46 protein-coding genes, 1 tRNA gene, 1 rRNA gene, 1 other RNA gene and 1 other annotated feature (1 of these 50 running past the window's edge) are annotated in these 57,497 nt (G+C 59.9%); of the genes, 14 read left to right on the plus strand and 35 right to left on the minus strand.

From position 1 onward, the window contains the following. Positions 1 to 539 precede the first annotated feature (539 nt). From bilS to DW645_RS01680, 3 genes are all read right to left on the minus strand, one after another. Positions 540 to 1,091: a flavodoxin family protein BilS gene (gene bilS, locus DW645_RS01670; RefSeq protein ID WP_099432355.1), complete on the minus strand. Its 552-nt coding sequence runs from the start codon at positions 1,089 to 1,091 to the stop codon at positions 540 to 542. A gap of 121 nt (positions 1,092 to 1,212) precedes the next feature. Then, positions 1,213 to 3,072 (minus strand): ABC transporter ATP-binding protein, encoded by a 1,860-nt coding sequence (locus DW645_RS01675; RefSeq protein WP_118225953.1) that lies wholly within the window; start codon positions 3,070 to 3,072, stop codon positions 1,213 to 1,215. Further along, positions 3,073 to 4,926: an ABC transporter ATP-binding protein gene (locus DW645_RS01680; RefSeq protein WP_118225955.1), complete on the minus strand. Its 1,854-nt coding sequence runs from the start codon at positions 4,924 to 4,926 to the stop codon at positions 3,073 to 3,075. A gap of 215 nt (positions 4,927 to 5,141) precedes the next feature. On the opposite strand from DW645_RS01680, the gene DW645_RS01685 reads away from it, so the two are divergent. Beyond that, positions 5,142 to 6,110, plus strand: coding sequence for a hypothetical protein (locus tag DW645_RS01685; RefSeq protein ID WP_118225957.1), 969 nt, complete (start codon positions 5,142 to 5,144; stop codon positions 6,108 to 6,110). Positions 6,111 to 6,425: 315 nt separating this feature from the next. Here DW645_RS01685 and ffs read toward each other — a convergent pair. Both ffs and tadA read right to left on the minus strand, forming a co-directional pair. Next, an RNA gene (gene ffs, locus DW645_RS01690) (signal recognition particle sRNA small type) lies at positions 6,426 to 6,521 on the minus strand. A 453-nt stretch (positions 6,522 to 6,974) separates the two neighbouring features. Continuing rightward, on the minus strand, positions 6,975 to 8,756 hold the full coding sequence (gene tadA, locus DW645_RS01695; protein WP_118225959.1) for a tRNA adenosine(34) deaminase TadA: 1,782 nt from the start codon (positions 8,754 to 8,756) through the stop codon (positions 6,975 to 6,977). Positions 8,757 to 8,807: 51 nt separating this feature from the next. Here tadA and DW645_RS01700 point away from each other — a divergent pair. After that, a tRNA-Ser gene (locus tag DW645_RS01700) sits at positions 8,808 to 8,897 on the plus strand. A gap of 3 nt (positions 8,898 to 8,900) precedes the next feature. On the opposite strand, the gene DW645_RS01705 is transcribed toward DW645_RS01700, so the two are convergent. Continuing rightward, on the minus strand, positions 8,901 to 9,485 hold the full coding sequence (locus DW645_RS01705) for a TetR/AcrR family transcriptional regulator (RefSeq protein WP_117757518.1): 585 nt from the start codon (positions 9,483 to 9,485) through the stop codon (positions 8,901 to 8,903). A gap of 212 nt (positions 9,486 to 9,697) precedes the next feature. Between DW645_RS01705 and DW645_RS01710 the strand changes: the two genes are divergently transcribed. Further along, the gene (locus DW645_RS01710) at positions 9,698 to 10,249 is read left to right on the plus strand and encodes a LemA family protein (RefSeq protein ID WP_118225961.1); all 552 of its coding nucleotides are present in this window, start codon (positions 9,698 to 9,700) and stop codon (positions 10,247 to 10,249) included. Positions 10,250 to 10,810: 561 nt separating this feature from the next. On the opposite strand, the gene DW645_RS01715 is transcribed toward DW645_RS01710, so the two are convergent. Together DW645_RS01715 and DW645_RS01720 are read right to left on the minus strand one after the other, a co-directional pair. Further along, positions 10,811 to 11,863, minus strand: coding sequence for a branched-chain amino acid aminotransferase (locus DW645_RS01715; RefSeq protein ID WP_117758006.1), 1,053 nt, complete (start codon positions 11,861 to 11,863; stop codon positions 10,811 to 10,813). Between the two features lie 289 nt (positions 11,864 to 12,152). After that, on the minus strand, positions 12,153 to 12,800 hold the full coding sequence (locus DW645_RS01720; protein WP_118225963.1) for a DedA family protein: 648 nt from the start codon (positions 12,798 to 12,800) through the stop codon (positions 12,153 to 12,155). 224 nt (positions 12,801 to 13,024) lie between these two features. On the opposite strand from DW645_RS01720, the gene cysE reads away from it, so the two are divergent. Next, the gene (gene cysE / locus DW645_RS01725; protein ID WP_089573511.1) at positions 13,025 to 13,729 is read left to right on the plus strand and encodes a serine O-acetyltransferase; all 705 of its coding nucleotides are present in this window, start codon (positions 13,025 to 13,027) and stop codon (positions 13,727 to 13,729) included. A gap of 111 nt (positions 13,730 to 13,840) precedes the next feature. On the opposite strand, the gene DW645_RS01730 is transcribed toward cysE, so the two are convergent. The 4 genes from DW645_RS01730 to DW645_RS01745 form a co-directional block, all read right to left on the minus strand. Next, entirely contained in the window at positions 13,841 to 15,844 is a 2,004-nt protein-coding gene (locus tag DW645_RS01730; RefSeq protein ID WP_118225965.1) for an ABC transporter ATP-binding protein, read from the minus strand. A gap of 1 nt (position 15,845) precedes the next feature. Next, a complete protein-coding gene (locus DW645_RS01735; RefSeq protein WP_118225967.1) occupies positions 15,846 to 17,570 on the minus strand; it encodes an ABC transporter ATP-binding protein in 1,725 nt (574 codons plus the stop codon). After that, positions 17,570 to 18,070, minus strand: coding sequence for a MarR family winged helix-turn-helix transcriptional regulator (locus tag DW645_RS01740; protein ID WP_118225969.1), 501 nt, complete (start codon positions 18,068 to 18,070; stop codon positions 17,570 to 17,572). Before DW645_RS01740 ends, DW645_RS01735 begins: the two co-directional genes overlap by 1 nt. Before the next feature lie 177 nt (positions 18,071 to 18,247). Then, entirely contained in the window at positions 18,248 to 18,538 is a 291-nt protein-coding gene (locus DW645_RS01745) for a CDP-alcohol phosphatidyltransferase (protein WP_199570269.1), read from the minus strand. Positions 18,539 to 18,829: 291 nt separating this feature from the next. Here DW645_RS01745 and DW645_RS01750 point away from each other — a divergent pair, with 291 nt between their 5' ends. Further along, entirely contained in the window at positions 18,830 to 19,351 is a 522-nt protein-coding gene (locus tag DW645_RS01750) for a nitroreductase family protein (RefSeq protein ID WP_118225971.1), read from the plus strand. 41 nt (positions 19,352 to 19,392) lie between these two features. On the opposite strand, the gene DW645_RS01755 is transcribed toward DW645_RS01750, so the two are convergent. The 3 genes from DW645_RS01755 to DW645_RS01765 all read right to left on the minus strand — a co-directional run bounded on the left by DW645_RS01755 (position 19,393) and on the right by DW645_RS01765 (position 22,571). Next, positions 19,393 to 19,968 (minus strand): hypothetical protein, encoded by a 576-nt coding sequence (locus DW645_RS01755; RefSeq protein WP_147325433.1) that lies wholly within the window; start codon positions 19,966 to 19,968, stop codon positions 19,393 to 19,395. A gap of 84 nt (positions 19,969 to 20,052) precedes the next feature. After that, positions 20,053 to 21,270, minus strand: a complete 1,218-nt coding sequence (locus tag DW645_RS01760) for a helix-turn-helix domain-containing protein (protein ID WP_117648386.1) — start codon at positions 21,268 to 21,270, stop codon at positions 20,053 to 20,055. 266 nt (positions 21,271 to 21,536) lie between these two features. Further along, a complete protein-coding gene (locus DW645_RS01765; RefSeq protein ID WP_117648387.1) occupies positions 21,537 to 22,571 on the minus strand; it encodes a YeiH family protein in 1,035 nt (344 codons plus the stop codon). A gap of 193 nt (positions 22,572 to 22,764) precedes the next feature. On the opposite strand from DW645_RS01765, the gene DW645_RS01770 reads away from it, so the two are divergent. Next, positions 22,765 to 23,466, plus strand: coding sequence for a GntR family transcriptional regulator (locus DW645_RS01770; protein ID WP_050766156.1), 702 nt, complete (start codon positions 22,765 to 22,767; stop codon positions 23,464 to 23,466). A gap of 113 nt (positions 23,467 to 23,579) precedes the next feature. On the opposite strand, the gene glmS is transcribed toward DW645_RS01770, so the two are convergent. Continuing rightward, positions 23,580 to 25,427, minus strand: a complete 1,848-nt coding sequence (gene glmS / locus DW645_RS01775; protein ID WP_118225973.1) for a glutamine--fructose-6-phosphate transaminase (isomerizing) — start codon at positions 25,425 to 25,427, stop codon at positions 23,580 to 23,582. Positions 25,428 to 25,739: 312 nt separating this feature from the next. On the opposite strand from glmS, the gene DW645_RS01780 reads away from it, so the two are divergent. Continuing rightward, entirely contained in the window at positions 25,740 to 26,873 is a 1,134-nt protein-coding gene (locus DW645_RS01780; RefSeq protein ID WP_233540686.1) for a LacI family DNA-binding transcriptional regulator, read from the plus strand. 214 nt (positions 26,874 to 27,087) lie between these two features. Beyond that, positions 27,088 to 28,293 carry an ATP-binding protein gene (locus DW645_RS01785; protein WP_118225977.1) on the plus strand — a complete coding sequence of 402 codons (1,206 nt, stop codon included), beginning with the start codon at positions 27,088 to 27,090 and terminating at the stop codon, positions 28,291 to 28,293. A 200-nt stretch (positions 28,294 to 28,493) separates the two neighbouring features. Here DW645_RS01785 and DW645_RS01790 read toward each other — a convergent pair whose 3' ends face one another. After that, positions 28,494 to 29,144 carry an HAD family phosphatase gene (locus DW645_RS01790; RefSeq protein WP_118225979.1) on the minus strand — a complete coding sequence of 217 codons (651 nt, stop codon included), beginning with the start codon at positions 29,142 to 29,144 and terminating at the stop codon, positions 28,494 to 28,496. A 173-nt stretch (positions 29,145 to 29,317) separates the two neighbouring features. On the opposite strand from DW645_RS01790, the gene DW645_RS01795 reads away from it, so the two are divergent. After that, positions 29,318 to 30,196 (plus strand): ATP-dependent sacrificial sulfur transferase LarE, encoded by an 879-nt coding sequence (locus tag DW645_RS01795; RefSeq protein WP_118225981.1) that lies wholly within the window; start codon positions 29,318 to 29,320, stop codon positions 30,194 to 30,196. 98 nt (positions 30,197 to 30,294) lie between these two features. On the opposite strand, the gene DW645_RS01800 is transcribed toward DW645_RS01795, so the two are convergent. The 7 genes from DW645_RS01800 to DW645_RS01830 form a co-directional block, all read right to left on the minus strand. Further along, positions 30,295 to 30,945 carry an HAD family phosphatase gene (locus DW645_RS01800; RefSeq protein WP_118225983.1) on the minus strand — a complete coding sequence of 217 codons (651 nt, stop codon included), beginning with the start codon at positions 30,943 to 30,945 and terminating at the stop codon, positions 30,295 to 30,297. A gap of 212 nt (positions 30,946 to 31,157) precedes the next feature. Beyond that, positions 31,158 to 31,610, minus strand: a complete 453-nt coding sequence (locus tag DW645_RS01805) for a PTS sugar transporter subunit IIA (RefSeq protein WP_118225985.1) — start codon at positions 31,608 to 31,610, stop codon at positions 31,158 to 31,160. 12 nt (positions 31,611 to 31,622) lie between these two features. Then, positions 31,623 to 32,561, minus strand: a complete 939-nt coding sequence (locus DW645_RS01810) for a transketolase family protein (protein WP_117582935.1) — start codon at positions 32,559 to 32,561, stop codon at positions 31,623 to 31,625. Beyond that, on the minus strand, positions 32,561 to 33,391 hold the full coding sequence (locus tag DW645_RS01815; RefSeq protein WP_089573497.1) for a transketolase: 831 nt from the start codon (positions 33,389 to 33,391) through the stop codon (positions 32,561 to 32,563). The genes DW645_RS01810 and DW645_RS01815 overlap by 1 nt, the downstream gene beginning before the upstream one ends. A 64-nt stretch (positions 33,392 to 33,455) precedes the next feature. Then, the gene (fsa, locus tag DW645_RS01820) at positions 33,456 to 34,139 is read right to left on the minus strand and encodes a fructose-6-phosphate aldolase (RefSeq protein ID WP_118225987.1); all 684 of its coding nucleotides are present in this window, start codon (positions 34,137 to 34,139) and stop codon (positions 33,456 to 33,458) included. Positions 34,140 to 34,264: 125 nt separating this feature from the next. After that, positions 34,265 to 35,533 (minus strand): class II D-tagatose-bisphosphate aldolase non-catalytic subunit, encoded by a 1,269-nt coding sequence (locus DW645_RS01825; protein WP_118225989.1) that lies wholly within the window; start codon positions 35,531 to 35,533, stop codon positions 34,265 to 34,267. A 144-nt stretch (positions 35,534 to 35,677) separates the two neighbouring features. Next, positions 35,678 to 37,150: a PTS fructose transporter subunit IIC gene (locus tag DW645_RS01830; RefSeq protein ID WP_118225991.1), complete on the minus strand. Its 1,473-nt coding sequence runs from the start codon at positions 37,148 to 37,150 to the stop codon at positions 35,678 to 35,680. Positions 37,151 to 37,565: 415 nt separating this feature from the next. On the opposite strand from DW645_RS01830, the gene DW645_RS01835 reads away from it, so the two are divergent. Both DW645_RS01835 and DW645_RS01840 read left to right on the plus strand, forming a co-directional pair. Further along, on the plus strand, positions 37,566 to 38,576 hold the full coding sequence (locus tag DW645_RS01835; RefSeq protein WP_233502874.1) for a LacI family DNA-binding transcriptional regulator: 1,011 nt from the start codon (positions 37,566 to 37,568) through the stop codon (positions 38,574 to 38,576). Positions 38,577 to 38,705: 129 nt separating this feature from the next. Next, positions 38,706 to 39,689 (plus strand): DNA/RNA non-specific endonuclease, encoded by a 984-nt coding sequence (locus DW645_RS01840; RefSeq protein ID WP_118225992.1) that lies wholly within the window; start codon positions 38,706 to 38,708, stop codon positions 39,687 to 39,689. Positions 39,690 to 39,818: 129 nt separating this feature from the next. Here DW645_RS01840 and DW645_RS01845 read toward each other — a convergent pair whose 3' ends face one another. The 4 genes from DW645_RS01845 to DW645_RS01860 all read right to left on the minus strand — a co-directional run bounded on the left by DW645_RS01845 (position 39,819) and on the right by DW645_RS01860 (position 44,623). Further along, the gene (locus DW645_RS01845; protein ID WP_118094352.1) at positions 39,819 to 41,894 is read right to left on the minus strand and encodes a translation factor GTPase family protein; all 2,076 of its coding nucleotides are present in this window, start codon (positions 41,892 to 41,894) and stop codon (positions 39,819 to 39,821) included. A gap of 310 nt (positions 41,895 to 42,204) precedes the next feature. Continuing rightward, a complete protein-coding gene (locus DW645_RS01850) occupies positions 42,205 to 42,969 on the minus strand; it encodes an amino acid ABC transporter ATP-binding protein (protein ID WP_118225994.1) in 765 nt (254 codons plus the stop codon). Continuing rightward, the gene (locus tag DW645_RS01855) at positions 42,962 to 43,615 is read right to left on the minus strand and encodes an amino acid ABC transporter permease (protein ID WP_233540687.1); all 654 of its coding nucleotides are present in this window, start codon (positions 43,613 to 43,615) and stop codon (positions 42,962 to 42,964) included. The genes DW645_RS01850 and DW645_RS01855 overlap by 8 nt, the downstream gene beginning before the upstream one ends. A gap of 150 nt (positions 43,616 to 43,765) precedes the next feature. Then, the gene (locus DW645_RS01860; RefSeq protein WP_118225996.1) at positions 43,766 to 44,623 is read right to left on the minus strand and encodes a transporter substrate-binding domain-containing protein; all 858 of its coding nucleotides are present in this window, start codon (positions 44,621 to 44,623) and stop codon (positions 43,766 to 43,768) included. Between the two features lie 557 nt (positions 44,624 to 45,180). On the opposite strand from DW645_RS01860, the gene rlmD reads away from it, so the two are divergent. After that, positions 45,181 to 46,407, plus strand: coding sequence for a 23S rRNA (uracil(1939)-C(5))-methyltransferase RlmD (rlmD, locus tag DW645_RS01865; protein ID WP_370448089.1), 1,227 nt, complete (start codon positions 45,181 to 45,183; stop codon positions 46,405 to 46,407). 102 nt (positions 46,408 to 46,509) lie between these two features. On the opposite strand, the gene DW645_RS01870 is transcribed toward rlmD, so the two are convergent. The 5 genes from DW645_RS01870 to tilS all read right to left on the minus strand — a co-directional run bounded on the left by DW645_RS01870 (position 46,510) and on the right by tilS (position 53,282). Continuing rightward, the gene (locus DW645_RS01870; RefSeq protein WP_118226000.1) at positions 46,510 to 47,331 is read right to left on the minus strand and encodes a phosphatase; all 822 of its coding nucleotides are present in this window, start codon (positions 47,329 to 47,331) and stop codon (positions 46,510 to 46,512) included. Between the two features lie 159 nt (positions 47,332 to 47,490). Beyond that, positions 47,491 to 48,681, minus strand: a complete 1,191-nt coding sequence (locus DW645_RS01875; RefSeq protein WP_118226002.1) for a pyridoxal phosphate-dependent aminotransferase — start codon at positions 48,679 to 48,681, stop codon at positions 47,491 to 47,493. A 213-nt stretch (positions 48,682 to 48,894) separates the two neighbouring features. Continuing rightward, complete coding sequence (ftsH, locus tag DW645_RS01880) at positions 48,895 to 51,042, minus strand: ATP-dependent zinc metalloprotease FtsH (RefSeq protein WP_118226004.1); 2,148 nt, start codon at positions 51,040 to 51,042, stop codon at positions 48,895 to 48,897. Position 51,043: 1 nt separating this feature from the next. Further along, complete coding sequence (hpt, locus tag DW645_RS01885) at positions 51,044 to 51,592, minus strand: hypoxanthine phosphoribosyltransferase (RefSeq protein ID WP_055251779.1); 549 nt, start codon at positions 51,590 to 51,592, stop codon at positions 51,044 to 51,046. Positions 51,593 to 51,740: 148 nt separating this feature from the next. Continuing rightward, a complete protein-coding gene (tilS, locus tag DW645_RS01890) occupies positions 51,741 to 53,282 on the minus strand; it encodes a tRNA lysidine(34) synthetase TilS (protein ID WP_199576413.1) in 1,542 nt (513 codons plus the stop codon). A 48-nt stretch (positions 53,283 to 53,330) separates the two neighbouring features. Here tilS and DW645_RS01895 point away from each other — a divergent pair, with 48 nt between their 5' ends. Beyond that, positions 53,331 to 54,140 (plus strand): MBL fold metallo-hydrolase, encoded by an 810-nt coding sequence (locus DW645_RS01895; protein ID WP_118226006.1) that lies wholly within the window; start codon positions 53,331 to 53,333, stop codon positions 54,138 to 54,140. 86 nt (positions 54,141 to 54,226) lie between these two features. Here the strand turns inward: DW645_RS01895 and DW645_RS01900 are convergent, their stop codons facing one another. Then, positions 54,227 to 54,658, minus strand: coding sequence for an Hsp20/alpha crystallin family protein (locus DW645_RS01900; protein WP_117635977.1), 432 nt, complete (start codon positions 54,656 to 54,658; stop codon positions 54,227 to 54,229). 277 nt (positions 54,659 to 54,935) lie between these two features. Here DW645_RS01900 and DW645_RS01905 point away from each other — a divergent pair, with 277 nt between their 5' ends. After that, positions 54,936 to 55,403, plus strand: coding sequence for a hypothetical protein (locus DW645_RS01905; RefSeq protein ID WP_117635976.1), 468 nt, complete (start codon positions 54,936 to 54,938; stop codon positions 55,401 to 55,403). A gap of 131 nt (positions 55,404 to 55,534) precedes the next feature. On the opposite strand, the gene rrf is transcribed toward DW645_RS01905, so the two are convergent. Further along, positions 55,535 to 55,650 (minus strand): 5S ribosomal RNA (gene rrf / locus DW645_RS01910). A gap of 145 nt (positions 55,651 to 55,795) precedes the next feature. Next, positions 55,796 to 57,497: a sequence feature (mutual gap in cmsearch alignment for this rRNA model is longer than 100), on the minus strand; it runs 1,421 nt beyond the window's last position.

A 57,497-nucleotide genomic window follows, 5' to 3' on the forward strand; every position in this document is an offset into this window, starting at 1 on the left:
GCCACATTAAGTGGCCCCCTTTGCGTGCGGAACTCGCGACAGACCTTTCCCGCGCCTCCGCCTGCCGCCGCCCCTCACCCGTTGCGAGTTGAGTGGGCTGATGAGAAGCTGCGCTCGCCTCGTAGCAGAAGCGTAGCCTGGCATGCGCATCGCGGAAAGCTTGTCCCGGAATTCACGTCCGGAGTGGGATGCGGTTTCCGCTTGTGGCTCCGTTGGGAAACTGCATCCCACTCTGATCGCAAATTCCGGGTCGCATTTTCCGCCAGAGCCCTCAACCGGAAACTGCATCCCACTCCAAAGGCAAATTCTGGGACGGACTTTCCGAATCCCCATCCATCCGGAAAGTCCGTCCCACTCTGAATACATCCAGCGAACGCATGCGAGCGTGCCGTCCAGGACGGTCTCGTCATCGGGGTGATGGAAAATGTCACCCCCAAACGCTTGCCACGGTTGCGCCCACAAGTGTCAAGAAAAAAGCCTCGAGAATTTCGAGGCTTTCACGTTTGTACGATTGAACGCGCGGCACCGCGAGCGGCGGCCTACTCGCCCAGCACGGCCTTTTTGGCGGCTGCAGCCATGTTGTCCAGATCCTCCTTGGTGGGATGGTCCTTCGCGGCAACCCAGTTGTCGAGCAGCATCTTAAATCGGGCGTTGTCGGGATCTTGCTCGAGCATGGCCTCGTAGCGCTGCTTGACCGCGGGGCCCATCTTGCCCTGGCACATCGCCCAGCCCGCAAGCTCGGCATCCCCAGCCAAATTGGAAGTTACGCGATCAATAATCTGCTGGTAATAGCTCTGGTCGGCGCCAAAACCGCAGGTGCCAAACAGGAAGACGCGCTTGCCGTGCAAGGCGGAAAGCAACGCCGCGACCGAAGGCGTGCACGCGCCCTTGTCGCACCAAAAACCGACGAGCACCGTGTCAGCCGCGCAGGCGCCCTGCGCCTCGAGCGCAACCTGATCTGCATCCGCATCGTCGCTCAACGCCGCGGCATGGACAAACTCAACACCCGCAGCCTGCAGAGCGCGCTTGATCGCGCCCGATACCATCCTGGTATTACCGCTCTTGCTGTTAACCACCAAAGAGCACGTCATAGTCACGTTGCCTCGTTTCCCCCAAAACTAAAGCCACTAATGCAATTTATTAAAAGCATATCTTAGTACTATCGACGCAGATGTAAACCATCTGCCGCTAATCGGCAGCCCCTACTGGGCCCTACTGGGCAAACTGGCTACGATAAAGCTCGGCATAGAAGCCGCCTGCCGCTAGCAGCTCGTCATGCGTGCCGCGCTCGATAATCTCGCCATCGCGCATTACCAGGATGCAGTCGGCGTTGCGAATCGTCGACAGGCGGTGCGCCACCACAAAGCTTGTGCGGCCAGCCATGAGCTCGTCGAATGCTGCCTGCACCTGCAGCTCGGTGCGGGTATCGATGCTCGACGTTGCCTCGTCCAGCAGCAAGATCGCCGGGTCGGTAAGCATGACGCGCGCGATGCACAGCAGCTGTTTTTGACCCTGGCTAAACGTGCCGCCGTCCTCGCCAATCACCGTGTCGTAGCCGCCTGGCAGCTGCACGATAAACTTGTGCGCATGCGCGCGCTTGGCCGCCTCGATAACCTGTTCGCGTGTGGCATCGGGACAACCGTAGGCGATGTTGCCCGCCGCGGTGCCCTCGAACAGCCACGTATCCTGCAGCACCATGCCAAAGGCACGGCGCAGGCTTGCGCGCGTGTAGTCACGCGAGGAACGGCCATCGACCGCGATGCGACCGGCGTCGATATCGTAGAACCGCAGCAGCAAATTGATGAGCGTTGTCTTGCCACAGCCCGTGGGACCGACCAGGGCAAAGCGCATGCCGGGCTTGGCATCGATGCAGATATCCTGCAGCAGTTTGCGGTCGGGCACATAGCTAAAGTCCACATGCTCAAACGAAACCTCGCCCTGCGGGGCGGCAAGCTCTACGGCGTCCGACGCGTCGGGCTCCTGCTCGCGCGCATCGAGCAGCGCAAACATGCGGCGCGCCGAGGCGTACGCGGTCTGGATCTGCGTGATGACGTTGGTGACCTCGTTGAACGGCTTGGTGTACTGGTTGGCATAGGACAGGAAAATCTGCACGCCGCCCACCGTAAGCGCCGCTGGCACGCCCGTGATCACGCCCACGCAGCCGATCACAGCGACCACGGCATAGATGATGTTATTGATAAAGCGCGTGCCGGGGTTGGAGAGCGAACCCATAAACTGCGCGCGTTCACCTGCTGTATAGAGCTCGGCGTTAAGGGCATCGAAGCGCTGCTGAGCGTGCGGGCCGTAGGCGAAGGCGTCCACCAGCTTTTGCTCACCCACATACTCCTCGATATGACCGCCGAGCTGCCCTTGAATACGCTGCTGAGCCGTAAAGCTTTTGTTGGAGAGCTTGGCGATGGCGCCAGCTGCAAAGATGGAAAGCGGCGTGACGAGCACCACCACGAGTGTCATGGTCAGGTTAATGGAGAGCATAAACGCAAGCGTGCCCACGATGGTGATGACGCCGGTAAAGAGCTGGGTAAAGCCCTGCAGCAGACCATCGCCCACCTGGTCGACGTCGTTGACTACGCGGCTCATAAGGTCGCCGTGGGCATGGCTGTCGATAAAGCTGAGCGGCATACGGCTGAGCTTGTCGCTCGCCTCCACGCGCATGTCGCGCACTGTCTCGTAGGACAGGCGGTTGACGCAGTAGCCCTGCAGCCACTGGAAGGCCGCCGCGCCCACCACGACAATCGCGAGCTTGGTGACGAGCGGCAGCAGTGCATCGAAATTCACCTGGCCCGCGGCAACGATCAGGTCGATGCCCTCACCGATAAGGATAGGCGTGTAGAGCTGCAGAATCACCGAGATGGCGGCGCTCACAAACGACGCCGTAAACGAAATACGGTGCGGACGGACGTAACCCATCAGGCGGCGGGTCACCGCGCCCACGGGATAGCGCTCAGGGTCGCCGGGCTGGCGCGGACCGTCGCCCAGGTCGTTGAGGTTATCGTTACCGGACACATTGGCCGCCATCGTGGCGACCGAACCGGAGGAAGTGTACGGGTTCATTTAGCAGCCCTCCTTTGCGCAAACAGATGCAGGGGCGGTCTGGGCGGACGCGGGCAACGCGCTCCCTTGCTGGCCCTCGAGCTCTTCGCGGCGCAGCTGCGACTGGCAAATCTCGCGATAGAGCTGGCAGGTCGCGTACAGCTCATCGTGCGTGCCCAGGCCCGCGACCGAACCGTGATCGAGCACGCAGATCATGTCGGCGTCGCGCACGGTCGAAACGCGCTGGCTCACGATGACGGTCGTCAGCGGCAGCCCGCCCTCGGCGGCACCGCGCACGCTGCGCTCGCGGATGGCGTGGCGAAGCGCCGCGTCGGTCTTAAAGTCGAGCGCCGAGGCAGAATCGTCCATGATCAGAACCTGCGGCGAGCCCACTAAGGCGCGCGCGATAGTCAGGCGCTGGCGCTGACCGCCGCTAAAGTTCTTGCCGCCCGCCTCGACCGGGGCATCCAGGGCTTGGGGCTTGTTGCGCACGAACTCGCTCGCCTGCGCCATGTCGAGCGCCGCCCAGAGCTCCTCGTCGGTCGCCGACTCGTCACGCCAGGTCAGGTTGCTGCGGATGGTGCCGCTCACCAGCGACGTTCGCTGCGGAACGGTCGCGACCACATGGCGCAGCTGATCGAGCGGCCAGGTGCGCACATCGGCGCCCATCACGCTCACACTGCCGGCGCCCGCATCGTACAGGCGCGGGATAAGCGAGACGAGCGTGGACTTGCCGCTGCCCGTACCGCCAATAATGCCAAGCGTCTTGCCCAGCGGGAGCTCCAGGGTCACATCGTTGACGGCGTTGGCAGCGCCAGCGCCAAAGGAGAAGCTCGCATGACTCAAGCTCAACGCGGGAACCGGAACAGCGTTGCCCATCGCGCTCGGCTCGGGCAGTGCGACCGGCTGGTTGCCCTCATCGGTAATGCTCGGCACGCAATTGAGCACCTCGTTGATACGCGACGCGCTGGCGCTCGACTTGGTAAAGACCACGACCAGGTTGGCGACATACACGATGGAGGTGAGGGTCTGCGTCATGTAGTTGACGAACGCCATGACCTGACCCTGCGTGAGCTCGCCCACGTTGACCTGGATGCCGCCGACCCACAGGATGGCGCACACGCCCAGGTTCATCACAAGAAACGTGACGGGGTTGAGAATCGACGAGAGCTTGCCCACCGCGATGGCAGTATTGGCCTGGTCATCGGCGGCTTGGGCAAAGCGCTCACGCTCGTGATCTTCACGCACAAACGCACGGACCACGCGAGCGCCCGAAAGGCCTTCGCGGCAGATAAGCGCGATGCGGTCGAGCTTTGCCTGCAGCTGCTTGTAGTACGGAATACAGCGCGCCATGACAACCCAGAACACCAGGCCAATGGCGGGCGTGCAAATCAAGAAAATCACGCCCAGCTTAAGGTCGATGGCAAGGGCCGCAACCATGGAACCCACGGCCAAGAAGGGCCAGCGGATGAGCATGCGCACGCCCAGCGCCACGGCAAGCTGCACCTGGTTGACGTCGTTGGTGATGCGGGTGATAAGCGACGGCGTGCCAAAGCGATCAAGCTCGGCGTAGCTCAGCTTGTTGATGTGCTCGTAGAGCGCGCCGCGAATGTCGGTGCCCATGCCCTGCGAGGTCAGCGCCGCCATCTTTTGGCAGACGAGCGTAAACGAGATGCCGATCACAGCCATGGCGCCAAGTACCATACCGTAGTGGACGACGGCGTTCACGTCGTGTGCGCCGATACCCTTATCAATCATCTGGGCAATCACCAGCGGCGTCAGCAAGTCAAAGATCACTTCAATCAACTTGCACGCCGGGCCAATCACCATATACCGGCGAAACTTGCCACCAAAACGCCTGAGCAGCTCAATCATAAAAAGGCGCTCCCTATCATCATTCACACTCAATTCGAATCATGATAGTACCGCCACCCCAAAAGAAGCGTAAACAACTCGTCATTTCTAATGGGATTCGGTTTCCAAAGAAGCGGAAAGGCACGCGCACGCCCAGCCAGTGTCGGGTCGACCGCTTGGTATACTTACAGTAGTGCTACCAGCCGAGTCGCCGACCCTTGAAATGAGGTGCCGAGATGAACGACATTCTCGCAAGAAGAGCAAGACGAGCAACTATGAGCATCGCCCTTTCCGCGGCACTTGTCGCGGGAATCGCCCCCCCCGTAACGGCGATTGCGGCAGAAACCAGCTCCCCCACCGGTGCAGTTGCCCCGCAGACGGAAGATGCGGCCGCCGCAAAAGAAAAAGCGTATGCAGCCATGCAGGAAGCGCTCAAAAACCTCGAGGCCGCGAAAGACGCCGCAAGTCGCGAGAAAATTGCGGAAATCGATACTAAAATTGCCATTTTTCAAGAGAACTACGACACTAATTTGGCGCAAGCCGCCATATATAAGGAATCCCTTCCTACCATGCAAGCGAACGTCGATGCAGCTCAAGCCGAATGCGATAAGGCCCACAACCGGACAAGAGCCCTTGAGGCAGAATTAAATAAAATCGACTACACGACTCCTGCCGAAACTATTCGGCAGTTGCAAGAGGCGATCACAGAGGCAATAATGCAAGAAAATTCCTGTGAAGATAAGCTTGAGCACTGCCGAATGCGCCTCGAAAGTCATAAAAGCCTGATTTATTTCTTTGAAAGCGAAGTGGAGTTTAATAAAACCCATCTCGACGGAGAAACAGCCAAGCGGAATGCGCTCCTCGACGATTTGAAAAGAGCGCAAATAGCCTATGACGATGCCTGCAAGGCATACGAAGAGGCAAAGGCCGCGGCGGACAAGGCCGCCTCGCCCGAGATAACGAAACCCGCCGAGACGACAAAACCCTCCAGCTCAGCGCAACCGGCCGAAACGGCACAGCCCACCGGCTCGCCCGCGACCGGCAAAGACGCTCCATCGAGCTCCACCAAGCAAGCAAATACGACCACCGGCAAGCTCGCGAACACGGGCGACACAGCGCCGAGCGCAATCGCACTCGCAGCAATCGCCGCCGCAGGGTTCGGAATAGCCACCGCGGGTGTACGCCGCATCAAGAACTCAAAGTAGCTGCCAGAGCATATCGCTCCCACCAATCTACAAGCCCATAGACAAAGAGGCCCGTTTCCCCAACCAAAACCAGGGAAACGGGCCTCTTTACTTGTAAAAACAGATGGCAACGCCGCCGTCTCTTGAACCACGTAGCCATTGATGTCTTGGCGCAGTCAGCGAGCGCCACCCAGAGCGAACAAGTTGGCATGAAAAAGGCAAGGCATAGACCTTCTGGTCATGCCTTGCCTTTTGAATGACAAATTGTCGCTCTGGGTGGCGCGCAGCGTCGAGCATTGCGCGGTTTGGTAAAACCGCGCAAAAAGAAAGCCCGTGCGCTCGATGGATTCGGATGCCCGACAGAGGCTCCTTATGGCTGCTTCCTTCCGGACCTGACCAGATTCGGAACATGTCGTCATCCGAACCCATCGAACGCGCTAGGCGCTCGGTATATCTTACCTGCTCCCGCCCGCCAGAGCAAGGTAGCTAATTTGGGACGGGGCTTTTTGACTACTTTTTGACTGGTGGGGCATCAGGGTGGCGAAAGTAGTCAAGGAAGCCCCGTACTAAATAGACTGATCTGGTGCTGTGCCACGAAAAGGGCCTATCTACTACGTTTTGGTCACAGGGGTCGACCATAGCCGACTTTTTCGAAAATCGGCAAGCTTTCTACCTGCGGTTTTGTTTTTGCAAATTCCGGGATGGTCGAAGGTGGCCGGTTTAACGTAGTAGATGGCCGCATTTCGTGGCAAACGGTCCGACCCAAGACCCAAGGCAGCCAACCTCGAATGGCCATTCTCGAAGTTGCGGTGGAATACGGACTGAATTGGCCCCTTAAAGGCAAAAACACTCCGTATTCCACCGCAACTTATAGGGAGATAGGCCTTAGAGGCGGGCGAGGTCGTAGGATCGAGCGGCTGCTTCGCCGGCACAGATGAGGTTGGTTGTGGCTTCTTGCGGATCGAGTGCCCGCTCCAGGTCCATGGGCTTGCGACAGATCGGCAGTACAAGGTCAATGCCCTGCTCATACACCGCATCCAGGTTGACGGCGCGACCGCCCACGACAGCGGCCACCGGCTTGCCATAGCGCATGGCACGGCGGGCCACACCCACCGGCGCTTTGCCGGCGGCGGATTGCTCATCCATATTGCCCTCGCCCGTTATGACCAGGTCGACATCGCGCACGCGCTCGTCAAATCCCACGAGGTCGAGCACGGTCTCAACGCCCGAACGCAACTCGGCACCAAGTGCCAACAACGCGGCGCCCAGGCCGCCGGCGGCACCGGCACCGGGCACGCCGAGCACCGAGCCAAATGTCCGTGCGCCCTCGGGTGTGTGCAACAACCCCTGGGCCCGAGCCTCGACAATTGCCGTATCGAGCAGGCGGCCGTAGCCGACCATCCAGCTGTCGTACTTACCCAGCGCCTCGGCATCATCCGCCGGCAGACCCTTCTGTCCACCGAACACTGCCAGCGCACCGCGACGCCCTACGAGCGGATTCTCGACATCCGATAGCACAACGATACGAGCGCCATCCAAAGCCTGCAGCGCTGGCGCCAAATCAACGCTCGCCACCTGCTCAAGGCCGGCAAGACCGGGGGCGACATCGCAGCCCCGATCATCGACCACACGCGCGCCCAGCGCCTGCAGCATGCCGGCGCCACCGTCGTTGGTGGCGCTGCCGCCCAAGCCAATATAGATAGTCTTTGCCCCGGCACGAACCGCACGGAGCATCAGCTCGCCCACGCCATAGGTCGAAGCCGCAAGCGCCGCCGATTCCGTGCAGGGTGAATACCCAATACCCGCCGCCTCGGCCATCTCAATTACAGCCGACTCGTGCTCGCCGTCCACCAGCATCCGGGCAGACACGCGGTCGCCCAAGGGGCCTGCGACATCGCAGGTCACAAGCTCGCCACCGCATGCGGCGATGGCATCGAGCGTTCCCTCGCCACCATCTGCCAGCGGCAATGTGCGCACCTCGGCATCGGGCCAAACGCGGCGCACGCCTTCGGCAACCGCCGCCTCCGCCTGCGCGCTCGAAACGCTGCCCTTAAAGGAATCGATCGCCAACAGCACACGGCGGGGCCGGCGGCGCGCGGCACCAAAATCGACCGCCTCAACGGCAATATCTTCGGCACACACGAGCGCCTCGGCATGAGCGGCATGCGCCTCAAGATCGGCCCCGCAACCGCAGTCAGCACCATCGGTGCCACGCAGCCCACTAAAATAGCTGCTCAGCACCTCACGACACTCGTCTGCCAGCACGCCAGCCGTCACGTTAAACCGATGATTCAGGCGCGAGTCGGCATTCAAATCGTATAGGGATCCCAACGCGCCCGCCTTGGCGTCGCTCGCGCCATACACGCAGCGCCCCACGCGCGCGTTAACCATAAGCCCCGCACACATGCAGCAGGGCTCGAGCGTCACGTAGACCGTACAGTCGGAAAGGCGCCAGCGACCGAGCGACCGAGCGGCAGCGCACAGGGCCGCGAACTCTGCATGCGCCGAAGGGTCCTGATCGAGCTCACGACGATTATGCGCCCGCGCGACAATCTCACCCGCGCGCACCACCACAGCGCCAATGGGCACCTCGCCCACCGCCGCGGCGGCGCGCGCCTCCGCCAACGCCTCGCGCATGAACTTCTCGTCGATTTCGGTGCTCGTCATCGTTCGCCTTCCCTGTTGCAAATTCAAAACGATGCTATCATTACGACTCACGGAGAGATGGCAGAGCGGTTGAATGCGGCGGTCTTGAAAACCGTTGAGCGCGAGAGCGTTCCGGGGGTTCGAATCCCCCTCTCTCCGCCACTCTTAGTGACTCACCGGCGTCATGGTCCGCTCGAACAGCGCATCGACCACGTCGGCGATTTCGGATCGGCGCTCCAGCACGTGGCCCGATTCCCACCACATGGTAAAGAGCCGAATAATGCCGCCGGCGACAAACTCAGACGTTGTCTCGAGCGATACGGGCGCAAGCGCATCCTCGTCAAGCGCGCTCATCACGCGCCCGCGTATGGAGCGCGCGATGCGGTCGCAAATCATGCTGGTCAGCATGCCCGACATACTGCTCGCCAAAATGTTATCCATGAGCTGCTCATGCGCCAGAATCAGATCCATGGCATCGGCGAACACTTCGTGGCGAAGCGCGCGCACGTCCTCGGCGCCCTCCGCGCCATCCGCATCGGCCCGCTTTTGCGGCAGACCCGACATGAGTTCATCGATATAGAAGGCAAAGTAATCGTTTTTGTCGCGGAAGTGCTTGTAGAACGTCGTCCGACGAATCATAGCGCGGTCGCACAGCATGGCAACCGTCACGTCCTCAAACCGATGCTCTTCGAGCAGCTCAGTAAAGGCCTCGAACAGGGCCCGATAGGTTTTCTTGATGCGAAGGTCCATACGTATCGCCCTCCTCAAGGAAAAGACAGCGCTCACTAATCTGTCGCATATCTTATACCTGTATCGCCCACTCCCTGGCGAACGGCCTCACCTTGGTGGAAACATAACGCTTACCGGAAAGTTCGGTATCGCCAAAGGTTGCGGGTATACTAGTAGCGTTACACCAACGGCAGCCGGCGGAAGACGCCGCGGCCATTCGAAACGGAGACACCATGATTCCCGTCATCATCGGTATCGTTGTTGTCGTTGTGATTGTCTGCGCCATCGCTGGCATCTACAACAACATGGTCACCAAGCGCAATCGCATTGATAACGCCTGGCAGAACATCGACACGCAGCTGCAGCGCCGCAACGACCTGATCCCTAACCTAGTCGAGACCGTCAAGGGCTACGCTAAACACGAGCAGGACACGCTTGCCGCCGTGGTCAACGCGCGCAACGCCGCCGTGAGCGCCACCACGCCCGAAGCTAAGATGGAAGCCGACAACGTGCTGACCGGCGCCCTGCGCCAGCTCTTCGCCGTGGCCGAGGCTTACCCCGATCTTAAGGCGAACACCAACTTTACGCAGCTGCAGGCGTCGCTCGAGGATACCGAGAACAAGATTAGCTATGCACGCCAGAGCTACAACGACTGCGTGCTCAGCTACAACAACGCCATTCAGACGTTCCCGGCTGTCATCTTTGCCGGCATCTTCCAGTTTAAGGAGCGCCAGGGCTTCGAGGCCGCCGAAGCAGCCCGCCAGGCCCCGACCGTCAAGTTCTAGTAGTTTGGCAGCGCATCCTTAATCGGCCAAATGCATAAACCGCCCCGTCGAATGCATACTTCGACGGGGCGGTTTCCTTTTTCGCGAAGCTCCCCCTCTAAGCGCCGTGCATTTTTAGGAGTATTCAACATAACCAAGGGCTTCGGGCACCGCGATAAATGCCAAAGAGCGCAAATATCCCTGCAAATCAAACGCTGTCAGCCCATAACCCCGCCCATCATTCGTAGAAAACATCGAGAAATCCCGATTTTTTGCCCGAGGTCGGTATGCAGGGGCCTTCGATTGCAGAATACTCGCAAAAATGCACGTCGCCATCACCCCCACATGGCGCGAACCAAAACAAAAGCGCGGCCTAAAAGGCCGCGCGCCATCTTTCATTCAGATCTATATTGCTCGTAACGGCAGCGCCGAGGTAACGCAGGCCCGAGGGCAACCTTCCTTTCCGGCGCACTCCGCAGGACGAAAGAACCTCCGCCGCACGAAGTGCGCTGCGGAGGTTCTTGCATGTCCGAGGACGCGCCGGAAAGGAAGGTCGCCCTCGGCCCGGACAGCTAAGACAGCTTACGCGACGGTGTAAACCCAGTTGTGCTTATCCTCAACAGCACCAGACTGGATGCCCGTCAGGGTCTCGCGGAGCCTCTTCATCACAGGACCGATCTCGGTGTAGCCAGCCGGGAAGGTCACAGTCTCGTCGGCACCGTAGACCTTGTTGTCGATCTCGCCGACCGGGGAGATAACGGCAGCGGTGCCGCACAGACCGCACTCAACAAAGGTGCCGGCCTTAACCTCGGCCCACTCGACGGGACGCTGGTCGACGGTCATGCCCAGGTCCTGAGCAACCTGAACGAGCGAACGGCGGGTGATGGAGGGAAGAATGGAGTCGGTGTGCGACTGCGGGACAACAAGCGTGCCATCTTCCTTCACGAACAGGATGTTGGCGCCACCGGTCTCCTCGACATAGGTGCGGGACTCGGAGTCGAGATACAGGTTCTCGGCATAGCCCTCGCGGTGAGCCTCCATCGTGGGCTTCAGGGACATGGCGTAGTTGAGGCCGGCCTTGATGTTGCCGGTGCCGTGCGGTGCGGCGCGGTCGTACTCGGAAACGCGCAGCTTGACAGGCTTGAGGCCGCCCTTAAAGTACGGACCGACCGGGGTCACGAGAATACGGAACGTGTACTCAGGAGCGGGAGCCACGCCGATCACGTCACCGGAGCCGATCATAAATGGACGCACGTACAGGGTTGCGCCGGAACCGAAGGGCGGAACCCATGCGGCGTTGGCAGAGACGACCTGCTTGACGGCCTCGACAAACTTATCCTTGGGGAACGGGGGCATCTCCAGACGCTGGGCGGAGTTGTACATACGCTCGGCGTTCATGTCGGGACGGAAGCAGACGATGCTGCCGTCCTCGGCGGTGTAGGCCTTCAGGCCCTCAAAGACCTCCTGGCAGTAGTGGAAGATACCGCCGCACTCGGAGACGTGCAGGGTGTGGTCGGTGGTCAGGCCGCCCTCGTCCCACTCGCCATCCTTCCAATGAGCCTCGTAGCTGTAATCGGTCTTCATGTAGCCAAAGCCGAGGCTACCCCAATCGATATCTTTCTTCTCGACAGTCATATGTCGCTCCTTACATACGCGGTTGCATACTCGCGAACCCGCACGCAAGGACCGAAGCAGGCCGCGTCGCAACGTCGCATACCCGGAGCGTAGAGCCGGGCAGGACACGCGGGCAGCATCAAAGCCGATGGCGCGTCGATTCGCATGCAGGTGATTGTACTCCCCGCACGCCTTGGATAAAACGCTTTTCTTTAACTAAGTAAAGTATTTTCATTTGCCTTCAACACAAAAGGCCCGCCATCGAATCCGATGACGGGCCTTGGAATTAACATCCGAAAACAAGCTCGGACTAGGCGTTCTTTTTACCGAGCTTTGCCTTAACCAAACAGACCACGGTCGGAATGATCGACACGGCGACGATGCCTACGATCAGCAGCTCAAAGTGCTCCTGCACAAACGGAATGCCACCAAAGAAGTAGCCCAGCAGCGTAAAGACCGTCGACCAGGTAATACCACCCAGCACGTTAAAGATGACAAAGTTGCGCCAGTGCATGCCGCCCATACCGGCGATGAAGGGCACAAAGGTGCGGATAAACGGGAAGAAGCGACCCAGGAAGATGGCCAGGTGGCCCCACTTGTCAAGGAAGTCCTCAGACTTTTTAATGCGCTCGGGCGTCATGGCCTTTACCTTGCCCGAGGCGATGATTTTGCGGCCAAAGAAGTGGCCGATCATAAAGTTGCACTGATCGCCCAGGATGGCTGCGGCCCATGCGACGGCCAGCAGGGCCACGATGTTAAAGCCGCCGTTGTGGGCAAAGAAGCCCGAGGCAAACAGCAGCGAATCGCCGGGAAGGAACGGGAAGAACACCACGCCCGTCTCGATAAAGATGATCAGGAACACGCAGCCGTAGGCCATGAGCGGGCCAGCGGCGATCCAGCTGGCGATCGCAGTGCGCGGATCCTTAAGCAGCTCGGCGATAAAATTGATGAAACCCATGAAGTTAAACCTCTCAGTTGTGGGCGCGGACACGTCCAAGTTGACCAGTATACGGTTGCGGCGCCCCCTCGTGCGCAACCCCACAAAAGCATGACTCCATTACCAGCAAGTATGCATAACTGACACCTGTCACGCTAAGCCGTGAAAGATTGCTCTTCCTAATCCCTAGCGAATCGCTATACTTTATTGAATCGCATTGCCATGGCGCTAAGGGAGGGCGGTCAGTGAGCTTTATCAATACCATTCGCGAGGACATCAAGACCGTCCAAGCGCAGGACCCCGCCGCGCAAAACGGTCTGGTCATTTTTCTTTCGTACCCCGGCCTGCACGCCAAGTGGAACCACGTGCCCGAGCACTGGCTGTGGGAGCACGGCCATCGCTCGCTCGCCCGGGTGCTCTCGCAAATCACCCGCCACATCACCGGCGTCGAGATTCATCCCGCTGCACAGATCGGCAAACATTTCTTTATCGACCACGCCATGGGCGTTGTCATCGGCGAGACCACCATTGTGGGCGACAACTGCGTGCTCTACCAAGGCGTCACGCTCGGCGGTACCGGCAACGAGACCGGCAAACGCCATCCCACCCTGGGCAACAATGTCACGGTGGGCACGGGCGCCAAGGTGCTTGGCAACATCCACATTGGCGACAACGTCAAGATCGGCGGCAACTCGGTCGTCGTCAAGGACGTGCCCGACAACTGCACCGTCGTGGGCGTGCCCGGGCGCATCATCAAGCGCAACGGCTGCCGCGTGTTCGAGGAGAGCTTCGACGCCAAGCAGCATCGCGAGTACATGCCCGACGATGCCGCCGAGCAGAGCGCCCTCAACCGCCAGGGCATCAACGAAAACGCCCGTCGCGTCAAGGAACTCGAGCGAGAGGTGGCCGAGCTCAAAGCCCTCGTCGCCAAGCTCGTGGACGAGCGCTAGGGCCGTGGGCAGCCGCCACAGCATGAACGCCAGCACAAAAGGCGCGCCAGGGAATCAGCCCCCGGCGCGCCTTCTTTTCGATGCGACATGCGGGACTGCCCCTTTGTCACCTTATGCGAACTGGCTTAGGTAGAGGTCGGCGTAAGCGCCCTCGGCAGCCAGCAGCTCCTTGTGCGTACCCTGCTCGATGATATTGCCGTGATCCATGACCAGGATGAGGTCGGCATCGACGATCGTCGACAGACGGTGCGCGATCACAAAGCTCGTGCGCCCGCGCATGAGCGCGTCCATGGCGCGGCCGATGGCAAGCTCGGTGCGCGTGTCCACGCTCGACGTCGCCTCGTCTAGGATGAGGATCGCCGGGTTGTTGAGCAGCACACGCGCGATGGTCAGCAGCTGGCGCTGGCCCTGACTAATGCTCTCGGCATCGTTGGCCACCCGTGTGTCGTAGCCCTGCGGCATAGTGCGCACAAAGAAGTCGACCTGAGCGGCACGTGCGGCCGCGACAATCTCCTCGCGCGTCGCCTCGGGACAGCCATAGGCGATGTTCTCGGCAATGGTGCCATCGAACAGCCAGGCGTCCTGCAACACCATGCCAAACTGCTGGCGCAGCTCGCCGCGGTCCATGCGGCTCGTGTCCACACCGTCGAGGGTAATGCGGCCGTCGTCGATCTCGTAGAAGCGCATGAGCAGATTGATGAGTGTGGTCTTACCCGCACCCGTGGTTCCCACCACGGCGATCTTCTGACCCGGCTCGGCGGCAAACGACACGTCGCGCATGAGCGGCTTGTCGGGCGCATAGCCAAAGCGCACGTGCTCAAAAGCGACGCGGCCCTCCACCTTGCCCGGCAGCTTGGCAGCCTCGCCCGGCTGCGGATCGGCCTCCATCTCGGGCTCATCGAGCAGGTCGAACACGCGCTCTGCGCTCGCCAGCGCGCTCTGCAGCGAGTTAAAGGTAAACGACAACTGCGTCATGGGTTCGGACGCCTCGTAGATAAACTGGAAGAACGCTTGGAACACGCCGACGGTCATATGCCCGGCAACCAACATGCTGCAGCCCACAAGCGCAATCACGATCTGCGCCAAGCGGCCGATAAAGCGCACCGCGGGACCGACGGCGTTAATCATAAAGTCGGCCTTGGTGCTCACGCGCGCCAGCTCCTTCGAAGCCTCGTGTACCTCGGCAGAGCTCTGACGCTCGCGGTTAAACGCACGGATCACCAGACGGCCCGAGTAGCCCTCCTCGACCGCGCTCGTAATCTTGGACACCCACTCCTGGCGCTCGCCCGTCACATCGTGCGTGCGGCGCGACACGACCTTCGTCACCAGCAGCGAAAGCGCCGTAAAGAACAAAAAGACGAGCGTGAGCGGCACGCTAAACACGAACATCACGCTCACGGCGCCCACCACGGTACCGATCGACACCAGAAGCTGCAGCAAGCCGCGCTGCATGCTCTCGGACATCTTGTCCAAGTCGTTGGTCGCACGGCTGACGACCTCGCCGGGGCGATGCGCGTCAAAGTAGGCAAGCGGCAGACGGTTGAGCTTTTGTGCGATGCGGTTGCGTAGGCGCAGGTTGAGGCGCTCGGCAACGCTCGACATCAAAAAGCTCTGGAGTGCGTAGAACGAGGCGGCGGCGGTCCAGATCATAAAGTAGATAAAGATGGTCCTGCCGCAGTTCTCCCAGGTAATGCTGAAGGTAGCGTTGTTGGCAAACGCCAGCTTCATGTGTCCCCACAGCTCATCGATCACGCGGGCGCTGTAAGCCGGCGCCGCGGTGTTAAAGATGGCATAGAACACGATGCTCGCGAACACGATATAGAAGCGCCAATGGTCGCCGGCGGCCTCGTTCCACAGGCGGCGCACCGTCGCCCAGGTGTCGCGGGGCGTCTCGTCCTCGTCCTCGTCGTCAACGTCGCGCATGCGCTCCGCCTCGGCGCGGGCGCGCTCGTCCTCGGCGCGCTCGTTTTCCTCGTAGAGTGCCTGGCGGCGAGCCTCGCGCTCCGCCGCTGCCTTGGCGGCTTCGTCCAGGTCGGGCGTGGCGCCCGTCTCCTCGACTGTCTCTGCAACCGCGGCGTCATCGGCGATGCCCTGCTTCTTGAGCTCCTCGGTCATGCTACTCACCTCCCTTCATCTGCGATTCCGCGATAGCGCGGTACACCTCGCAGGTTTCCATGAGCTCGTCGTGCGTGCCTAGGCCCACGACCTCGCCGTCTTTGAGCACCACGATCTGATCGGCATGCAAAATAGTCGAGATGCGCTGGGCGATGATGAGCACCGCGGCATCGCACGTCTCGTCCCGCAGCGCATGGCGCAGTGCCGCATCGGTCTTAAAGTCCAGAGCCGAAAAGCTGTCGTCGAAGATATACAGGTCGGCGCGCTTCATGAGTGCGCGGGCAATCGCCAAACGCTGGCGCTGGCCGCCCGAGAAGTTCGTGCCGCCCTGGGCCACCGGCGTATCGAGCCCCTGGGGCTGGTCGAGCACAAAGGTGCTCTGGGCAACCTCCAGCGCATGGAGCATGTCAGCCTCGGTCGCGTCTTCGTTGCCAAAGCGCAGATTGCTTGCCACCGTACCCGAGAACAGCCATGCCTTCTGCGGCACATAGGCGATACGCCCGCGGATGTCGTCTTGCGAAAGGTCGCGCAGATCGATGCCGTTCAGGCGAATGGTGCCCTTCGTGGCATCGTGGAAGCGAAGCAAGAGCTTGGCCACCGTTGACTTGCCCGAGCCCGTTGAGCCCACGATCGCGGTCGTCTGTCCGCGGCGGCAGGCAAAACTCAGGTTGCACAGGGTGTCCTCGTCAGCATCGTCAAAACGGAACGACATGTGGTCGAACACGGCCACCGCGTCGGCCCCATCTGCGGACTCAGGCGCCCCGTCGCCCGGCGTAGCCTTGCCGTCCACAATGCTCGGCTCGATTTCGAGCACCTGCTGCGCACGGTTGAGGCACGCCGCGGCGCGCGGAAGCGTCAGCACCACCATCTGCGCCATCATCACAAAGAACAGGATCAGAATCGCGTACTCCAGCACGGCCGAGATGCTGCCGATTTGCATGGCATGGACGCCCACGCGGTTGCCGCCCACCCACAGCACCGCCACCTCGGCGATGTTCATCAAAAAGAAGCTGGAGCTGTCGAGACCCACAAACAGGTGGTTGACCTTAATGGCGTTGTCCGCGTACTCGCTAAACACCTCGTCCAGGCGCTGCTCCTCGTGGCGCTCTTTATTAAAGGCGCGGATGACGCGCACGCCTACGATGTTCTCGCGCAGCACCACGTTCATGCGGTCGATAAAGCTCTGCAGGCGCATAAAGATCGGCGCGGCGTTGGCAACGGTAAAGACCGCCGCCACCAGCACGATCGCAACGACCACGCCCAGCAGCGTGCCCATGGCAGGATCGATAAACCAGGCAAAGATGATGCCCGCCACGGCCAAGAACGGTACCGGCAGCACCAGCTGAATCGTCTGCAGGATCGCTTGCTGGATCACGTTGATGTCGTTGAGCGAGCGCGTGATCATCGAACCCGTGCCAAAGCGCTCAAAGTCGCTGGCGGACAGCTCGAGCGATTTGTCGTACACGGCGTTGCGGATATCGCAGGCCACGTTGGCCGCCAGGCGGGCCGAAAGATAACAGCCCAGCACCGCACCACCGCTGGCCATGCCGGTCGCGATAAACATGTACAGGCCGTTGCGCAAGATGTAATCGACGTCGCCCGTCGTGATGCCCGTGTTGACCATGTTCGCCAACATCGTGGGCACGAGCAGCGTACCGACGTTGTCGATTAGCAGCACCAGCAGCGTCACCGCGATCAGACCGCGGTACGGCCTCATAAACCTCATTAAGAGTCGCATGTCTCCCCCTTGCCCTTATCGTCAGCCTCGTTCTCGGCGGCAACTTGCCGTTTAAATGCCTCGCACTCTTCGTTAAGAACATGGGAGAACTTACCGACCAAGCGCATGATCTCGCGCTGTTCCCACGGCTCGAGCGCCTCGAATGCCTGTTGCTCGGCTTTTTGAGCCGGCAACGCATAGCGCTTGGCAAACTGCATACCTTCTGCGGTCAGTCGCACAACCTTGTTCTTACGACTGCCCTCGGCAAACTCCAACGTCGCAAGCCCTCGCGCCCTAAGCGTCTTGATTGCCGAATTGATGGTCTGTTTGCTGTAGAACCATTCACTCGTCAGCCGACTCACGGCAACGCTTCCACCCGCTGCACTCGTGTCGACGAGCATCCAATAGGCGCAATCCGAAAGACCACAGGTGCGCGCGAACTCCGAATAGATACGGTCAAGCCTGTTGAGCATCCGGTCGAAATCGACCGGGCTAACTGTACTATTCATCTCTCCCGCCATTCGATAGTCCGAGTTTTGACTAATTAGGGTTTCAGGTTAGTCCGAGTTTTGACTATCGTCAAGGGCGGCCGTGCAAGACGTGCGACCCATAACAACATATCGACAAAAAGACCGCCGGCGCGGGGGCGGCGCCGGCGGTTGCAAGAAAATATCGATTGTTGGCTGTTACGCAGCGACGGCCTCGTAGACCGTGGCGCCCGCAAAGCTGTCGTGCAGGCTCTTGCCGCAGATCCACGGCAGTTCGACGACCTCGCAGACCGTGTTGACCAGCTCGGAGCAGTCGGTAAAGTGGCCCTTATCGTTGAGGGCCTCGCAATCCTGAACACGCCAATAGCCATCGGTGTGCGTGATGTAGTACTCGTGATCGTTGATCGACACGAAAGCGCGCGTCTTGGAACGCAGCAGCTTCAGAAATCCTTCGAAGTCGGTCTCGACGACATCTCCAGCCTGGAACATGATGTTACCTCCTGGCCCGGCGCCACCATGGCGCGCTGATAAACGTTGGTACTCCTTTAGTAAAACCTTTATCAGAGCTTATGCGCGCATCATTTAGGCAAGTGGTAAAAAACCGCAGGGTAGACGGGATAAAACGTTTAATCATCCCACCGGTTTGTCACATTCTGGCTGAAGTTTTATGCAAACCAACTTTTCCACTTGGTAGCTTGCATTGTTTGGGGCCGACGGCGCGATTACGGTTTTGGTTCGGCGGGTAAGAACGAGGCATCGAAACCAACGTCAGGAGGACACATGGAGACCATCGAAGCGCTCATCCATCGCCGCAGCTGCCGCAACTACAGGGATCGCCCTGTCGAGGCCGAGAAGCTCGCACGCATTATCGAAGCCGGCCAGTACGCGCCGAGCGGCATGGGACGCCAGCCGGTGACGTTTGTCGCCGTTACCGACCCCGCGACCGTTGAGCGCCTCTCGCAGCTCAACGCCCAGGTCATGGGCAGCGAGGGAGATCCCTTCTACGGCGCCAAGACCGTTGTGGTGGTGCTCGTCGACCGTAGCGTGCCCACGCACCTGGAAGACGGCTCGCTCGCCATGGGCAACCTGCTCAACGCAGCCTATGCGCTGGGCGTCGATTCGTGTTGGATCCACCGCGCGCACGAGGTCTTTGACTCACCCGAGGGACTGGAGCTGCTGGCCAAGTGGGGTCTGCCCGCCGACGGAAGCCTACGCGGTGTGGGCAACTGCATTCTGGGCTACGCCGAGGACGCACTCCCCGGGGCCAAACCCCGCCGCGACAACGTGGTGTATGTAAAGTAATTAGTTCCGCCGTTCTAACGAACGGCGGACCCGCTCGCAACTTATCTTGCCGGTGGAGTTGTCGTCGTTTCGTTCGTTTGAGTCGTTTCGGCGCCGTCGCCCTGTTCGTCCTCGTCCTTTTGCGCATCGGCGATAGTGGAAGCTGCCGCAACGATTCCGCGCTGGGGCGCGACGCCCGTCTGGACCTGTGCGCCCTCGACAACTTCTATGCCTGCATGTGCGAGCTCGGGCGATTTAAACATTGCGTCCAAGTTGGCGCCGCCGCCGGCGTAGCCAAGCGCAGCGAGTGCGATGATGATTGCTGCAACGACAGCCACGATCGGCACGTAGCGATGCCAGCCGGCGGGATTGAGCCCGCTGCGACGAGCCGCCCCGCGGCTGATGTAACCGAGCGTTCCGTCGTGCTTGAGCTTTGAGCCCACCACGCGCTTGCGGCCCCACAGCGACGACTCGGCCTGCATGGCCAAGCGAGCGCTTGCCGAAGGATAGCCATATTTAGTGCGCTTGAACGAGCCATCAAACCCCGAGGCGTGTTTGCCCCACGTCACCGATGTCGTGCGTCGGTTAACCGGCGCGGCACTCCGCCTTCTGCGGCTCGGTTTTGAAGTCTCAGCCATATGCCCTCGCACGCCGTAACCAAATCGAAACAATAACGCTTTGGACTGTAGCACACGCGTCGCGCGCGGTCACGGGCGCCTCGCTCAACGGTCATCGTCCTTCAGCAAGCGCCACAGCGTTGTACGGCTTATGCCCAGCACCTCCGCCGCACGGGTTCGGTTGCCGTGTAGATGATCTACAACCAGATGCGCGATATCTCGCTCGGTATCGGCCAGCGGTCGCAGGATATACAGGTCACTTTCGAGTGTCGGGGCGCCAAAGGTTGCGGTCTTAATCACGTCCTCTTGGGCGAGCACTTCCTCCGCCACAGCGCGGTCCACCGCGCCCGCCCCCACCAATATATACAGTCGTTCCGAGACCTCGCGGAGCTGCAGATAATTGCGCGGCCAGCGGTAAGCATCGAGCGTCTTCGTCGCCGCGGCGGACAGCGTGGGCGCTGCCGTCCCAAATGCATCAGCGAGATATTCCAAATAGCGCGCAACCTTTGTCGACGCGGCTCCTTGCTCGGCAATCGCCGGCGCCACGCTCACCGCACAGGCGAAGCGCTCGGTCACAAAGGCGGCTTGATCACTTTCGCCGCCGCCCGGCATGTCATTCGCTGTCAGCACCACATGGCAGCGCGTCGCCAACGCGGTGTCAGCCATCGTGGAAACGAGCTCGCGGAGGCGCTGGGGGCCAACCGCGTTCCAGCCCTCAATGCAAAGGGTCAGCCCCGTTTGGAACAGCGGCGATTCGGAGCTTTTGAGCACATGGCGCCAGCCCCGATCGGTGAGCTCATCGAGCGCGACGGAAACAAAGGGTTGATCGGCAAAAGGACCGTCCAGATAGAGGCGCTTGGCGATCTCGACCTGACCCGCGCCCAGCTCGCCCTCGAGCATAAGGGGCACGCCGCGCGCATAGCTCTCGGCCACCGGTGCAGCTACCGCAGCGGCACCCTCAACGACGCCGTACGCGCTCGATTCGTAGCGGGCCTCAACTTCGTCGGCGTTGAGCCACTCGATGCCCGCATGCGCCGCGGCACCGCGCACCTCGCGGACCACAACGACCCAAAGCCTCCCGCCCTCTTTGTCGGTGGGGCGAACAGTCAGGCTCAGGCGCGCACCCGCACGTCCCATAACCAGACGCGCGCCGTCTCCTATACGGTCGAGGCGCTCAGCGACAAAAGCCGCCACATCCCGCTCAAGCGCCGCATCATTCATGGTCGAAATCGCGACGTCCCCACGCACATCGATTGCCAATGCCGAGGCCCCGGCAGCAGCCAGGGCCTCGGTCAAGATGTTCAGCTTGGCATCGCTATCCATAATTTGCCCCTGTCCGCGGCGACGTGCAGCCGCCGACGGTCGCACGACCGAGTGTTTCAAAATTGAACGATATTGCTCACCAAACACTATAGGGCAGAAAGCGCCGTCCTGCGAGTATAGGTGTTGCCCCGCATCGCCATCCTGGCGGGGCGATAAGAGCTCTTCGGGACTTATAAACCTGCGGACAAGCCATACCCGCAAGAGCTCCTATCGCTCCACCGTGAGAATGCGCTCACCGGCACGCAGCGCGCAAATAAGCTACTTCTCTACCAGATTCCCAGCACGTGCTGCATCCCCAAACTCATGCACGCAATGCCAATCCAGCAGCAAAAGCCCAGCGCGATGGGCTTGCCGCCCTTTTTGACCAGCTCGACGATATCGGTATTAAAACCAATAGCCGCCATGGCCATCACAATAAAGAACTTCGAAAGCTCCTTGATGGGCGCCGTAAAGGGCGCGGGAAGCTGAAGCACCGTGGTGATTACGCTCGCCAGCACAAAGAACAGCACAAACATGGGAAACGCGCGTTTAAGGGAGAACGTGCTTTTGGCGTCGCCGCCGGCCTTGCGCGCCAGATGCATCTGCCAGCATGCGAGAACCAGCGTGATGGGGATAATGGCCAGCGTTCTGGTGAGCTTGACCACCGTGGCGCTCTCGAGCACATTGGCGCCGGGATGCATGCTGTCCCAGGCGCTCGCCGCAGCCGTTACGGACGAGGTGTCGTTGATGGCGGTGCCGGCAAACAGGCCAAAGCCCTCGTCTGTCAGCCCGAGCATACCGCCGAGCGTCGGAAACACGAGCGCCGCGATAACGTTAAACAGGAAGATGACCGAAATGGCCTGGGCAATCTCGCGATCGTCGGCATCGATGACGGGCGCGGTCGCGGCGATGGCAGAACCGCCGCAAATCGACGAGCCCACACCCACAAGCGTCGCGATCTTACTCGGCACGTTCATAACGCGGCAGAGCACAAAGGCAATGACAAGCGAAGTCGAGATTGTCGCCACGATAATCGGCAGCGACTGGGCGCCCTTGGACAGAATCTGCGAGAGGTTCATGCCAAAGCCAAGCAGGATTACCGCGTACTGCAAGACTTTTTTAGACGTATAGGTGACGCCGGCGGCGAGCTGTTCGCGACGATTCTTGGGAAAGACGAGCGCCAGGACCATGCCAAAGAGGATGGCGAATACCGGACCGCCGACCACCTCAATTTGTTTGCCGAGCAACGTCGCGGGAATGGCGATGATCAGGCAGAACAAAACGCCTTTCCAGCGCTCGCGTACGATATTTGCCAGTTGCATATGGGATTCCTTCTTTCTATTTCACGTTTGCGACGGCTTATGATACGGCAACATTGAGCGCAGCCTTGCGCAAACACAGACTAAGATGCCGCAATAGTTCTCAGGCAACAGCCGAATTACCCACCGCGGAGAGCTGATTCGCGGCATAATTAACAACTGACATATGAGTTTGATAGAACAGTTGCGAGGCGCTATGGAAGAATCGATGCACGTCGGCGAGCAGGAAACGAGCCTACAGGACCAGTCCTACCACACCATTCGACGCAAAATCGTCTACCTGGACTACAAGCCGGGCGAAAAGCTGGGCGTCAAGCAACTTTGCGACGACCTGGATATGGGACGCACGCCCGTGCGCGAGGCTTTGGTTCGCTTGGCGCAGGAAGGCCTGGTGCGCACCGTGCCCCAGAGCGGCACCTACGTCTCACCCATCAACCTCACCCTTGCCGAGAGTGCCTGCTACATCCGCGAACATCTGGAAAAGCAGGTGATTGTGGAGTGCTGTGCGCGAGCCACGTCGGCCGGCATCGAGCAGCTCGACCGCGCCATTGTGCTGCAGGAAAAGGCCATGGCCGAAGAGGATCGCATCGGCTTCTTTTTGAGCGACAACCTCATGCATCACATGATTTTTAGCATCGCATGTCGCAGCACCGTTTGGTCGTGGCTCGAAGAGACCAATGCCGACCTGGAGCGCTTCCGCTGGCTGCGCGCCGCCACGCAGGTTCTCGACAATCAGGACATCGTGAACGAGCACAAGCAGATTCGCCGCGCTATCGCCGGTCGCGACCCCATCGAAGCGAGCTTTTTGGTCAGCAAGCACCTGCACATGATGTTCCGCAACCAAACCGAGGTTCTGGACCAGTTCCCCGAGTACTTCGAGACCAGTAAGCTCCGCTAACCTGCCAAAAAGGGACAGGTTTATTTTGGCAGGTTTTATCTGGGCAAATGCAACAAGGCCCGGCTCCGCTGCAACGGAGCCGGGCCTCGGTCACTAGAACGGCGGAACAACAATTATTCGACCGTGACGCTTTTCGCCAGGTTGCGAGGTTGGTCAACGTCGCAACCGCGCAGGATGGCCACCTCGCGGGCGAGCAACTGCAGCGGGACGCTCGCCGTGATGGGGCTGAACACGTCGCGGACTGCCGGCACGCGGATGATGCAGTCGGCGATCTTGTTGATCTCCTCGTCGCCCTCAGTGGCAACGACGATGACCTTGGCGCCGCGCGCCTTGCACTCCATAAGGTTCGACACGGTCTTGTCGTAGGTGGCGCTCTTGGTGGCCACGGCGATGACAGGGAAGCCCGGATCGATCAGTGCGATGGGACCGTGCTTCATCTCGCCGGCGGCGTAGGCCTCGGCGTGCAGGTAGCTGACCTCTTTGAGCTTGAGCGCGCCCTCGTAGGAAATAGCGGCACCCATGCCGCGACCCACGAACAGTGCGGACTGCGCGTCCTTGCACAGCAGGGCGGCCTCATGCACGGCCTCGGTCTGGGTATCCAAAATCCACTGGATCTGCTCGGCCGTATCGGAAAGCTCGCGGAACAGCATGCGCGCCTGCTTGGTGGTCAGGCGGTACTTGACCTGCGCTAGCAGCAGAGCCAGCAGCGTCAGGCTCACGACCTGGCCGATGAAGCTCTTGGTCGAGGCGACCGCGATCTCCTTGTTGGCCTTGGTGTAGATGACGCCGTCGCTCTCACGCGCCACGGGGCTGCCCACCACGTTGGTGATGCCGAAGACCTTGGCACCCTTGATGCGCGCGTCGCGAATGGCGGCAAGGGTATCGGCCGTCTCGCCCGACTGGGACACGGCAACGACAAGCGTCGTCGGCGTAATGATGGGGTTGCGATAACGGAACTCGCTGGCCGCCTCCACCTCGGTGGGGATGCGAGCCCAGCCCTCAATGAGATTCTTGGCAATGAGGCCAGCGTGATAGCTGGTTCCGCAAGCGATCACGTAGACGCGGTCGATGTCGTTGAGTTCCTCGAGCGAAAGGCCCAGCTCGTCGATGTCGAGCTCGCCGGCCGGCGTCATACGACCGACCAGCGTGTCGCGCACGACGCGCGGCTGCTCGTGGATTTCCTTGAGCATAAAGTCGGGATAACCGCCCTTTTCTGCCATGTCCAGGTCCCAGTCGATGTGGGTGACCTTGGGCTCGATAACGTTGCCGACCTCGTCGGTGTACTCGACGCCTGCGGGCGTGAGCTTGGCAAACTGACCGTCCTCGAGCACCACGACATCGCGGGTGGCGTCGATGAGCGCGATGGCATCGGAGGCGACATAGGAGCCGGTTTCGCCCACGCCGACTACGATCGGGGAATCCTTGCGGGCCACGGCGATCACGCCGGGCTCGTCAGCGCACACGGCGGCCAGACCATAGGCACCGACCACGTGGGTGCAAGCCTCGCGCACGGAGGCCATCAGGTCGTGCGTCTCGGCATAGGCCTCTTCGATCAGATGCGCGAAGACCTCGGTATCGGTCTCGCTCTTAAAGTGGTGGCCGCGGCCCTCCAGCTCTTCGCGCAGCTCGGCGAAGTTCTCGATGATGCCGTTGTGGACGATGGCGATACGACCGTCGCAGCTGGTGTGGGGATGGGCGTTAACGACGGAGGGCTTGCCGTGGGTGGCCCAACGGGTGTGGCCGATACCGCAGGTAGCGTCACTGTCGATGTTGGAAAGCTCGCTCTCCAGGCCCGCGACCTTGCCCACGCGGCGGATGACGTCGAGGTGCGCCGCGGCGCCCTCACCCACCTCGAGCGCGACGCCCGAGGAGTCATAGCCGCGATACTCCATACGCTTGAGGCCCGTGACCAGGATGTTCTTTGCAATATCAGAGCCGGTGTAGCCGACAATTCCGCACATAGGATAAATCCCTTCGTTCGCGTGACTGCAAGACGTCCACGCACAGGGGGCGCTGAGACGTATAACGTTCGAGTATTGTACTCACGCAAACGCAAGCTGATATACCAGAAGTGGTATCTCAACTTAGATACCACCCGATGCACACATGCCCAGCCGGTCCAAACCGCCACAATGGGGACAGGCACCTTTGTGGTGGTCGCGCTGGCAACGGCGTTTCCCCAGATAAAACCTGCCAAAATAAACCTGTCTCTTTTTGGTAGGTTTGGGATGCTACAATCTGGTTTGTACTTGAAACGCATCAAAGGGGCCGCTATGGCAAAGGTGAAAATCAGCGACGTCGCGCGCGAGGCCGGGGTTTCGCTGGGCACGGTTTCCAACGCGCTCAACCACCCCGAAAAGCTGCGCTCCGAGACCCTCAAGCTCATCAACGAGACCATCAATCGCTTGGGCTACCTGCCCAACCAAAGCGCTCGTCAGCTCGCGGGCGGCGCCACCAAGTCTTTTGGCCTGGTGCTCCCCCGTCTCGATCACGGCTTTTCGCTCCAAATCGCCAGCGGCGCCCACAACGAGGCCCGCAAGCACGGCTACGACCTGCTCATCGCCAACGCCGATAACGACGACATTCTCGAGGACCATTACCTGCGTTACTTTATGGGCACGCAGATGTCCGGCGTCATGGTTCAGCCCATGGCATCCCCCGATTGGCACCCCGCCATGGCCAAGATGCCCGTGCCGATCGTCCACCTGGATATCCACTGTTCCGAGCCCGGTTACTACGTGGCCGCCGACAACGAGGCACAGGGGCGCATTATCGCCGAGCTCGCCATCGCCCGCGGCGCACGCCATATTGTCGTTGTGGGTCGAGCAGCATTCATGCAGCTCACTCTGCGCGTCCTTGGCATCCACAAGGCACTTGCCCTGCATCCCGATATCAAAATTGAGGTCATCGACGCCGGCGAATGGAATACCGCAGCCGACGGCTACAGTATCGGTGCCCAGATTGCCGAGCGCCCTGCTGACGAGCGCCCCGATTTTGTCATCGGCCTGACCGACGTATTGGCCTCGGGCGTTATCTCGGCGCTGGTCGACAAGGGCATTTCCGTCCCCGGCCAGATTCTTGTTGCCGGCTGCGATGGCAACCCGCTTGCCTGGAGCGGATCGGTCCCCCTCACCACGGTAGCACCACCGGGCTACGAGATCGGCCGCAAGGGCGTGCAGCTGCTCATGGAACAAATCGAGGATAAACCTACCGCCAAGACCAAACGAGTCCGCATCGGCTCCGCCGCGCGTACCGTCACCACGGTCACGGCCACCGAGGACATTAACCGTCAGGAGCTCGTGCGCCCCTTCTTGCTCGAACGTATGAGCACCCAAAAGGCCGAGCAGCACCCGACGGGCCCATCCGCGGCCCCAATAACCGACATCAACCTGGGCGCCTACCTGTAACAAAAAACGCCGCAACGGGAACAGCCCCGCTGCGGCGTTTTTGCTGGCCCCACGGGCCTTCCCCATTTAGCCGGACCTGCGGCTACGGATATTTATGGAATGTAATCCATTTTTCATTAGCTTTTTTGTTAAAATAGACTCAATTCCATATTTTTAGATATTTCCTATAAGTATTGATTTTGCTCCAGTTTTTTCTCGCCAAGAAAGGGGTTTCATGAATCTGATTGATCGCAAACAGTACCTCGACTGGCTCATTTCGTGGAAAGACTCACACGTCATCAAGGTCGTTTCGGGCGTGCGAAGGTCCGGCAAATCAAAGCTATTCGAAATCTACCGTAGCTACCTGCGCGATCATGGAATCACAGGCGACCAGGTTATATCCCTCAACTTTGAAGACCTGGAGTTCGAGTCGCTTACGTCGTATAGAGCGCTCTACGACTACATTTCCGCCAGACTCGTCCCCGATAAGATGAACTACGTTTTTCTGGACGAGATACAGCACGTCGAGCATTTCGAAAAAGCCGTCGACAGTCTTTTTATCAAGGACAATGTCGACCTCCACATAACCGGTTCCAACGCTTATCTGCTCTCGAGCGAGCTGGCAACTTTGCTCTCCGGCCGCTACGTAGAGCTCAAGATGCTGCCCCTATCCTTTAAAGAGTTTTGCTCGGCAAAAACCAATGACGGAAAGGCTCCCGCGCAGTTGTTTGACGAGTACATAACCAGGGGCTCTTTTCCCTTTATCGCCGAGACGGGTATTCAGGGACCCCAGGCGCGCGATTATCTTATGAGCCTCTACGATACCATCGTCATACGCGACGTTATCGAACGCCTGAAGGTCTCGGACGTCCCGACCCTGCGCGATATCACCAAGTTCCTACTCCATAGCATTGGAAACCGGATCTCGATTAAAAAAATCTCCGACACGCTCTCGTCCAACGGCAACAAAACCGACCAGAAAACCGTAGCCAAGTACCTCAAAGGCTTAACAGACAGCCTTGTGCTGTACTTTGCTCCGCGCTATAACGTGCGCGGTCGGCAGCTTCTTTCAACAAACGGCAAATACTACGCCGTTGACCTTGGACTTAGAGGCGCTCTCGTCAAAACCCAAAGCAGCGATATCGGTCATATCCTCGAAAATGTTGTTTATCTCGAGCTCCTACGCCGTGGATACGACGTCTACGTGGGCGATATCGACGGCGGGGAAATTGATTTTGTTGCCCTAAAGTCAGACGAGACAGCCTATTTTCAGGTTTCAGCCACAACGCTCGACGAAACTACCCTCGATCGAGAGTTGGCCCCCTTTAAGAAAGTCCGAGACAACTACCCCAAGACGCTTCTTACGCTCGACACGCTGTTTGCGCTTGCGAACTACGAAGGAGTCCGCAAGCGCAACGTGATCGACTGGCTCCTGGAGTAACTTGTAACGTCATAACCCTCCGCCAGCTCCTTATCAAGGCCGCAGCCCCAGTCGCTTAAAGCACAATGCCCCTCTTATCGGCCAAAACAGCAATCTTGGCGTGATAAGAGGGGCTGACTGCGTCAGTGCCTCCGCGCAGGCGCCGTTACCGTCACCGTCCTGCGGGATCGGGCGCGGGGCATGGCGACTCGCGGCAAACGCTAGCGCACAGCCTTGACCGCCGCCGGCAGATCGAACAGCGTATCGAGCACGGCCTCGCAGCCATCCACCACGTCCTGCGGCAGCGGCACGATATCGGGGACGGCAAAGACGTGGCAGCCGGCCGTGATGCCCGAGACGCAGCCGTTGCGGGAATCCTCGACCACGGCGCACTCCTCGGGGGCAAAGCCCGCGCGCTCGCAGGCGAGCAGGTACATCTCGGGGTCGGGCTTGCCGTGCACGACGTCCTCGCCGCAGGTCACCGTCTCAAACTTGTCAAAGAGGCCAACCGTCTTAAGGTTGCGCTCGGCGGTAACGTGGCGCGACGACGTCGCGAGGCCCACGTGATAGCCCGCAGCCAGCAGCTCGTCCAGGCACTCGGCAGCGCCAGCCTTAAGCTCCAGATCGGTCTTGACCATCTCGTCGCGAATCTCCTTATGGCGACGATAGATTGCCTCAGCGGTTTCGCTGCTGTCGTAATGCTCCTCAAGGATGCCCATGACATCGGGCAGCGTACGACCGATAAACTGATGGATCAGCGCATCATCAATCGCGAATCCCAGCTCGGCCGCGCCCGCCTTCCACGCCTTGATACCCAAACGCTCGGTGTCGACCAGCGTTCCGTCCATGTCAAAAATAACGGCCTTGATCATATCGGTCCCCCATCTCTTCGCGCTGCTGTACTCCCGCAACTTTACCGCACCTGTAAACTTGTATATAACGTATATAGCATATTGCACTTTCGTTATATAGATAGAAGTCTTATGACAAGCGGCTCGGTAGGATTATAGTTTTCGACCGAGTACTCAACGGCAAGGATCGATTCATGCTTTCAGACACCACCGCACCTGCAGAGGGGCTTCAGGACAAACTCACAGCGCTCGAGCAGCTGCTTTTGGCATACGGACGCGTCGCCATCGGCTTTTCCGGTGGCGTCGACAGCAGCTTTTTGGCCGCGGTCTGCGCCCGCATCATGCCCGCCAGCACGCTTCTCGTTCACCTCACCACGCCGCTCATCGGCACGCCCGAGCAGGCTTCGTTTGAGCGGGCGGTTGACGGGCAGACCGATGAGGGGCCGCATTTCAAGCTCCCCGTGCTCAACCTCTCGGTCGATCAGCTGCAGCTCCCCCAGGTAGCCTGCAACGACGCCGACCGCTGCTACCACTGCAAGCACGCCGGCTTTACCGCCATCGTCAACCACGCCAGGTCGCTGGGCTTTCCCACCGTCATCGACGGCAGCAACGCAAGCGACCGCGGCGACTACCGCCCCGGCATGCGCGCCGCCCAGGAGCTCGGCGTGCGCTCGCCGCTTATGGAGGTCGGCTTTACCAAGGACGAAGAGCGCGAGCTGCTGCGCGCCTGGGGCTATCCCGTTTGGAACCTGCCGGCAGGAGCCTGCCTGGCCACGCGTGTCCCCACGGGCGAGGAGCTCACGCGCGAGAAGGTCGATGTAATCCGCACCTGTGAGGACTACCTGCACGACCTTGGCCTGGACCAGGTCCGCGCACGCCTCGTCGGCGGCTGCATGCATATCGAGGCCGCGCCGGCAGACGTCGCCAAGATCGCCGCCCTCGGCAGCACCGCGGTCAACGACGAGGGCAAGGCCCCGCTTCCCGTCGCCATCGAATCCACGCTGCGCGAGCTGGGCTGCGGCCATATCTCCCCCGAGGTCACCCCCTACATCCACGGCAACATGAACCTTTAGGTTACGCCGTTTTACAAACGGCGTACCTGCTCGGCGCTGCGCGGGCTCCGGGCAAGCAACCGCGTCGAAGCTACCGTCATCAACCTCGGCGCATGCCTTTAGCGCACTGCCCTGACCGCTGCCGGCAGATCGAACAGCGTATCGAGCACAGCCTCGCAGCCCTCCGCCACGTCCTGCGGAAGCGGCACGATGTCGGGAACGGCAAAGACATGGCAGCCGGCCGCGATGCCAGAGACGCAGCCGTTGCGTGAGTCTTCGACCACGGCGCACTCCTCGGGAGCAAGGCCCGCGCGCTCGCAGGCGAGCAGGTAGATCTCGGGATCGGGCTTGCCGTTCAGGGTATCCTCGTTACAGGTCACCGTCTCAAACTTGTCAAAGAGGCCGACCGTCTTTAGGTTGCGCTCGGCCGCAACGCGGTGCGACGACGTCGCAAGGCCCACGTGATAGCCCGCAGCCAGCAGTTCGTCCAGGCACTCGGCGGCGCCGGCCTTAAGCTCCAGATCGGTCTTGACCATCTCGTCGAGAGCATCCCTGTAGTGGGCTTCGACCGTCTCGACGATTTCGCGGCTGCCGTAATGCTCCTCAAGGATGTCCCTGACATCAGGCATCGAGCGACCGATAAACTGATGGACCAGCGCATCATCAATCGCAATCCCCAGCTCGGCAGCGCCCACCTTCCATGCGCTCATGTCCAAACGCTCGGTATCGACCAGCGTTCCGTCCATGTCAAAAATGACGGCCTTGATCATATCGGTCCCCTTCGCCGGCTTGTATTGCCGCCACTCTACCACACTATCCAACTTGTATATAACGTATATATCATATCGCGCCAACCTGCTGAAAAGGGACAGGTTTATTTTGGCAGGTTTTATCTGGGGAAACGCAGACAGGGCCGCGACGCCTATAGCGTCGCGGCCCTTTTCCTTGGAGAAGGATCGATTAATGGAACGGAGAGCCCGTTCTAGCCCTCGAGCCCGGCGTTGATGAGCTCGGCAATCTCGACAGGATCGGTGCTTTCGCGCACCCTGTCACGGAAGCCAGCATCCATCAGCATCACGGCAGCCTTGGAGAGCAGACGCAGGTGCGTGGTTCCCGCTTCGCCGGCGGGCACGTACAGCGCGAGCGCCACATCGACGGGCACGCCATCAAAGCTCGGCCACTCAACAGGCTCGGACAGCTTGAGCACGGCCACGCCCGGCGTATGGATCGCATCGCTCTTGGCATGCGGAACGGCAAAACCGGCGACGAGGCCAGTCTCGGCCTCGTTTTCGCGAGCAATAAAAGCCGCCTCTACAGCAGACGCGTCATCGGCAAAACCAAGCTCAACAGCCTGATCGGACAGATAATGCAGCGCGTCCTCGCGCGAGGCGGCGGCGTAGCCAATCGTCACTTGGTTGGCAGATACAAACCCCATGGAAAGCCTTCCTTACAACACGGACCTGACCGCAGCTTCGATGCCGTCGGCGTCCAAACCGTACTTATGCAGCAAATCGACCGCAGGGCCGGACTCGCCGTACACATCGCGCACGCCGACGCGACGCATCGGCACTGGATGCTGCTCCGCGAGCACCGAGGCAACGGCCTCGCCAAGACCACCGATAATCGAATGCTCCTCGGCGGTGACCACGCGACCGGTCTTCTTGGCGCTGGCAACCACCAAACGCTCATCGAGCGGTTTGATCGTATGCATGTTGATGACCTCAGCATCGATGCCGTCGGCAGCGAGCGCCTCGGCAGCAGCGAGTGCCTCAGCGACCATGAGACCGCACGCGACGATCGTGACATCAGAGCCCTCCCGTACAACAACACCGCGGCCGATCTTGAACTCGTAGTCCTCGTGATCGTTGATGACCGGTGTTGCCAGGCGGCCGAAGCGCATGTAGACCGGCCCCTCAAACTCATAGGCGGCGCGCACACAGGCGCGGGCCTCGACATCGTCGGCGGGAACGACCACCGTCATACCCGGAATCGTACGCATGAGTGCGATATCCTCGCAGCACTGGTGCGTGGCGCCGTCCTCGCCCACCGAAATGCCGGCATGGGTGGCGCCAATCTTGACGTTGAGGTGCGGGTAGCCAATGGAATTGCGGACCTGCTCGTAGGCGCGACCGGCGGCAAACATCGCAAAGGTGCTCGCAAAAGCAACGCGGCCCGTGGTCGCGATGCCGGCGGCAAGACCCATCAGGTTGCTCTCGGCGATGCCGGCATCGTAAAAGCGCTCAGGATGGGCAGTCTTAAACTTACCTGTCTGCGTAGCGGCAGCCAGGTCGGCATCGAGCACTACAAAGTCATCGTGCTCATTGCCCAGCTCGACGAGCGCCTCGCCGTAGCTTACGCGCGTGGCGACTTTTTTGACCTCTGCCATTAGAGTTCCTCTCCTGCTGCCGCGAGCTCGGCCATGGCCTGCTCAAACTGCTCGTCATTGGGCGCCTTGCCATGCCAGCCAACCTGGTTCTCCATAAAGGAGACGCCTTTGCCCTTCACCGTCTCGGCGATGATAGCGACGGGCGCGCCGGTCACCTCGCGAGCTTCGGCGAAAGCCGCCTCAATCTGCGCCATGTCGTTGCCATCGGCTAGCTCTATCACATGCCACTTAAAGGCGCGGAACTTGTCGGCAAGCGGCATGGCCGAGTTGACTTCATCGATCGTGCCGTCAATCTGCAAGCCGTTGTGGTCGACGACGGCAACAAGATTGTCGAGCGCATGGTTGCCGGCAAACATAGCCGCCTCCCACACCTGGCCTTCCTCGCACTCACCGTCGCCCAGCAACGTGTAGACACGGTAGCTGTCGCCCCAGTGCTTAGCGGCAAGCGCCATTCCAACTGCAGCAGAGATACCCTGACCGAGCGAGCCGGTGGACATATCGATGCCTGGGGTATCGTTCATGTTGGGATGGCCCTGCAGTCGGCTGCCAATATGGCGGAGCGTCTCGAGCTCTTCGACGGGAAAATAGCCGCGATTTGCCAACACCGAATACAGGCCCGGCGCCGCGTGACCCTTGGAGAGCACAAAGCGGTCGCGATCGGCCTTGTGAGGGTCGGCAGGATCGATATTCATTTCCTCAAAGTACAGATACGTCATGATGTCGGCTGCACCGAGCGATCCACCCGGATGTCCCGACTTGGCCGCGTGAACCGCAGTCACGACACCCTTCCTGACCTCATTGGCGACCTTCGCCAGCTCCTGGTTGGTCATACGAATTCCTCTCTTGAGAACAACCCCGGCACCGGATGGCGCGATGCCGAGGGCAACCCGGTCGTTAAGCCTGAGCGACGACCTTCTGCCAGTCAGCCTCAAAAGAGGCGAGGCCCTGGTCGGTCAGCGGGTGATGCAGGCACTTCTTGAGAGCGGCCATGGGCACGGTCGCGATGTCGGCACCAAGAAGAGCCGCCTGGGTCACGTGGTTGGGCGTGCGGACCGAAGCGGTGATGATCTCGACGGTGTCGTCGACGTTCTTGCCGGTCCAGTCATAGTTCTTGATGCATGTCACGACATTGTCGAGCTGCGAGATGCCGTCCTCGGCGATGTCGTCAAGGCGGCCGACAAACGGGCTGATGTAGCGGGCACCGGCGTTGGCGGCCATGAGGGCCTGCGTCGGCGAGAAAACAAGCGTCATGTTGACGCGCACGCCCGCATCGGCCAGGGCGCGGCAGGCGGCGAGGCCGGCCTCGCACACGGGAAGCTTGACCACGATGTTGGGAGCCAGGGCGGCAAGACGCTTGCCCTCCTCGATCATGCCCTCGGCAGTGGTCGCGGTGGACTCAGCAGACACGGGCAGCCCCTCGCAGAGCTCGGCAATCTTGAGCATATGGGGCTCAAAGTCGGCGAGCTTGCCGCCGGTCTTGGCGTACAGGGACGGGTTGGTGGTGACGCCGGCAAGGCAGCCCCAGCTCTTGGCCTCGGCGATCTCGTCAAGGTTGGCGGTATCGATAAAGAACTTCATGGTGCAAACTCCTTCTAAGGAATCCAAAACTCAAAAAATAGGACAAAGGGGATGTCCTTTTGTCCTATGTGCCGGGCCTGCAGCTGGGACATGCCCCAGGCCCGGCGTCGTGTAGGAAAAGCTACTTAGAGAGCCTTCTCGATGCGGCTCGTGACGCCCTTGAGGTTAAGACCGACGACGTACTGCTTGATCGGGCGCTTGATGTGCTCGATCACAAAGCGCTTGCCGTCAATGTCCTGGGCAGCGAGGTTGCGATAGAGCTTCTCGACCTGCTCCTTGACCTCGGGATCGTTGAACGCGTAGTGGCCGGAGACATCCAGAATCTTCAGGCTGAGCTCGTCGTCGGCCAGAATGTCGTCAACCTGCAGGTTGACATCGTCGCCGGTCATCCACTTGCGCCAGCGCTCGGTCTTGATGGCCTTGACCAGCAGCGTGTGATACAGATCGGAGGGATCATCGCACAGGCCGTTGTCGACCAGAATCTGCTCGGTAGCGCAGAGCTTGAGGTAAGCGCGGGTCTCCTCGGTACCGTACTGAGGGGCGACATTGGAAGCGGTCACGTGTGCCGGGATGTGCTCGAGCAGCGTCGCGTCGTCCAGGTAGTCGGCGTTGTGCTCCTTCAGGCCCACGCCGTAGCGCTTGGCCATGTCGGCGAGCTCGCGGGCATTCTTAAAGTTGTAATGACCGACCTGCTCGGTCCAACGGGTGAGCGTACCGGTCTGGCCGACGATAAAGGTGGGCATGGGGCAGCCGCGCTTCTCGAGCTCGGGCTGCAGCTGAGAAATGAACTCCTCGTACTTGTCGGTGGAGGTCAGGCCGCCATTGGTCTCCTCGGTACCGACCTCATAGGCAACCTCGGGCAGGTTATGCTCGCGACGGTACTGCTCAAGATAGTCGATAAGATCGATCGTGCGGTGAAGCACCACGTCGAGCGGAATAACCTTGCCGATCTGATAGGGGTCCTTGGTGGGGTCGACCATCAGCAGGTCAAAGCCTGCCTCCATGTCGGCGACAAAGGACTTGCGGGCGAGCTCCATGGCCTCGTCCTCGGGCAGGTGGGCGTTACGCTCCTCGTCGCGCTGCCACGGACCGCCGTGATCGCGGCACAGGTAGTACGGACCGGTATAACCCACCTCGTCGGCAACCTTCTTAATGTCGGCGGCAAAGCGCGTCTGGTCCCAACCGTTGACGTAGCCGGCGCCCATCTCGTCCATATCGACCTGGTTGCGGCTAGCGATAAACATGGGCGGGAAATCCTCGTCCTTGGCAAGCTCGAACACGGCCTGAATCAGGTTGGGGCTCATGGGACCAATGCCGACCATGGTTGCGTGATCGCCGCTGTCCTGCAGCTTGAGCATGCCCTGAACGGCCTGGCGGATGGTGAGGTTGGACATTTTGTTCTCCTTCTCCAGAGGATTTTTGACAAAAGTTCCCTGGGACCCAGATGTGGGCCCTATCAGTGCGGATGGATTTTGTTGTGTAGGGGCGGTTGTGCGGAGTCAAATCCATCCCTCCGCACAACCGGAGTCCTTAAAGGTTTACTTGGCCTGCTTATCGAGCGTGGGCTTCATGGCAATCAGGATTGCAGCGGCGACCAAGGAGCCAATCACGATGTCCAGGCAGAACAGCGCGACGTTGTTGGTGGCCAGGGCGACAATAAAGCCACCATGCGGAACATAGCAGTCGATGCCCTGGAAGGCGGCAAGCGCCGCGCCCACGGCAGAGCCGATGCAAATGCCGGGCAGGGTGTGGCCAAGATCCTTGACCGCGAAGGGAATAGCGCCCTCGGTAATACCGATGCAGCCCATGAACAGAGCAGAGATGCCCATCTGACGGTCAGCGTCATCGAACTTGTTCTTGGCGATGAGCGCAGCGAGGCCGCAAGCAATCGGGGGAATGGCGACGGCGACGCGGAACATACCGTTGGGGCCGTAGATGCCGGAGGCCATGATGGCCATGGTAAAGGTCGAAGCGGTCTTGTTGATGGGGCCACCCATATCGAAAGCAGTCATAACACCAATGACCAGGCCCAGGACGACGGCGGAGCCGCCCTGCAGGCTGCCGAGCACGCTGGTGAGCCAATCCATCACAAAGCCAAGCGGCGTGGCCAGGATGTAGATGTAAGCCATGCCCAGGACGAGCGAGGTCAGAATCGGGATGATCAGAATGGGCATGATGGTCTGGATGGTGTTGTTGACCTTCCAGGTCTTCATCCAGCGGACAAAGTAACCGCAGATGACAGCCATGATCATGGCGCCCAAGAAGCCGGTCGAAACGCTGTTGCCGCTCGGGGTGACGACGGCGTTGTTAACCAAGTAGCCCAGAACGAAGCCGGGGGCAAGTGCGGGCTTACCGGCCATCGAGTAGGCGATGTATGCCGCAAGCACCGGAATCATCATAGAGATGCCGGCCATGCCGATAGTGTTAAGGCTCACCATCAACGGGTTGGTGACCTCCATGCCGCTAGCACCGGCAGTACCGGATGCCAACGAGAAGGCGAGGAACACGCCACCGATAACGACGATGGGGATAAAATAGGAAACGCCGGTATTGAATGCATTGAGCAGCGTCTTACCAGGATCGGCAAAGATGGACTGCTTGGACGCCGGTGTCGGGGCCTGCGGGGCAGCGGAGACGGCCTTCTTCTCTGCCTTGGCCTCGGCCTTGGACGCGTCAACGGCACCGCCCGTCGCCTTGATGATCTCGACAGCCTGGTCGATAATCTTTACCGGATCGGCGATTACATCCGAGGTGCCGACCTTGAGGAACTTGCCCTCGGCCACCTTCTGCTCAAAACGGTCCTCGTTCTCGACACCCACGTCGACGGACTCGAGCACCAGGTCGGCGGAATCAACGTCTTCCTGCGTGAGCTCATTCTCGATACCCAGACCACCCTGAGCCTCGACTTTGCACTCGATGCCACGAGCGGCGCATTCATCCTGAATCGCCTTCTGGGCCATATACGTGTGGGCGATACCCACGGTACAGGCGGCAACGCCTACGATCTTCATTGCTTCCCTCTTTTCATAGAGTTGCGTGCGCAAGACACCGTTTGCGGAGGCCTCCGGAGCATCCCCTGCCGTTTGGACTTGCTGTCTTTTCGACAAGACCAATATAGGTGCTCGTTTTTCTTAATGCCAGTTTATTTCGGTAAACGCGCAGGTCAGAGCGTTGGTTACGCTATTTAGTTATGCGTTTAACCAAAAATGAATCCTGCGATTTTACCCTCGATTTCAAAAGTCAAGAAGTATTTGATTTTCTCGGTAGACGGCAGATGCGCATGCCGGTCACAAATTTCGACCCCACCCATATACCGCATTTGTTGCATACTCATATGAAAGGAAAAAGTCGCTCACCAAAGCGCATCCCTCACCAAGACTCAAAGTCATCATGTTGGAAAATGCTCATCTGTCGGAAGGAGTCGCTGTGGCAAAACAGCGCGTTACGATCGCAGACGTCGCTCGAGAGGCGGGAACCTCGACGGCAAGCGTCTCGTATTACCTCAACGACAAACGAGAAAAGCTTAGCGAGAAGACGCAGGCAAAGATTGCGCGCGTCATCAAGGAACTCGGATACGTTCCCAACGCCCAAGCGCAAACGCTCACCGGCAAGCAAACCCACGTCATCGCCATCATCATCTTGGATAACACCAACAAATGGGCGGGCCTCGTCCTCAACGGCATGGAGCAGGTCATGCTCCCCGCGGGCTACCAGACGGTCGTTTGCACGAGCAACTTTAACCCCGAGACCGAGCTCATGTATGTCGACAAAATGCTCTCACTGGGCGTCGATGGTTTTATCATCCAGCCCACGGCAAATTTCAAGGCAGTCCACGACCGCATCAAGCGCGCCGACAAGCCCGTCGTCTTTTTTGACGCGGCCATCTACAGCCCAGGCACCAGCTGGATCAAAACCAACCTCTACGACGGCGTGTACAATGCCACGCAGGCGCTTCTCGACGCCGGCTACGAAGACTTCTTTTCCATCGCCGCCAACATGACCGAAATGCGCACTCGCATGGAACGTTTTCAGGGATATGCCGAGGCATTGGCCGCGAATGGGCAGCTCTACAAAGCCATCCCCATCGATCACAACAAGCCGTCAATCAACGAGCTCACCGAATACTTTAAATACAAGTTCAACCCCGCCAAGCGCACGCTCATCTTCGTACAAAACCAATGGGCGCTTCCCCGTGTCTACAAGGCCCTCCAACCCATGGCCCATCTACTTCCGCAGCAAATAGGTCTTTTGGGACTCAACTGCGAAGACTGGACCAACCTCACCACGCCGACCGTCTCCACGATCATCGAGCCCGTCGACCAGGAAGGCAGGGAGGCGGCCGAGATGCTGCTCGCCTTGCTTGACGGCAGCAGCCAACCCGGCGAGCAGCGCATTCTCGAGTGCAAGCTCAACTGGCTCGACTCCACCTCGATCTAGCCATACGTCAAATATGAAGCAAATGAACCAGTGGCGTTTGTCCCAAATCTTAAGTATTTGTTCGACAGAACGGCCTCTGCCGGCTCCTGCTAGACTAGTAGATTCCCAACCGTCCATCCAGGAGCCCCCATGTTGCGCAAGTCCGCTTACAAGCAAGTACTTTCCATCGGCACCGCCGTGGTGCTGGGGTTTGCGCTGTTCACAGGATCGCTCGACGGGGCGCCCAAGCTGTTGTCGCCGCAAAGCGATGAGCAGGCAGCGGCCCTGGCCGAAAAACAAAACGAGAGCCCCAGCCGCACCGACGACGAGGCGGACCTGGTTGCCCGGCTCGAATCAGGAACAGCGAGCTCCTCGGACTCTCAAAATAGCCAAGACTCCGGCGATGACTCCGAATCCGCCGCACCCGACACCGGTGACGCCGCTTCCGAGGACAGCTCCACCACCCCCATCGACGAGGTCGAAAACCCCGATCTCGACCGCGCCCGCGGCGTATATCTCAGCAGCATTCCCGACTACGCCGGCAACCCCTACGTTGCCCTTCGCGCCGACAGCACGCACCCGTTGGGCACGCCATCATTCACGCTCGACGAATACGAGCGAGCTACCGAAGAGGGCTGCTTTAAGAAGTTCTCCAAGCTCGATAGCCTGGGCCGCACCCGCAAGGCACTCGCCTGCGTGGGTCCCGAATCGCTCGGTCAGGGCAAGCGCGGCGATATCTCGCGTATCCATCCCGCCGGGTGGCACCAGCAGCGCTACGACTTTATTCCGGGTCAAAGCCTCTACAACCGTTGCCACCTCATCGCCTGGTCGCTCTGCGGCGAAAACGCCAACCGCAAGAATCTCCTCACCGGCACGCGCTATCTCAACGAAACGGGCATGCTGCCGTTTGAAGAGCAGATCCTCGACTATATCCACGACACAGGCAACCATGTGCTCTACCGCGTCACGCCCATGTACAACGAAGAGGATCTTGTCTGCCGCGGCGTGCGCCTTGAGGCGCAATCGGTCGAGGACCACGGCAAGACCCTCTGCTTCCACGTATATTGCTACAATCTGCAGCCGCACGTGCAGATCGACTACGCCACCGGCCGCAATCAGGCCTCGGGGGACTAGGGCCGACCAAGCTGCCCCAAAACCTAAAATGATCCGTTTTCCTCCGTCCCCCAGGGATCAAAAAGGGCCGCCCTGGATTGCCCAGAGCAGCCCTTGCACCGGCATGCATGTTGCAGGCAACGCCACGCGCTACTTGGCGCGGCCCTCCTCATAGCGCTCGACCAGCTTGGCCTGAACGTCATAGGGCACCTGCTCATAGCCCGCGGGCTTCATGGTAAAGTCGCCCGTGCCGCGCGTGATGGAGCGCAGGCGCGTCGAGTAATCCGTCAGCTCGGCCAGCGGCGCCTGGGCAATGACCACGGTGTCTCCGCGCTCATCGGTCTCCATGCCCGTCACGCGACCGCGCGAGGCCGAGATGTCGCCCATCACGGCGCCGGCGTAGCTCTCGGGGATCGTCACCGTGATTTCCTCGATGGGCTCCAGCACCACCGGGTCGGCATCGGCGCATGCCTTGCGCAGGCCGATGCGAGCCGCCGCGCGGAACGCCATCTCGTTGGAGTCGACGCTGTGATACGAGCCGTCGTACACAGCCACGCGAATGCCCGTGAGCGGGTAGCCGGCAATAATACCGTCCTTCATGGTCTCCTGGACGCCCTTGTCCACGGCGGGAATCAGCGAGCGCGGGATGCGGCCACCCACGACCTCGTCCACGAACTCATAGCCGTCGCTCGTGCCGTCGGGCCCAATGAGCGGCTCCACGCGCAGCCAGCAGTCGCCGTACTGACCGGCGCCGCCGGTCTGCTTCTTGTGGCGACCCTGGGCGCTCGCCGTGCGGCGGATGGTCTCGCGATACGGAATGCGGATCGGCACGCTCTTGGCGGCGACCTTGGTGCGATCCTCCAAACGGTTGAGCAGCACCGAAACCTGCGCCTCACCCACGGCGGAGATGATAGTCTGGCCCGTCTCCTCGTCACGATCGATGCTCATGGTCGGATCAGCCTTGCACGCCTTCTCGATAAACGTGTAGAGCTTCTCCTCGTCGCCGCGGTTCTCGGCCTCGATGGCAATGCGGTACTGCGAGTTGGGGAACTTAAACGCCGCTGCCTCGACCTTACCGGTAATGGAGAGCGTGTCACCCGTCTCTGCCGCCAACTTTGGCGCCACGATAATGTCGCCGGCATAGGCGTGACCGACCTCGGTCATGTCGCGGCCGCACATCACATACAGGTGAGCCAAACGATCGCTCTTGCGGGTACGCGCGTTGACCAACTCAAGACCCGGCTCAAGCGTGCCCGTCAGCACCTTGATAAAGCTGATGCGGCCCTGCTGCGGATCGGCCAGCGTCTTAAACACAAACGCCACCGGACGGTCATCGTCACTCGAAATCTTAAGCGAATCACCGTCGATGAGCGGCATCTCGCCGTAGTCGGTCGGCGCCGGGAAGTACGTGGCGATGTCGTCCATCAGCGAGTTGACGCCCTGCTCCTTAATGCAATCGCCCGCAAAGACCGGCACAAAGATGCGCTCGGCGATCGCCTTAGACAGCAGGCCTTCAAGCTCCTCCTGCGTCAGCGTCTCCTCGCCTTCCAGGTATTTCATCATCAGCTCGTCGTCAGCCTCGGCCACCAGCTCGCACAGATGGTCATGGGCCTCCTCGGCCTGGGCACGATACTCATCGGGAATCTCCGACTCAACGGCCTCGGCGCCGTTGCAGTGGCGCGCCTTCATGCGCACCAGGTCGATGATGCCGTCAAAGTCCTCGCCCTCGCCCCAGGGAAGGGTCACGGCGCCCAGGCGCGTGCCAAAGCGCTCCTGCAGCAGGTCCATCGTGGTCGCAAAGCTGGCCTCGGAGCGCGACAGGCGGTTTACGAACACCGCGCGTGCCAGGCGTAGGTCCTCGGCGGCATACCAGAGCTTAACCGTCGTAGGCTGCGGGCCGGCCTCGGCGTCAACCACAAACAGAGCCGTCTCGCAGACGCTCATCGCGGCAAAGGCGTCGCCGATAAAATCGGGGTAGCACGGGGCATCGAGCACATTGATGCGCGCGCCCTTCCAGTCGATCGGCGCGATGGTCGTCGAGATGGAAAATGCACGCTTGACCTCTTCGGGGTCATAGTCGAGCGTGGGCTTGGTGCCGTCGTGGCCGCCCAGGCGGGCGGTCTTGCCGGAAAGGTGGAGCATGGCCTCGGCGAGTGAAGTCTTGCCCACCCCGCCTTGGCCTACGAGCACCACGTTCCTTACGTTACCGGTCTTGGGAGCACCCATGATGACCTCCTTGCAGGGCCGCGCGCAATGCGCGACGCCAACGGGGAGAGTTCGCGGTCGGTGCCGTCCCGGGAGCAGCATGGTCGGCAGCCGAGCCGACTCACCCTCCAAATGTCCTATGCCACCACCCTACCCTCACGGACGGCTGTCCATGCATACCTTTCGGCACACGTATGAATACAGGCGGCGAGAGGAAGAGACAAGCTTGTGGGGCAATTATTGAACCCCGTCGATGTAAACAAAAAGCCGCCACAGACCGTAAGACCTGTGGCGGCTTCGCCTCAATTAATAGTTGAGTAAATACCTGAGCCTATCCCTCGATACGGCTCAAGAACTCACGCGTGCGCTGCTCGCGCGGATGGTCGATAACCTGCTCGGCAGATCCCTCCTCGACAATGCAACCGCCATCCATAAAGACCACGTGGTCGGCAACATCGCGCGCAAATTGCATCGCGTGGGTCACGATTACCATCGTCATATTCTGCGCCGCCAGGTCCTTAATGACACGCAGCACCTCGGCCGTCAGCTCGGGATCGAGTGCCGAGGTCGGCTCGTCAAAGAATAAGATTTCCGGATCGAGCGCCAGGGCGCGGGCAATACTCACGCGCTGCTGCTGACCGCCGGAAAGCTCACACGGCACCTTGTTCTCGTTGCCCGTAAGCCCCATCTGCGCGATCAACTCACGCGCACGCGCCTCCGCCTGCTCGCGCGGGCGCTTAAGCACGCGGATCGGCGCGTCGATGATGTTTTTCATCACCGTATAGTGCGGGAACAGATTGTAGTTCTGGAACACCAGACCAAACCGCGAGCGCGCCTGTTTGGGCACGTCGCCTTTCGCATAGACCGCACCCGGCCCCGCGTCCGTCGCAACGGCAAGGTCGCCAAACGAGAGAGAGCCTCCGTCGAGTGTCTCGAGCAGCGTGGCACACCGCAGCAGCGTAGACTTACCGCCGCCCGAAGGTCCGATAATCGCCACGACCTCACCGCGCTTGACTTCGAGTGAGATATCCTTGAGCACCTCATTGCCGCCAAACGCCTTACGCGCGCTTTCGATTTTCATCACTGAGTTAGTCATGATAATAGTCCAGCTTCTTTTCGGCGGCGCCCAGCAGCATCTCGACCACAAAGTTAAAGACCCAGTAAACCAGCGCCGCGATCGCAAACGGCACCATGCTCACCTGCGAGGCGACCAGCGCCTTGGCGGTCGAGAACATCTCACCCACGCCGATGGCAAACGCCAGCGACGTGTCCTTGACCAGTGTGATGATCTCGTTGCCCATCGCCGGCAGAATACGCTTGGCGACCTGCGGCATCACGATATACAGAAACGTCTGCAGACGCGAGTAGCCCAGCACCTCGGCGGCCTCATATTGACCACGCGGAATGGACTGCAGGCCCGAGCGATAGATCTCGGCAAAGTAGCCGGCGTAGTTGATGATGAATGCCACGACGCACGCCGTCCATTTGGAATCGGGCGTGAGCGAGATGCCAAACACGTAGTACGGGGCAAAGTAGATCGCAAACATCTGCAGCATAAGCGGCGTGCCGCGCACCACCGAAATATAGATGCGCGCAATCCAACGCAGCGGCGCGACCTTGCTCATGCGCATAAACGCCACGGGGATTCCCAGCGGAATCGATCCGAGCAACGTCAGCACAAACAGCTGCAAACTGACCAAGAATCCCTGGCCAAGCATCTGCATCATGACCTGAATAGACAACCCAAGCTCTCTTTCACAGTAACGGAACAGCGAACCCAATGCTAAAGCGGGTTTTCCAGGTGCCCGAGTTTGCCGTGAAAGAGGAGCGCCGCGTACTAAATGTACGCGAGCGACGGTTTGAGCGGCAAAATCGGGTGCCTGGGAAAGCCGCTATTTGAGAACCCAGTTGTCGAAGGACAGACCGTATTCTGCATATTTATCGCACAGGTCCTTGACCGTGCCGTCCTCGTAGAGCGCCTTGAGCGACTCGGTCACGGCGTCGGCCGACTTGGTGTCGCCCTTCTTAAAGCCGACGGCGTAGTGCTCGCTGGACAGCGGCTTGTCGAGCTGCGTATAGGCATCGGGCTTGGCGGCAAGCTGATACTGGGCAATCGAAAGGTCGCAAGCCACGGCATCGACCGCGCCGCTCTCGAGCTGCATAAAGGCCGTGTTGTACTCGCCGATCGTGTCGAGCGTGGCAAACGTCGCCGCCAGATCCTTCTGGTCACCCTCGAGTACATCCTGCGCAGCGGAATCGGTCTGGGTAATCACGGTCTTGCCGGCAAGATCCTCCCAGCTCTTGATACCCGCGTCCTTCTTGACCACGAGCACCTGCTCATTGAGCATGTACGGCTCGGAGAACGTGTAGTCGTCCTCGCGACCCTCCATGGTAAAGCCGTTCCAGATGCAGTTGATGGCGCCTGAGTTAAGCAGCGTATCCTTGGCGTCCCAGTCGATGGCCTCGTATTTGACCTCCCAGCCCTGCTTATCGGCAACGGCCTTGGCAAGGTCGAGGTCAAAGCCCGTGTACTCGCCGTCATCGCCCACAAAGCCGTACGGAGGATAGGACTTGTCAAAACCCACCACGAGCTTCTTGGACTCGGCGGCGCCCTTCACATCCTTTGCTGCGGTAGATCCGGCAGCAGAGCCCTTATCGGCACCGCCACAGCCAACCAGGCCAAGGCCTAGAACCGTAGCGAGTGAGCCGGCTAGACCAACAAACTGACGACGAGACATATCGGCATTCATGGTATTCCCCCTTGATGGCACTTTAGTTAAGTAAAGTGAATCATGTAACGTTCAGAATCATACACTTTAGCGTGATAGAGCACAAGGCGAGTTTGCCCGCCGCGTGAGGGGTGTGGGGGTTAAGTTTCCTGCTCTACAGTCCTGCTCACGACGGAGGCCACATTAAGTGGCCTCCTGTTCGTGCGGAACTCGCGATAAACTTAACCCCCACACCCCTCACGCGGCGGGCAACCGTCGTTGGGCTTATCACTGACACGAATAAACCGCTTGTATATCGTCTGCTGGCTTGGCACGGTACAATACTTGCAGCTTTAATTCATGAATTAGTGGAGTTATTGATGGCAGAATCTCGTGCGGAGCGTAAGGCTCGTCGTGCTTTGATCGAGGCAGCTGAGGGGTCGGAGGAGAAATCTTCCACGAAATCCAAGTCTTCTAAAGCTGCAAAAAGCAAATCGACCAAGAGCAGGGCTAAGACCAAGCGTTCTGACTCTCGTCGGGGCGGGGACAAAGCACCTCGGACTCGTTCCAAGCGTCCGCATAATGATTCGGTTCCATCCGTGCGTAAGGCCACGGACCCCAAGTCTCCTTGTTCCATCATGAAAACTTGTGGTGGGTGTACGGCACTCAATCGTCCTTATAAGAAGCAGTTGGCGGCCAAGCAGGCTGCTATGGAGGAGCTGTTTGCTGAGCTCTGCGAGCGCGAGGGCATTAGCGTCGACCCCATTCGCGGTATGGGAGTCACCCTGGGAGACCCGGGCAAATATCCTGCGCCGCGTGGTTTTCGTCATAAGGCTGCCACTCCGTTTGCTCCCGGCAAAGGGGGCGCTGTCCGCTGCGGCTTTTTTGAACGTGGGACACACAGAATCGTTGCTGTTCCTGAATGCCCTGTCGAGGCGCCGGGCGCTCGTCAGATTCTCAACGGCATCGCTCGCGAGGCCGAACGTCTGCATATTCCCGCCTTTAACGAAGACAAGCATCTGGGGCTGCTTCGCTATGCCGTCGTTCGCTGCGGCTGGCGCACCGACCAGATTATGGTCACCCTCGTGACCGCTCAACGCGACCTGCCGCATGCGCAGGAGTTCTTTGAAGCCGTCGCGGCGCTTGATCCGCATATCGTCACCGTCGCTCAGAACATCAACGGTCGCCCCGGAAATGCCATCTTGAGCGAGGAGACCCGTATCGTCTATGGCGCCGAATGCATGCGCGACCAGCTGCTCGGTTGTGAATTCGACATCTCCCCTACCGCGTTCTATCAGACCAATCCGCAGCAAACCGAGCTGCTCTATCGACTTGCCATTGACGGCATGGACCTGCAGCAGGGTGACATTCTTATGGACGCTTACTGCGGCAGCGGAACCATCGGCCTGTGCGCCGCGAAGGATGTCCAGGACAAGGGCATCGGCATTATGCTGCTCGGCGTGGAGCGCAACCCGGCGGGCATTGCCGACGCACGTCGCAATGCCGAGCTCAACGGCCTCACCCGCAGCGCTTGGTTTATGGCCGACGATGCCACCGACTACATCCTCGATGCCGCCGACAACAACGAACGCGTCGACGTCCTTTCCATCGACCCGCCGCGCGCCGGCTCCACCCCCGAGTTCCTCGAAGCCGCCTGCGCACTCAAGCCGCGCCGCATCACCTATATCAGCTGCAACCCCGTGACCCAAGAGCGTGACCTGCACCAGCTCCTCGACGGAGGCTATCGCCTGCTCAAGATCACGCCGGTCGACATGTTCCCCCATACCGACCACACCGAAACCGTAGCGATCCTCGAGCGCCGCTAACCCACCCCAGTAGATTTTTGGGACATGCCTTAAAATCTACCGGCCCAACGAGAGGGGGCGGCCCGTCTGGACCGCCCCCCTCTCGTTGGGCAGATGAGCCCGTTACATGCTCTTGCGCAGGTCACACACGCCGGCTGCCGCCATCTCGCGCAGCAGCGTCTCGCGATCGCGCGTCACGATCAGGTCCAGCGGGAAGTGAATCTCATCGAGCATCTTGCGCGCCTGGTCGAGCTTGCCAATTGCCATACCAATGTGCGCGTCGGTCGAGACGCCAATCCCCACGCCCAGTTCGGCGCAGCGCTCGGCAATCTTGCGGCAAGCGCCCCAATGCTCGGCATCGGTACCATGCTCAAGACTATGGTTGTTAATCTCGATAATCTTGTGTTTGGCCTTTGCCGCCAACAACACCTCATCGATATCAAAGGAAACACCCGAGCGACCCGTGTGACCCAGCATAAACACTTTGGGGTGCTCCAGAGCATTGATGTACATCTCGGTTGTCTGGGCGAGCGTCGCGCCTTCGGCAAACTGCGGGTTATGCACGCTTGCCACCAAATAATCCAAATTACGCGTCACCAAATCGAACAGCGAATGCTGGTGACTGTACGAATCGCCGGCAATATCGAGCGAAACGGGAATGTCCTCGCCAAACAGGCCTCCATCCAGCGAAACGATATCGGCCTCGGCACCACGCAGCACCAGCACGCCGCTCCAAATGCGCGGCCAGATATCCTGGTTAATAAAGAATTGGAAACTGCGCAGGTCATTGGGACAAGGCGTAACCATCGAGCTTAAATGATCGGCGGAACCGAGCACCTGAAGGCCGCGCTCTGCCGCCCAATAGATGTTCTCCTCGATGGTTGAGTACGCATGCGCAGAGAACATCGTATGAGTATGAATATCACAAGAAAGAAGGTAGGGCATCGGGTCTCCTTGTCCAGTATGGCCGTCGCGTATATTCATTGTACGCATAGCTTTCGGCAGTCGTAAAACTGCTTCATCCCAATCACACAACGGCATAGACAACGGGGTCTGGCTTAAAACCAAACCCCGTTTCACGTAAAACATTGTAAGCAGAGCGCTTTACTTTCGACGATATTCGTCGGCCAGCTGCTTCCAGGCAGGCAGCGAGTTGACGATTGTCTCGTAGCTCACACAGTAGCCAAGGCGGAACCAGCCCGGCATGCCAAAACTATCCGAAGGCACCGCGAGCAGTTCGTACTTCTTCGCGCACTCGCAGAACGCATTCGCATCGGGCTCCAGCGCCTTCACCCACAAGTAGAATGCACCATCCGGCTCAACATAGGTGTAGCCGTACTCCGCTAGTGCATCGGTAAGCGCGGTGCGGTTGCGCGCATAGGCCTCGACATCGCTCGGTTCATCAATGCAGTCGATGATTACACGCTGGAAGAGGGCCGGTGTGCACACGAAGCCCAGCGTGCGGGCGGCACCGGCAACGGCCGGCATCAGGCGAGCAGCCTGCGGATTGGTATTGGGAACCAAAATCCAGCCCACGCGCTCGCCCGGCAGCGAAAGCGACTTGGAATACGAGTAGCACACCACGGTGTTCTCGTAGATCGAGGGCACCCAAGGCACCCCGGCACCGTACACGATCTCGCGGTACGGCTCATCAGAGATGAGCGTGATTGGGTTCTCGGAATCGCGCTTGGCGTTGACCTCGCGTAAAACATTGGCCAGTCGCGTCAGTGTATCGCGCGTATACACTGCACCGGTCGGGTTGTTGGGTGAGTCGATAATGACGGCAGCGGTCTTATCGGTAATCGCCTTGAGCACGTTATCCACGCTCAGCTGGAACGTATCTTCATCGGCGAGCGCCTCGACGCACGTGCAACCAGCTTTCTCGATCCACACGCGATACTCCGGGAAGTACGGAGCGATAACGATGACCTCGTCGCCCGGATTGGTAATCGCGTTGAGCGTGCAGGTGAGCGAAGCCGCGGCACCCACCGTCATAAAGACGTCCTTGCCCTCATAGCTCGTGCCAAAGCGACGGTTGAGCGAGTCGGCGACGGCTGCTCGACATTGCGGCAGACCCGGCGCAGGCGTGTATCCATGCAGCTGGTCGCTCGGCAGCTCCAAGGCCTTCTTAATGGACTCAGCCACGGCGGCAGGCGCCGGAACGCTCGGGTTACCCAGCGAAAAATCGAATACGTTCTCCGCGCCGATCTGTGCCTTGCGCTCAAGGCCATAGCTAAAGATCTCACGGATGATGGAGCTTTCCGCACCGCGAGCATACATAGTTTCGTTGATCATCTGTTCCCCTTTCGCATAGGCGCTATTGTACGCTTTAGCTGAGCAAAGTGCCGCAGCAATGTTGATTGGGGACAGACTTACAATGTTGATTGGGGACAGACTTAAATGCGTGAAAACGCTCATTTAAGTCTGTCCCCAATCAACAGATGGCCCCATATCGCTCAAAAGAAAAAGCCTCCGCAGGTTTCCCCGCGGAGGCTCTCATGGCAAAGACTACTCGTTGGCGTCAGCGTCGTCATCGGCCTTCTTTGTGTCAGCAGCCTCGACATCGCCAGCGTCGCCGGATGCGGCTTCGGCATCCTCCTGCATGGCCGCCTGCGCAAAGGCCGCAGCATCAGCCGCCAGCTCCTCCTCGCTCATGCGAGGCAAGCGCTTCTTGGTCGGCATGCCGGCCGCCTTGGCATTGCGCTCCTCCTTGGCCGCCAGGATATCGCCCTCGCGCTCAAGGTAGGCATCCCACTCATTGCCGAGCAGGGCGTTCACGGCGTCGCCTTCGACGGTCTCGCGCTCAAGCAGCACCTTCGCCATCAGATCGAGCTGATCGCGACGGGCATCCAAAATCTCGACCGCACGGCGATGGGCTTCGCGCATGATGCGCTGAACCTCGATATCGATGCGGCGCGCCGTCTCCTCGGAGTAATCCTGGTGATCGGCGTAATCGCGACCAAGGAACACCTGATGCTGCGCCTCACCAAACACTTGCGTGCCCAGCTCCTCGCTCATGCCCAGGCGCGTGACCATCTCGCGCGCCATCTTAGTCGCGCGCTCCAGATCGTTGCTCGCGCCCGACGTGATGTCGTCGCACATGAGCTCCTCGGCAACGCGACCGCCCAAGAACACGGCGAGCTCGTCGAGCATCTCGTTCTTGGTCTTGAGGAAGTGATCCTCCTGCGGAAGCTGCAACGTGTAGCCCAGAGCCTGGCCGCGGCTGACAATCGAAATCTTATGAACCGGATCGGAATGCTCCAAGATGTGGCCCACCAGGGCGTGACCGCTCTCGTGGTAAGCAATCGTGGTGCGCTCGGCTTCGGTCATCACGCGGCCCTTGCGTTGCGGTCCGGCAATCACACGCTCCATCGACTCCTCGACCTCGTCCATCGAGATCACAGAACGATGACGGCGAGCGGCCAAAAGCGCAGACTCATTGAGCAGGTTCGCCAAATCGGCACCAGTAAAGCCAACGGTCATCTGGGCGAGCTTCTCAAACTTAACGTCCTCGTCCATCGGCTTGTTCTCAGCATGCACGCGCAAGATCTGCTCGCGGCCCTTTACGTCCGGGCGGTCAACCGTGACTTGGCGGTCAAAACGGCCGGGACGCAGCAGCGCCGGATCCAGAATGTCGGGGCGGTTGGTCGCGGCGATCAGGATGACCGACTCGCTTTCCTCAAAACCGTCCATCTCGACCAGCAGCTGGTTGAGCGTCTGCTCGCGCTCGTCGTGGCCGCCGCCCAAACCGGCTCCGCGCTGACGTCCCACGGCATCGATCTCGTCAATAAAGATGATTGACGGAGCCTGAGACTTGGCCTCCTTAAAAAGGTCGCGCACGCGGCTGGCGCCGACGCCCACGAACATCTCAACAAAGTCAGAGCCCGAGATGCTAAAGAACGGCACGCCCGCCTCGCCGGCAACGGCCTTGGCCAGCAACGTCTTACCGGTACCCGGAGGGCCCACCAGCAACACGCCGCGGGGAATCTTGGCGCCCAGCTTGCGATAGCGGTCCGGGTCGCTCAAGAAATCGCGAATCTCTTCGAGCTCCTCGACCGCCTCATCCACGCCAGCGACATCCTCAAACTTGACCTTGGGACGCGTAGCCTCGTTGGTCTTGGCATTGGTCTTGCCAAACTGCATGTTCCTGTTGTTGGCACCCATCATCTGGCGCATAAAGTAGAACATGATGGCGATCAAGGCAATCGTCGGAAGCACACTCATCGCCAAGTCGCCCCAAAAATCGGGATCGTTGGTGTTGACGATGTACTTGGTATCGGGGTGCTCCGCCATGAGCTCGGCAAGCGAATCGGAACCGACATAGGTCGAGGAAAAGCTCTTGAGCTCGCTCGTGTCGCCCTTGTCCTTTTTCGTCTTCCAGTAATGACCCGTCACGCTTCCGTCCTGAACCGTATAGGTCAGATCTTCGACGCGATCCTGCTTGATGGCGCTGACCATCTCACTCGTCGCGAGCTTAACGGTATTGCTGGAGTTGGCAAAGCCGGAGCCCATGTTAAAGAAGGCGTAGCCCAGAAGCGCGCAAGCCAAAATAAAATACAGCCAGCCCGTACGCGTGGGCTTCTTGCCTCCGGGCATCCCCGGGATCTTAGGCTCCCGGGGAGTCTGGGAATTGTTGTCGTTACGGTCGTCGGGCATCTTACGAATAAACCTCCGGTTTCAAAATGCCCAGATACGGAAGGTTACGATAGCGCTCGGCATAGTCGAGGCCGTAGCCCACCACAAAGGCATCGGGGCAATGGGTTCCAACATACTTGGGCGTGACGGCCGAGGTACGGTCCTCAACGTCCTTCCATAGGAAGGCGGCGACCTCCAGAGAAGCGGGCTTACGGCTCTCGAGGTTCTTCATCAGGTACTTGAGGGTCAGGCCCGAGTCCAGAATGTCCTCGACGATCAGCACGTCGCGACCACGGATGTCGATATCCAGGTCCTTAATGATACGCACGATACCCGAAGACTTCACACCGTCGCCATAGCTCGAAACAGCCATGAAATCGATGTTGGTCGGCAGCTCGATCTTGCGCATCAGGTCGCCCATAAAGACCACGGCGCCGCGCAGGACCGCAATCAGCACCAGATCCTTACCCGCATAGTCGCGCGTAATCTGCTCGCCCAAGCGAGAGACGATACCGTCGATATCCTCCTGCGTAAACAGAACCTTCTCGATATCCGGATGTTGAGAAGCCATGACAACCCTTTCTTGTGCTTAATCGCCCACACACCGCCGTATGGACGCGAACTACACATTCTAGCAGCGCACGGGGTATATTTTCCAGCCCGCGCACCATCAGCGCGGGAATACCGTCAACGCCGCACAGAAAAGCTAGTGCGAGGAGCTAATCCGCGTCAACCACGCGAAGCAGATAGGCCACGCGCGTCGCCGCCGTGCACTTAAAACGTTCGTCCGCGCGAACGCCCGCGACCCATACTACGGCACCTCCCGGAGCCGTTCTTACCACGGGTACGCCAGAGCGGTCTGAAACAGGAATGCGCGCCTCGTTCAACAGGTCTGACACTTTCTTGCTTCGACCGCTCATCCCCAACGGGCACATCACGTCTCCCGGCACAGGGCTATCCACCCACAGGCGCGCCAATCGCGCCTCGGCGGGAATCTCCCCGCGCGAGCCGGCTAGCATCCGCTCGCTATCGCGGTCGGCGAACCCCAGGGCCGCCGCATCCACCAAGGCCGCAACCTCTCCGTCAGCAGCAAGCTCGCGGGCACGGTGCACGATATCGCGCCCCGGCTCCACAGCCATCGGCTCTGCTGTCAGCATACGCCCCGCCCCCAGCGGCAGACGACCGGGAACGGAGATCCAGTCGGCCACTAAGCCCTCGCGCGCCGCCGGGACCTTGAACGCCAGCATGCCAAACTCCACACGGGCATCAATTCCCGCAGGAAGCGTTACCGAACCCGAGCCCGCAGCGACACAGGAGAGCACGCGCTCCACGTGCCGCATCTCCGGTCGCGCGTCGGGATCGATGCGCTTAATCGCCAACCGCACGATACGCCGTGCAATCACAACCTCAGCGGCGGCAAGACGGCGCGCATCGAGCACCAGTGCGCCCGCCGCTTCCTTGCGCAGGCAGCTTCGAAACGCCTGTGCCGAAAGCTGAGAAAGAAAGGCATCCTCATCGCCTAAGATCTCGCAGGCGGCGCCAATCGTCTTGCAGACGTTCGCGTTGCGCTGTGCCACCACCGGCATCACCCGGTGGCGCACATAGTTGCGCAGGTACGAAACGTCCTCGTTGCTCTCATCCTCCCGCCATGGCTGACCATGCACCTGCAGATAGTTCACGAGCTCGCCATGAGTTAGGTCAAGCAAGGGGCGCACCACGATATTCCTTCGACGGGGAATGCTCGAAAGCCCAGCCGGGCCCGACCCCTTAATGGCGTTCATCAAAAATGTTTCCGCGCGGTCCGACGAAGTATGCGCGGTACAGATACGAGCCGCCGTCCGCGGTGCGCCCGATTCGGCACAAAGTTCGCGAACATATCTCCGTACCGCGGCATAGCGCACCTCGCGAGCCGCAGCCTCGATATTGCCCGATTCGTCATCAAAATAGGCATGCTCAACACACAGCGGCAAGCCGTATTGCGCGCACAGGTCACGTACAAAGGCCTCGTCGCCATCGGATGCCTCCCCGCGCAGATGATGGTTTACATGCAGCACGTGCAATCGCTCGCGCGCAATGGGAGCGACGCCGCGCCCGTCCTGGATATCCAACTTTGATGTGCAAGCCATAAGGAGCAGCGCCGTCGAGTCCGCACCGCCTGATACCATGAGCACTACGGGGGCAGCGGCCTGCCGCGTTGCCAGGGCGCTCTTATCCGTCCTCGGCGCGGCATGATGTCCATAGTGCTGAGATACCGTTGGCATTTGCTTCCTCCTCTATTCGTTCGCACCCATTGTATCCTTTGGAATCTTATGTCTCGTCTGCACCTTCATATCCTCGGCAGCGGCTCAAAAGGCAACTGCGCGCTCATCGAGGGACCGCAAGGTCTCATCATGATCGATGATGGCCTGTCCCGCCGCGAGACACTTAAACGCATGGCGGAGCTTGGCCTCTCGGCAGACGACGTCGCCGCTCTAGTAATCACCCATGAGCATGGTGACCATATCAAGGGGCTCGATGTATGGTGCAAGCACTGGCATGGTCCCCTCTTTGCCAGCAGGGACACCCTTTCATGCAAAGAAAACCTCGCGCACCTGCCTGTAGAGGAATTTGACCCCGGCGACACGCTCCCCATTGCCGGCATCCACGTGCAAACCTACTCAACATCGCACGATGTCATCAATCCTGTCGGCTATCGATTTAATGCTCTTGGTGATTCCATTGGGTTTGCCACCGACACCGGAGAGTTATCGAGCAAGGCCATGGGCATCCTCAAAGACTGTCGAGTTCTCGCGCTCGAAAGCAACCACGATGTAACTATGTTGCGCGAAGGACCGTACCCACGCTTTCTTCAGGAGCGCATCCTGTCCACAAAGGGGCACCTCTCCAACAACCAGGCCGCCGAAGCCGCGCGAGAACTTGTTACCGATCGCACCGAACAGCTCATCGCCATGCATATCAGCCAGGACAATAATCGTCCAAGCCTTACCGTCAAAAGCTATGCCAACGCGCTTGATGCAAGTCTCGATGATGAACTCGGCAGTTCTGCCACCCGTCTTCAAGGGCCACGGAAGCTCTCGATACGCCCTGCAAGCCAGTATCAACCGACAACCATTCAATAGCCCCTCAAGACAACAAAGGGGGGGGGCTGGGAATCACTTCCCAGCCCCCCCCTTAACTCATACTCTCGATTGAAGCAGAGCCATCGTTAGTCGATGGAGATCTTCGTAACGTTCTTCTTCTCGACGATCTTAGGAACCGTAACGGTGAGGATGCCGTCAGCATACTTTGCAGAGAGGCCCTCGCTCGAAGCGTCCTTCAGATATACGCCACGCGTCGCGCTGTACGAGCTAAACTCCTTCTGGAGGAAGTTCTTACCCTCGTTTTCGGCGCTCTCCTCGACGTTCACGCTGATGGACAGGCGACCCTCATTGAGCTCAACGTCGATGTCATCCTTGGCGACACCGGTCAGATACGCCTTGACCTCGTAGCCATCGCCCTTATCCTCAACGTCAACGGGAAACGCCTTGGAAGCAATCGAGTTGTTTGCAAGGTCGGTCATATCATCAAACAGATCGAACAGCGAGCTAGCAGAAGGACGAACGCCAAAAACCGAACGATAAGGAACCATGCTTGCCATGTTTACCACTCCTTTTAAGGACTGCCGAGCCATCTTCTAGGTGGTTGGGACTTCTTTTGACGCTCTTATATATGCCCACCCAGTGCTCATATATACATCGACTATAAAGTTTTTTGAGTCCAGTACTATAAGCATATCTAAGTGTGTTTGACTCAGGTTTTAGTAAGGTTAAGGTTCTTTGAACCAGAGCTTAAATAACAAGTATGTTCGCAGCTACAAATAACAAGGGGCTTACAATGAGCGCGTACACGTTGTTGGTAACGAGCTAAAGGGCATCATGGACGACCAAAACCAGAACAATATGTTTATGCCGACGCAGGGCGAAGATACTTCTACGCAGCCGCCACGGTTCCATCGCCCCCACATCTCGCAAGAGCCCATCAATGACCCAGAGCCCGATTATGTGACGAGAAACCGATATCAAACGCTCGAGGATGCCCAAACGGGACGTAAACATATGGGCGTCGCCTCGGGAGACCCTGTATATCTGAAAGACGCACCACTATCTAAAAACAGCGCAGCTAGTGATGAGCCGATGAAAGCATCCGCCGCTCATCAACAAAGAGGGCCCCGACCCAAGCAAACCTTGACGCATTCGGCTCGCTATCTCGAAACGCCAAAACAGGGAAAATCAATCTTCGTTTCGTCAAGTAAACGACGCAAGCAGCATCAGCTGACAATTCTGCTTTTGATCATTGCGGCCATAGCAGTTGCCCTTGTTATACGATTTATTTTCTTTAAATAAAGGCTCAATACCGAAAACAACAAGATCGTCTGGTGTAATTGAGTCATTTACGCCCCGTAAACGCAAAAAAAGGGGGAGGCCGCGAGGCCTCCCCCTTCTTCAAGTCATCAGACGGCTCGGTGCCGTCCACCGGTCAGCGGCGCCCTGGCCTCCCGCGGGCTGGCCCCGCAGTACTCTCGGCGCGATGGGGCTTAGCTTCCGGGTTCGGAACGGGACCGGGCGTGCCCCCCATGCTCTGGCCGCTGACCGGTGGGCGGCGCCCACCGTTACGGTGTCCGGTATCGCATACACGTGCCCTGGGGGCCGCATGGCGCATAGGGGAGATGACTCGGGGGCATCCTCGTGCCCGGACCGCGCTTCAGAGCGCATGTCCCGCGGGCCGCGAGGTGCGGTTCCGGAAGAGCTCGGGCGATTAGTGCGGCTCGGCTGAGGACGTCGCCGTCCTTGCACCTGCCGTCTATCGACCAGGTAGTCTACCTGGGCCCTTACCGGAAGGAGAACTAATCCCTGGAACGGCTTCCCGCTTAGATGCCTTCAGCGGTTATCCGCGCCGCACGCGGCTACCCGGCCGTGCCGTTGGTCGACAACCGGTTCACCGGAGGTGCGTCCACCCCGGTCCTCTCGTACTGGGGGCAGCCTCCATCGATTCTCCTGCGCCCACGGAGGATAGGGACCGAACTGTCTCACGACGTTCTGAACCCAGCTCGCGTACCGCTTTAAACGGCGAACAGCCGTACCCTTGGGACCTGCTCCAGCCCCAGGATGCGATGAGCCGACATCGAGGTGCCAAACCTTGCCGTCGATGTGGACTCTTGGGCAAGATCAGCCTGTTATCCCCGGAGTACCTTTTATCCGTTGAGCGACGGCCCACCCACTCGGGGCCGCCGGATCACTAGAGCCTGCTTTCGCACCTGCTCGGCTTGTGGGCCTCGCAGTCAAGCCCGCTTGTACTCTTGCATTCAAAAGGACGGTTGCCGACCGTCCCGAGCGGACCTTCGCGCGCCTCCGTTACCCTTTAGGAGGCGACCGCCCCAGTCAAACTGCCCGCCTGGCACGGTCCCCGAGCCGGTTGACGGCCTCGGGTTAGGACGCCGGTCGCGCGAGGGCAGTATTCCAAGGGCGGCTCCCCGGGGGCTGGCGCCTCCGGATCTGTGCCTCCTGCCTATCCTCTACACGCGGGACCAGCGGCCAATGCCAAGCTGCAGTGAAGGTTCACGGGGTCTTTCCGTCCTTCCGCGGGTAAGTCGCATCTTCACGACCAGTGCAATTTCACCGGGTCCATGGTCGAGACAGCGCCCAAGTCGTTGCGCCTTTCGTGCAGGTCGGAACTTACCCGACAAGGAATTTCGCTACCTTAGGACCGTTATAGTTACGGCCGCCGTTTACCGGGGCTTGGCTTCGGGGCTTCGCCGAAATGGCTAACTCCTCCGCGTGACCTTCCGGCACCGGGCAGGCGTCAGACCCTATACGTCGCCTTGCGGCTTCTGCAGAGTCCTGTGTTTTTGGTAAACAGTCGCTTGGGCCTCTCCACTGCGGCCCGCCTCCGCTCCCGGAGCAAGTCCGTTCACGTACGCGCGGGCACCCCTTCTCCCGAAGTTACGGGGCCATTGTGCCGAGTTCCTTGACCATGGTTGACCCGATCGCCTCGGTATGTTCTACCCACCCACCTGTGTCGGTTTGCGGTACGGGCGCGCACGCGCCTGCCTAGGGGTTTTTCTAGGGACCTCGGGCTCACTCGCTTCGCTCAATCGCTTCGTCCGGAGCCTCGCCCTGTGTGCGGACCGGATTTCCCTGGTCCGCGGGCCGCGCTCCATCACGGGGACGTCCAGAACCCCGCCGAGCCACCCCCATCCGTCGCCCCGTCGGTCGTAGCGCCGCGTGCGCGGTGCAGGAATGTCTGCCTGCTGCGCGTCGGCTACGCCTCCCGGCCTCGCCTTAGCCCCCGACTGACCCTGGGAGGATTAGCCTTGCCCAGGAAACCTCGGGTTCACGGCGGACGAGTTACTCTCTCGTCTCTCGCTACTCATGCCAGCATTCTCACTCCCATGCGCTCCACCGCCGGTCGCCCGGCGGCTTCACCGCCCATGGGAAGCT

It is taken from the genome of Collinsella sp. AM23-17, from assembly GCF_003470945.1.
Classification (GTDB): domain Bacteria; phylum Actinomycetota; class Coriobacteriia; order Coriobacteriales; family Coriobacteriaceae; genus Collinsella; species Collinsella aerofaciens_O.

Coding starts and splice junctions, on each gene's coding strand:
- DW645_RS01805 (WP_118225985.1), bottom strand. CDS start 31,610: ATGGGGTTTGTATCTGCCAACCAAGTGACGATTGGCTACGCCGCCGCC.
- DW645_RS01685 (WP_118225957.1), top strand. CDS start 5,142: ATGAACGACATTCTCGCAAGAAGAGCAAGACGAGCAACTATGAGCATC.
- DW645_RS01895 (WP_118226006.1), top strand. CDS start 53,331: ATGTCTCGTCTGCACCTTCATATCCTCGGCAGCGGCTCAAAAGGCAAC.
- DW645_RS01765 (WP_117648387.1), bottom strand. CDS start 22,571: ATGCAACTGGCAAATATCGTACGCGAGCGCTGGAAAGGCGTTTTGTTC.
- DW645_RS01840 (WP_118225992.1), top strand. CDS start 38,706: ATGTTGCGCAAGTCCGCTTACAAGCAAGTACTTTCCATCGGCACCGCC.
- DW645_RS01850 (WP_118225994.1), bottom strand. CDS start 42,969: ATGACTAACTCAGTGATGAAAATCGAAAGCGCGCGTAAGGCGTTTGGC.
- DW645_RS01810 (WP_117582935.1), bottom strand. CDS start 32,561: ATGGCAGAGGTCAAAAAAGTCGCCACGCGCGTAAGCTACGGCGAGGCG.
- DW645_RS01710 (WP_118225961.1), top strand. CDS start 9,698: ATGATTCCCGTCATCATCGGTATCGTTGTTGTCGTTGTGATTGTCTGC.
- DW645_RS01730 (WP_118225965.1), bottom strand. CDS start 15,844: ATGACCGAGGAGCTCAAGAAGCAGGGCATCGCCGATGACGCCGCGGTT.
- bilS (WP_099432355.1), bottom strand. CDS start 1,091: ATGACGTGCTCTTTGGTGGTTAACAGCAAGAGCGGTAATACCAGGATG.
- DW645_RS01770 (WP_050766156.1), top strand. CDS start 22,765: ATGGAAGAATCGATGCACGTCGGCGAGCAGGAAACGAGCCTACAGGAC.
- hpt (WP_055251779.1), bottom strand. CDS start 51,592: ATGGCTTCTCAACATCCGGATATCGAGAAGGTTCTGTTTACGCAGGAG.
- DW645_RS01755 (WP_147325433.1), bottom strand. CDS start 19,968: ATGGCTGAGACTTCAAAACCGAGCCGCAGAAGGCGGAGTGCCGCGCCG.
- DW645_RS01735 (WP_118225967.1), bottom strand. CDS start 17,570: ATGAGGTTTATGAGGCCGTACCGCGGTCTGATCGCGGTGACGCTGCTG.
- ftsH (WP_118226004.1), bottom strand. CDS start 51,042: ATGCCCGACGACCGTAACGACAACAATTCCCAGACTCCCCGGGAGCCT.
- DW645_RS01825 (WP_118225989.1), bottom strand. CDS start 35,533: ATGTCCAACCTCACCATCCGCCAGGCCGTTCAGGGCATGCTCAAGCTG.
- DW645_RS01740 (WP_118225969.1), bottom strand. CDS start 18,070: ATGAATAGTACAGTTAGCCCGGTCGATTTCGACCGGATGCTCAACAGG.
- DW645_RS01680 (WP_118225955.1), bottom strand. CDS start 4,926: ATGATTGAGCTGCTCAGGCGTTTTGGTGGCAAGTTTCGCCGGTATATG.
- DW645_RS01720 (WP_118225963.1), bottom strand. CDS start 12,800: ATGGGTTTCATCAATTTTATCGCCGAGCTGCTTAAGGATCCGCGCACT.
- DW645_RS01675 (WP_118225953.1), bottom strand. CDS start 3,072: ATGAACCCGTACACTTCCTCCGGTTCGGTCGCCACGATGGCGGCCAAT.
- DW645_RS01715 (WP_117758006.1), bottom strand. CDS start 11,863: ATGACTGTCGAGAAGAAAGATATCGATTGGGGTAGCCTCGGCTTTGGC.
- DW645_RS01785 (WP_118225977.1), top strand. CDS start 27,088: ATGAATCTGATTGATCGCAAACAGTACCTCGACTGGCTCATTTCGTGG.
- DW645_RS01750 (WP_118225971.1), top strand. CDS start 18,830: ATGGAGACCATCGAAGCGCTCATCCATCGCCGCAGCTGCCGCAACTAC.
- tadA (WP_118225959.1), bottom strand. CDS start 8,756: ATGACGAGCACCGAAATCGACGAGAAGTTCATGCGCGAGGCGTTGGCG.
- fsa (WP_118225987.1), bottom strand. CDS start 34,139: ATGAAGTTCTTTATCGATACCGCCAACCTTGACGAGATCGCCGAGGCC.
- DW645_RS01870 (WP_118226000.1), bottom strand. CDS start 47,331: ATGCCCTACCTTCTTTCTTGTGATATTCATACTCATACGATGTTCTCT.
- DW645_RS01875 (WP_118226002.1), bottom strand. CDS start 48,681: ATGATCAACGAAACTATGTATGCTCGCGGTGCGGAAAGCTCCATCATC.
- DW645_RS01815 (WP_089573497.1), bottom strand. CDS start 33,391: ATGACCAACCAGGAGCTGGCGAAGGTCGCCAATGAGGTCAGGAAGGGT.
- DW645_RS01705 (WP_117757518.1), bottom strand. CDS start 9,485: ATGGACCTTCGCATCAAGAAAACCTATCGGGCCCTGTTCGAGGCCTTT.
- DW645_RS01745 (WP_199570269.1), bottom strand. CDS start 18,538: ATGTTCCAGGCTGGAGATGTCGTCGAGACCGACTTCGAAGGATTTCTG.
- DW645_RS01860 (WP_118225996.1), bottom strand. CDS start 44,623: ATGAATGCCGATATGTCTCGTCGTCAGTTTGTTGGTCTAGCCGGCTCA.
- DW645_RS01830 (WP_118225991.1), bottom strand. CDS start 37,150: ATGAAGATCGTAGGCGTTGCCGCCTGTACCGTGGGTATCGCCCACACG.
- DW645_RS01780 (WP_233540686.1), top strand. CDS start 25,740: ATGGCAAAGGTGAAAATCAGCGACGTCGCGCGCGAGGCCGGGGTTTCG.
- DW645_RS01845 (WP_118094352.1), bottom strand. CDS start 41,894: ATGGGTGCTCCCAAGACCGGTAACGTAAGGAACGTGGTGCTCGTAGGC.
- DW645_RS01790 (WP_118225979.1), bottom strand. CDS start 29,144: ATGATCAAGGCCGTTATTTTTGACATGGACGGAACGCTGGTCGACACC.
- tilS (WP_199576413.1), bottom strand. CDS start 53,282: ATGCCAACGGTATCTCAGCACTATGGACATCATGCCGCGCCGAGGACG.
- glmS (WP_118225973.1), bottom strand. CDS start 25,427: ATGTGCGGAATTGTCGGCTACACCGGCTCTGATATTGCAAAGAACATC.
- DW645_RS01800 (WP_118225983.1), bottom strand. CDS start 30,945: ATGATCAAGGCCGTCATTTTTGACATGGACGGAACGCTGGTCGATACC.
- DW645_RS01905 (WP_117635976.1), top strand. CDS start 54,936: ATGGACGACCAAAACCAGAACAATATGTTTATGCCGACGCAGGGCGAA.
- DW645_RS01795 (WP_118225981.1), top strand. CDS start 29,318: ATGCTTTCAGACACCACCGCACCTGCAGAGGGGCTTCAGGACAAACTC.
- DW645_RS01760 (WP_117648386.1), bottom strand. CDS start 21,270: ATGGATAGCGATGCCAAGCTGAACATCTTGACCGAGGCCCTGGCTGCT.
- DW645_RS01900 (WP_117635977.1), bottom strand. CDS start 54,658: ATGGCAAGCATGGTTCCTTATCGTTCGGTTTTTGGCGTTCGTCCTTCT.